Annotated in this window: 56 protein-coding genes (1 of these 56 running past the window's edge); 23 read left to right on the forward strand and 33 right to left on the reverse strand. The window is 35.1% G+C overall.

Translation table 11 applies throughout. The features are described from left to right. Positions 1–604: 604 nt before the first annotated feature. The 15 genes from Q0543_RS13750 to Q0543_RS13820 all read left to right on the forward strand — a co-directional run bounded on the left by Q0543_RS13750 (position 605) and on the right by Q0543_RS13820 (position 11248). Positions 605–928, forward strand: coding sequence for a phosphoribosylpyrophosphate synthetase (locus tag Q0543_RS13750; RefSeq protein ID WP_299254208.1), 324 nt, complete (start codon positions 605–607; stop codon positions 926–928). Between the two features lie 86 nt (positions 929–1014). After that, on the forward strand, positions 1015–1314 hold the full coding sequence (locus Q0543_RS13755) for a hypothetical protein (protein WP_299254211.1): 300 nt from the start codon (positions 1015–1017) through the stop codon (positions 1312–1314). A 407-nt stretch (positions 1315–1721) separates the two neighbouring features. Beyond that, on the forward strand, positions 1722–2051 hold the full coding sequence (locus Q0543_RS13760; protein WP_299254402.1) for a metalloregulator ArsR/SmtB family transcription factor: 330 nt from the start codon (positions 1722–1724) through the stop codon (positions 2049–2051). Positions 2052–2068: 17 nt separating this feature from the next. Then, positions 2069–2902 carry an arsenite methyltransferase gene (locus Q0543_RS13765; RefSeq protein WP_299254214.1) on the forward strand — a complete coding sequence of 278 codons (834 nt, stop codon included), beginning with the start codon at positions 2069–2071 and terminating at the stop codon, positions 2900–2902. Positions 2903–3077: 175 nt separating this feature from the next. Beyond that, positions 3078–3548 carry a hypothetical protein gene (locus tag Q0543_RS13770; RefSeq protein WP_299254217.1) on the forward strand — a complete coding sequence of 157 codons (471 nt, stop codon included), beginning with the start codon at positions 3078–3080 and terminating at the stop codon, positions 3546–3548. Between the two features lie 17 nt (positions 3549–3565). Next, positions 3566–4132 (forward strand): cytochrome b/b6 domain-containing protein, encoded by a 567-nt coding sequence (locus tag Q0543_RS13775; protein WP_299254220.1) that lies wholly within the window; start codon positions 3566–3568, stop codon positions 4130–4132. Between the two features lie 235 nt (positions 4133–4367). Beyond that, positions 4368–5111: a YoaK family protein gene (locus Q0543_RS13780; protein WP_299254223.1), complete on the forward strand. Its 744-nt coding sequence runs from the start codon at positions 4368–4370 to the stop codon at positions 5109–5111. Positions 5112–5159: 48 nt separating this feature from the next. Next, positions 5160–5867, forward strand: coding sequence for a VIT family protein (locus tag Q0543_RS13785; protein ID WP_299254225.1), 708 nt, complete (start codon positions 5160–5162; stop codon positions 5865–5867). Between the two features lie 27 nt (positions 5868–5894). Continuing rightward, complete coding sequence (locus Q0543_RS13790; protein ID WP_299254230.1) at positions 5895–6464, forward strand: hypothetical protein; 570 nt, start codon at positions 5895–5897, stop codon at positions 6462–6464. 271 nt (positions 6465–6735) lie between these two features. Then, positions 6736–8208: an NAD(P)/FAD-dependent oxidoreductase gene (gene crtI / locus Q0543_RS13795; protein ID WP_299254233.1), complete on the forward strand. Its 1473-nt coding sequence runs from the start codon at positions 6736–6738 to the stop codon at positions 8206–8208. Then, entirely contained in the window at positions 8205–9041 is an 837-nt protein-coding gene (locus Q0543_RS13800) for a phytoene/squalene synthase family protein (protein WP_299254236.1), read from the forward strand. The genes crtI and Q0543_RS13800 overlap by 4 nt, the downstream gene beginning before the upstream one ends. Positions 9042–9073: 32 nt before the next feature. Then, on the forward strand, positions 9074–9556 hold the full coding sequence (locus Q0543_RS13805) for a hypothetical protein (RefSeq protein ID WP_299254238.1): 483 nt from the start codon (positions 9074–9076) through the stop codon (positions 9554–9556). Then, positions 9549–10082, forward strand: a complete 534-nt coding sequence (idi, locus tag Q0543_RS13810) for an isopentenyl-diphosphate Delta-isomerase (RefSeq protein ID WP_299254241.1) — start codon at positions 9549–9551, stop codon at positions 10080–10082. The genes Q0543_RS13805 and idi overlap by 8 nt, the downstream gene beginning before the upstream one ends. Further along, entirely contained in the window at positions 10066–10536 is a 471-nt protein-coding gene (locus Q0543_RS13815) for a sterol desaturase family protein (protein ID WP_299254244.1), read from the forward strand. Before idi ends, Q0543_RS13815 begins: the two co-directional genes overlap by 17 nt. Positions 10537–10543: 7 nt before the next feature. Beyond that, positions 10544–11248 carry a lycopene cyclase domain-containing protein gene (locus Q0543_RS13820; protein WP_299254247.1) on the forward strand — a complete coding sequence of 235 codons (705 nt, stop codon included), beginning with the start codon at positions 10544–10546 and terminating at the stop codon, positions 11246–11248. 840 nt (positions 11249–12088) lie between these two features. Here Q0543_RS13820 and Q0543_RS13825 read toward each other — a convergent pair. The 20 genes from Q0543_RS13825 to Q0543_RS13920 all read right to left on the reverse strand — a co-directional run bounded on the left by Q0543_RS13825 (position 12089) and on the right by Q0543_RS13920 (position 36854). After that, positions 12089–13219, reverse strand: a complete 1131-nt coding sequence (locus Q0543_RS13825; RefSeq protein WP_299254249.1) for an imelysin family protein — start codon at positions 13217–13219, stop codon at positions 12089–12091. Between the two features lie 29 nt (positions 13220–13248). Then, the gene (locus Q0543_RS13830) at positions 13249–14697 is read right to left on the reverse strand and encodes a di-heme oxidoredictase family protein (RefSeq protein ID WP_299254252.1); all 1449 of its coding nucleotides are present in this window, start codon (positions 14695–14697) and stop codon (positions 13249–13251) included. 142 nt (positions 14698–14839) lie between these two features. Beyond that, positions 14840–16021, reverse strand: a complete 1182-nt coding sequence (locus Q0543_RS13835; protein WP_299254255.1) for an imelysin family protein — start codon at positions 16019–16021, stop codon at positions 14840–14842. A gap of 120 nt (positions 16022–16141) precedes the next feature. Further along, positions 16142–17128, reverse strand: coding sequence for a bile acid:sodium symporter family protein (locus Q0543_RS13840; RefSeq protein WP_299254257.1), 987 nt, complete (start codon positions 17126–17128; stop codon positions 16142–16144). A 373-nt stretch (positions 17129–17501) separates the two neighbouring features. Beyond that, complete coding sequence (gene rlmF / locus Q0543_RS13845) at positions 17502–18506, reverse strand: 23S rRNA (adenine(1618)-N(6))-methyltransferase RlmF (protein ID WP_299254260.1); 1005 nt, start codon at positions 18504–18506, stop codon at positions 17502–17504. A gap of 291 nt (positions 18507–18797) precedes the next feature. Beyond that, entirely contained in the window at positions 18798–19835 is a 1038-nt protein-coding gene (locus Q0543_RS13850; RefSeq protein WP_299254263.1) for a ChuX/HutX family heme-like substrate-binding protein, read from the reverse strand. Beyond that, positions 19783–20664, reverse strand: coding sequence for a heme ABC transporter ATP-binding protein (locus Q0543_RS13855; RefSeq protein WP_299254266.1), 882 nt, complete (start codon positions 20662–20664; stop codon positions 19783–19785). The genes Q0543_RS13850 and Q0543_RS13855 overlap by 53 nt, the downstream gene beginning before the upstream one ends. Then, positions 20664–21734: an iron ABC transporter permease gene (locus Q0543_RS13860; RefSeq protein WP_299254269.1), complete on the reverse strand. Its 1071-nt coding sequence runs from the start codon at positions 21732–21734 to the stop codon at positions 20664–20666. Before Q0543_RS13860 ends, Q0543_RS13855 begins: the two co-directional genes overlap by 1 nt. A gap of 7 nt (positions 21735–21741) precedes the next feature. Next, the gene (locus Q0543_RS13865) at positions 21742–22614 is read right to left on the reverse strand and encodes an ABC transporter substrate-binding protein (RefSeq protein ID WP_299254271.1); all 873 of its coding nucleotides are present in this window, start codon (positions 22612–22614) and stop codon (positions 21742–21744) included. Then, positions 22595–22933: a DUF6686 family protein gene (locus Q0543_RS13870; RefSeq protein WP_299254273.1), complete on the reverse strand. Its 339-nt coding sequence runs from the start codon at positions 22931–22933 to the stop codon at positions 22595–22597. The genes Q0543_RS13865 and Q0543_RS13870 overlap by 20 nt, the downstream gene beginning before the upstream one ends. Positions 22934–22938: 5 nt before the next feature. Next, positions 22939–23298, reverse strand: a complete 360-nt coding sequence (locus Q0543_RS13875; protein ID WP_299254276.1) for a glyoxalase superfamily protein — start codon at positions 23296–23298, stop codon at positions 22939–22941. A gap of 16 nt (positions 23299–23314) precedes the next feature. Beyond that, complete coding sequence (locus Q0543_RS13880) at positions 23315–24655, reverse strand: HmuY family protein (RefSeq protein ID WP_299254279.1); 1341 nt, start codon at positions 24653–24655, stop codon at positions 23315–23317. A 43-nt stretch (positions 24656–24698) separates the two neighbouring features. After that, positions 24699–25304: an HmuY family protein gene (locus Q0543_RS13885; protein WP_299254282.1), complete on the reverse strand. Its 606-nt coding sequence runs from the start codon at positions 25302–25304 to the stop codon at positions 24699–24701. Positions 25305–25306: 2 nt separating this feature from the next. Next, positions 25307–27652, reverse strand: coding sequence for a TonB-dependent receptor (locus tag Q0543_RS13890; RefSeq protein ID WP_299254284.1), 2346 nt, complete (start codon positions 27650–27652; stop codon positions 25307–25309). A 99-nt stretch (positions 27653–27751) separates the two neighbouring features. Beyond that, positions 27752–28390 (reverse strand): response regulator transcription factor, encoded by a 639-nt coding sequence (locus Q0543_RS13895; protein WP_299254287.1) that lies wholly within the window; start codon positions 28388–28390, stop codon positions 27752–27754. 128 nt (positions 28391–28518) lie between these two features. Beyond that, a complete protein-coding gene (locus tag Q0543_RS13900; RefSeq protein WP_299254290.1) occupies positions 28519–30342 on the reverse strand; it encodes an IucA/IucC family siderophore biosynthesis protein in 1824 nt (607 codons plus the stop codon). After that, the gene (locus Q0543_RS13905; protein WP_299254293.1) at positions 30326–31492 is read right to left on the reverse strand and encodes an MFS transporter; all 1167 of its coding nucleotides are present in this window, start codon (positions 31490–31492) and stop codon (positions 30326–30328) included. Before Q0543_RS13905 ends, Q0543_RS13900 begins: the two co-directional genes overlap by 17 nt. 161 nt (positions 31493–31653) lie before the next feature. Next, a complete protein-coding gene (locus tag Q0543_RS13910) occupies positions 31654–32988 on the reverse strand; it encodes a SidA/IucD/PvdA family monooxygenase (protein WP_299254296.1) in 1335 nt (444 codons plus the stop codon). Position 32989: 1 nt separating this feature from the next. Continuing rightward, positions 32990–35422 (reverse strand): GNAT family N-acetyltransferase, encoded by a 2433-nt coding sequence (locus Q0543_RS13915; protein ID WP_299254299.1) that lies wholly within the window; start codon positions 35420–35422, stop codon positions 32990–32992. Next, complete coding sequence (locus Q0543_RS13920; protein WP_299254302.1) at positions 35400–36854, reverse strand: aspartate aminotransferase family protein; 1455 nt, start codon at positions 36852–36854, stop codon at positions 35400–35402. The genes Q0543_RS13915 and Q0543_RS13920 overlap by 23 nt, the downstream gene beginning before the upstream one ends. Before the next feature lie 325 nt (positions 36855–37179). Between Q0543_RS13920 and Q0543_RS13925 the strand changes: the two genes are divergently transcribed. Then, positions 37180–38187, forward strand: coding sequence for an AraC family transcriptional regulator (locus Q0543_RS13925; protein WP_299254305.1), 1008 nt, complete (start codon positions 37180–37182; stop codon positions 38185–38187). Between the two features lie 104 nt (positions 38188–38291). Here the strand turns inward: Q0543_RS13925 and Q0543_RS13930 are convergent, their stop codons facing one another. After that, complete coding sequence (locus tag Q0543_RS13930; RefSeq protein ID WP_299254308.1) at positions 38292–39050, reverse strand: DUF4397 domain-containing protein; 759 nt, start codon at positions 39048–39050, stop codon at positions 38292–38294. 190 nt (positions 39051–39240) lie between these two features. Here Q0543_RS13930 and Q0543_RS13935 point away from each other — a divergent pair, with 190 nt between their 5' ends. Next, positions 39241–41574, forward strand: coding sequence for a TonB-dependent receptor (locus Q0543_RS13935; RefSeq protein ID WP_299254311.1), 2334 nt, complete (start codon positions 39241–39243; stop codon positions 41572–41574). A 2-nt stretch (positions 41575–41576) separates the two neighbouring features. Next, complete coding sequence (locus Q0543_RS13940; protein WP_299254314.1) at positions 41577–42971, forward strand: PepSY-associated TM helix domain-containing protein; 1395 nt, start codon at positions 41577–41579, stop codon at positions 42969–42971. Positions 42972–43041: 70 nt separating this feature from the next. Here Q0543_RS13940 and Q0543_RS13945 read toward each other — a convergent pair whose 3' ends face one another. From Q0543_RS13945 to rpmB, 7 genes are all read right to left on the reverse strand, one after another. After that, complete coding sequence (locus Q0543_RS13945) at positions 43042–44415, reverse strand: DEAD/DEAH box helicase (RefSeq protein WP_299254317.1); 1374 nt, start codon at positions 44413–44415, stop codon at positions 43042–43044. 236 nt (positions 44416–44651) lie between these two features. Beyond that, positions 44652–45965, reverse strand: coding sequence for a 30S ribosomal protein S12 methylthiotransferase RimO (gene rimO / locus Q0543_RS13950; RefSeq protein WP_299254319.1), 1314 nt, complete (start codon positions 45963–45965; stop codon positions 44652–44654). A 12-nt stretch (positions 45966–45977) separates the two neighbouring features. Further along, a complete protein-coding gene (locus Q0543_RS13955; RefSeq protein WP_299254322.1) occupies positions 45978–46466 on the reverse strand; it encodes a hypothetical protein in 489 nt (162 codons plus the stop codon). After that, complete coding sequence (ftsY, locus tag Q0543_RS13960; protein ID WP_299254327.1) at positions 46456–47418, reverse strand: signal recognition particle-docking protein FtsY; 963 nt, start codon at positions 47416–47418, stop codon at positions 46456–46458. Before ftsY ends, Q0543_RS13955 begins: the two co-directional genes overlap by 11 nt. A gap of 109 nt (positions 47419–47527) precedes the next feature. Beyond that, a complete protein-coding gene (locus Q0543_RS13965; protein ID WP_299254330.1) occupies positions 47528–47683 on the reverse strand; it encodes a DUF4295 family protein in 156 nt (51 codons plus the stop codon). A gap of 12 nt (positions 47684–47695) precedes the next feature. Beyond that, positions 47696–47878 (reverse strand): 50S ribosomal protein L33, encoded by a 183-nt coding sequence (rpmG, locus tag Q0543_RS13970; RefSeq protein WP_299254333.1) that lies wholly within the window; start codon positions 47876–47878, stop codon positions 47696–47698. A gap of 5 nt (positions 47879–47883) precedes the next feature. After that, positions 47884–48126 carry a 50S ribosomal protein L28 gene (gene rpmB / locus Q0543_RS13975; protein ID WP_299254336.1) on the reverse strand — a complete coding sequence of 81 codons (243 nt, stop codon included), beginning with the start codon at positions 48124–48126 and terminating at the stop codon, positions 47884–47886. Positions 48127–49050: 924 nt separating this feature from the next. Here rpmB and rocD point away from each other — a divergent pair. From rocD to Q0543_RS14000, 5 genes are all read left to right on the forward strand, one after another. Beyond that, a complete protein-coding gene (gene rocD / locus Q0543_RS13980; RefSeq protein ID WP_299254339.1) occupies positions 49051–50283 on the forward strand; it encodes an ornithine--oxo-acid transaminase in 1233 nt (410 codons plus the stop codon). A 151-nt stretch (positions 50284–50434) separates the two neighbouring features. Next, on the forward strand, positions 50435–51403 hold the full coding sequence (gene hemB, locus Q0543_RS13985) for a porphobilinogen synthase (protein WP_299254342.1): 969 nt from the start codon (positions 50435–50437) through the stop codon (positions 51401–51403). Between the two features lie 126 nt (positions 51404–51529). Continuing rightward, positions 51530–52324, forward strand: a complete 795-nt coding sequence (locus Q0543_RS13990; protein ID WP_299254345.1) for a hypothetical protein — start codon at positions 51530–51532, stop codon at positions 52322–52324. A gap of 80 nt (positions 52325–52404) precedes the next feature. Further along, positions 52405–52701, forward strand: coding sequence for a HigA family addiction module antitoxin (locus tag Q0543_RS13995; protein WP_299254348.1), 297 nt, complete (start codon positions 52405–52407; stop codon positions 52699–52701). A 158-nt stretch (positions 52702–52859) separates the two neighbouring features. Next, entirely contained in the window at positions 52860–53306 is a 447-nt protein-coding gene (locus Q0543_RS14000) for a GNAT family N-acetyltransferase (protein ID WP_299254351.1), read from the forward strand. Positions 53307–53466: 160 nt separating this feature from the next. On the opposite strand, the gene Q0543_RS14005 is transcribed toward Q0543_RS14000, so the two are convergent. The 5 genes from Q0543_RS14005 to Q0543_RS14025 form a co-directional block, all read right to left on the reverse strand. Beyond that, positions 53467–54972: a T9SS type A sorting domain-containing protein gene (locus Q0543_RS14005; RefSeq protein ID WP_299254354.1), complete on the reverse strand. Its 1506-nt coding sequence runs from the start codon at positions 54970–54972 to the stop codon at positions 53467–53469. Positions 54973–55355: 383 nt separating this feature from the next. Next, complete coding sequence (gene mnmD / locus Q0543_RS14010; protein WP_299254357.1) at positions 55356–56030, reverse strand: tRNA (5-methylaminomethyl-2-thiouridine)(34)-methyltransferase MnmD; 675 nt, start codon at positions 56028–56030, stop codon at positions 55356–55358. Positions 56031–56245: 215 nt separating this feature from the next. Next, complete coding sequence (locus Q0543_RS14015) at positions 56246–56872, reverse strand: hypothetical protein (RefSeq protein WP_299254360.1); 627 nt, start codon at positions 56870–56872, stop codon at positions 56246–56248. Between the two features lie 99 nt (positions 56873–56971). Continuing rightward, positions 56972–57223: a hypothetical protein gene (locus tag Q0543_RS14020; RefSeq protein WP_299254363.1), complete on the reverse strand. Its 252-nt coding sequence runs from the start codon at positions 57221–57223 to the stop codon at positions 56972–56974. A gap of 95 nt (positions 57224–57318) precedes the next feature. Then, positions 57319–57671, reverse strand: the 3' end of a protein-coding gene (locus Q0543_RS14025) for a restriction endonuclease (protein WP_299254366.1). Its footprint extends 553 nt past the window's final position; only the last 353 of its 906 coding nucleotides appear in the window; its start codon lies beyond the right edge, outside the window; it ends in the stop codon at positions 57319–57321.

Below are 57671 nucleotides of genomic sequence, written 5' to 3' on the forward strand. Positions count from 1 at the left end.
ATTAAATTAAACAATGTTTTTTCTTTTACATATTTTAAGTATGTAAAAACTGGATGAATCCTATGAACAATACAATCTTATCAATACAAGTAAAATGAGGCCATACAAAGAATCATATAACATGTTACAACATGTAAAAAAAGACAGATCATATAATCAAAAATGTATCAAAATAATCAATCACAGCGCTTACAGTGATGGATTCATCCTTATATATATTAAATAATTTATAAACAAGGGTTATAAAGCACATAGCCTATTGAATTTGACAGGATAGCTATATTAGAGTATCAACTTCGTCAATTAATAGTAAAATAAAATGTAGTCAATGCAAAGAAGGGATGCTAAACTATAATTTTAAAAACAACTCAAAATAACTTATTTACTCTAAGAGCTAATCGACTAGATGAATATGTTTTTAATCGTAAAATTATTCCGTATCTATTTTTTTATAAAAAAACATATTGAAATTCGAACAAATTGATTAGATTGAAAATATTCAATGAACGAATAAATATCGTTCCGTTTAGGACTGAAAATAATAGATACAATCCAAATCATTAAAGACATTCCAGACTACTCTAATTTATTTAAATCTACACGTATGATACAAAATAATTACGATACAGTAAGCGAGGCTGTAAACGACCTGCAAAAACAAGGCTACACCATTGACTTTGAAATGTTAGCTGAAAAAGAATGTTTGATTTGCCATACGACATCAACTGAATTATCTCCAGAAGATTTTGAAATAGATCATTTCTACCGATTCGAAGGAGATAGTGATCCAGGTGATGAAATGATTGTGTATGCGATTTCCTCGGAAAAGAATAATGTGAAAGGTATTGTTATAAATGCCTTTGGCCCTTATGCCGATGCTGCAACATCTTCCATTGTTAAAAAACTTCATACACATCACAGCAAATAAATGTATACGTGGTTCTAAAATAGTTAATCCAATTTTAGAACCACGTTTACAATATCATTTATTATGTACGATCAAAATAAAATTTCATGACGATTACACAAATAAAGGACAAACTGGAAACATCTACCCACCCTATTGCAAAATCGTTGCATCAAGGACCGGGATATAAGGTTTTAATTATTGGTTTCAAAAAGGGAATGATTTTAAAAGATCACAAAGCACACATACGATCAAAACTAACAGTCTTAGAAGGTTCTGTACGTTATTTTGAAGATACCAGAATAGTAACCCTAGGGAGATATGATGAAATAGATATCCCAGTTGAAAAAACCCATAATGTAGAAGCTCTAGAAGACAGCTTGTGCTTACTAAGTCAAGGAGATTAATATTACTGTGTTGATCTTATACATATAATATGTGGCTTAGGAAATATACATCATCTATTTTCTAAGCCACATATTAGGTTTAAATAATAGGTTGTCCGTTTCTATTTTTTATTTTTTTTACAGATTTATAAATTCGCAATTTTCTCTCGTTTTTATAAACTTTGCATATTTATCCTTGATGAACGGCGTAAATAAATAGTAAAAGCCCTTGAAATGTATCAATATGCGATATTATAAACTTCAGAAAATATATTTTTTAATATAATTAGAATTATAAAAAACACAATCAACTAATAATCATTTATTTATACTAAATTATAAAATTTCAAGAAATAAAATACATAGTAATGGAACGTTTCCAAACTGTTTTAATGTTTATCGTAATATTGCAATATAAAGATAGGTATATGGGCGCATCTAAAACAGATCACTTTACAGATTATCAAAATGAATTAGCGACGCTTGCAAAAGCATTGGGCCATCCTGCACGAATAGCTATTATAGAATATTTGCTTGAAGTTGATACGTGCATTTGTGGAGACATTGTAAACGAATTACCACTTGCGCAACCTACGGTTTCGCAGCATCTCAAAGAGTTGAAAAATGCGGGACTCATTAAAGGGAATATCGAAGGAAATGCTATTTGCTATTGTGTCAATGAGGATGCGATAGAAAAACTGAACACGTACATCACCCACATTTCTACCAAACTCTTAAAAAGAAATACCTGTTGTTAATTTAAGCACCTACTACTATGAATAAAAACGAAGAAATTAAAGAAATGGTTAAGCAAAAATACAGTGAGATTGCTTTACAAGATCAAGATATCAATGCAAGCTCTTGCTGTGGTAGTGGTGGCTGTAGCACTGAAGTATATAACATTATGAGTGACGAATATGGCCACTTAGATGGCTACAATCCCGATGCTGATTTAAAATTGGGTTGTGGTTTACCAACCGAGTTTGCAAAAATAAATAAAGGAAACACGGTTGTTGATTTAGGAAGTGGCGCTGGCAACGATTGCTTTGTAGCCCGTCATGAAACAGGTGAATCAGGTAAAGTAATAGGCATTGATTTTACCGAAGCTATGATCGACAAAGCACGGAACAATGCAGAAAAGTTGGGTTTCAACAACGTTGAATTTAGACTGGGTGATATTGAAAAGATACCTATTACTTCAAATATTGCAGACGTAGTGGTGAGTAACTGTGTAATGAATTTGGTACCAGACAAAATAAAAGCATTTAGTGAGGTGTATCGCATTTTAAAGCCAGGCGGACATTTCAGCATTTCGGATATCGTACTAACAGGGGAACTTCCTGACAAAATAAAGAATGCAGCTGAAATGTATGCAGGTTGCGTTGCCAGTGCCATTCAAAAAGAAGACTATCTTCAGATTATAAAAGATGCAGGTTTTAAAAATAGTGTTTTACAAAAAGAAAAACCCATTATCGTACCAACTGACATCTTAAAAAATTATTTAACAAAAGAAGAAATAGAAACATACACCGCAGCTAAAACAAATATTTATAGCATAACCATATATGCAGAAAAAGAAGTGAGTTGCTGCGAACCTAATTGTTGTTAACGAATAAATGGATTAAAAATAAGACGTACTAGATTATTTTGTAAAACAAAGATTCAATGCGTTCGATTTTAAGTCTCTACAGGTAGGATTGTTAAATAGAAAACACGACAAAAAACCTTAACTTACATATAGAAATTACGAATCACAATACATATTAAACCAATAAATAAATAGCATGAAAAAAACATTATTTATAGCAATGAGTACGATAGTTTTGTGGAGTTGTACAAATACTGCTGAACATTCAGAGCACAATCATGAAGGACACAATCACGAAGGACACAATCATGAAGGACATAGCCACGAGGAACAAGCTACCACCCTTGAATTAAATAAAGGAGAGAAATGGGTTGTAAATGCTGAAATGAAACCCTATGTTTTAAAAGGTGAAGAATTGGTAAATACCTACATTGAAAACAATCAAAAAACATATAAAATTCTTGCAACAGAACTTAAAGAACAGAATTATCAACTTATTAAAAGTTGCACAATGGATGGCGATAGTCACGATGCATTACACAAATGGTTGGAACCACATTTAGAATTAGTGAAAACATTGGATACAGAAACAGATGCTTCAAAAGCACAAGAAATTATTCTTCAATTACAAAATTCCTATACAGAATACCATACAACTTTTAATTAATTTGCACACTATTTATTATGGTAACACAAAAAAAAATCACTGTATTTCATCGATTTCTCCATTGGATTATGGCGCTCGCGATGTCCATCCTATTTATAACAGGATTTCTTCGCATGTATTGGATGAATAAAAAACATGTCATAGCAATTATTGAAAGCAAAACACTTACATCTCCAATAACAGATGAACAAATGTCTGATATTGCAAAAGCAATTCGTGCACCGATGTGGGAATGGCACGTCATATTTTCTTATGTTATGATTATCGCTTTCATAATACGAATTGTTTACATGGTTGCAAAAGGTATTCGATTTCCAAATCCATTTAATTCTGCGCTTACTTTAAAAGATCGTTTACAAGGTTTCACGTACATTTACTTTTATGTATTCGTTTTCATATCTGCAGCTACAGGTGTATGTATAGAAAAGGGATTTTTCACACAGTGGAAAGAAGGCATTGAAACGATACATAAATTAGGTATCTACTGGTTTCCAATATTCATCTTACTACATATAATAGGGATTGTAGCAGCGGAGTATTCGAATAAAAAAGGCATCGTATCCAAAATGATTGGAGGAGATTAATAAACAGAAACATGTTAAATTGTATATGTTTATTTCTAATTGTTAATTCAGTACCGTTTAAATTGTATTTTACAGTACGCAAATACATCAATTTGATTTAAATAGCATCCATCAATATCATTTGTAAGTAATCATGCTAGATATGTTATCACATGTATAACATACCTAGCATGAAATCTAGTGATAGAATGCAAATAGTTTATTATGTACGTACTTTTTAATTACAACATCTAACATGTTTACCCATCAAGGAAAAACAAGGACTATAAATCACAATAAGAAGATTGCAGCCTTGCTTTCTTTCGTTGCAGGTGTGGTTAATATTGCAGGATTTTTATCGGTACAGCAATTAACGACAAATGTAACTGGTCACTTTGCTTATTTTATTGACGAAGTATTTAAATTGAATTTTGCAGAAAGTATAAATTTCTTTTTATACATTTTATTTTTCTTTCTAGGTTCGTTTGTATCAAGCATACTTATTGAAATCATAAACCGAAAAAATAAACGACTGGTTTATATCATACCTGTAATTTTTGAAAGCATTATCCTATTTACAGTTGCATTTGTTGGTCACAAATTCATTTATGAATATGGAAATATTATTGCATTGAGCTTGCTATTTGCGATGGGCTTGCAAAACTCGCTCGTAACACGCATTTCAGATGCTGTGGTACGAACAACACATTTAACAGGACTATTCACCGATTTAGGAATCGAGCTCTCTCAGCTTTTCTTTAATAAGACAGTGGAACAAAAAAACAAATTAACTACTACTATCCGTCTCCGCCTTCTCATAATTTTCTTTTTCTTTTTCGGAGGAATAGTTGGTGGTGTGCTTTATACATCATTAGAAATGTATGTATTCACCATACCCGCTACCCTACTTTTAATAGGCTTAGTATACGATGGCATTCGATACCGAATTTTATACTGGAGTAGAAACTGGAAGTCGAACGTATCCTCAAATGATGAATGATTGTTTAAAATGCAAAAGGAATATTATGTAATTTTTAATTCGAACACCATGAAACCAACTACAATTGACAATTATCTAGACAACCATTACATACACCGAAGCAATTGGCTACGCGCAGCTGTATTGGGTGCAAACGATGGTATTATTTCATTATCAAGTTTGGCTATTGGTGTCGCTGCGGCAAGTTCTGCCAGAGAACCCATCGTATTAGCTGCCGTAGCGGGATTGGTTGCAGGCGCACTATCCATGGCTGCCGGAGAATATGTATCCGTCAGCTCCCAAACCGATACCGAAAAAGCGGATATTGAAAGAGAAAAACAAGAACTGGAAGAGATGCCCGAACTTGAGTTAAATATGCTGGCTCAAATATATGAGAACAGAGGTCTAAAAAAAGAAACGGCGATGCAAGTAGCCATAGAGTTTACAGCAGTAGATGCATTGGGCGCACACATGCGCGACGAGTTGGGTATAAACGAAATAAGTCAAGCAAATCCCATACAAGCTGCCTTAGCGTCGGGCGCCTCTTTTACCGTAGGCGGGGCCTTACCACTATTTGTGATTCTTTTCGCACCTGTTATAGGAATGGAATATTGGCTGTATGGATTCACGATACTTTTTCTAATAATCTTAGGTCTCTTTTCTGCAAAGACTGGTGGTTCAAGTATAGGTAAATCGATCCTACGCATAACGATTTGGGGAACACTTGCAATGGGCTTGTCTGCTTTGGTAGGTTATCTATTTGGAGTTAATGTGTAGCGTTAAGAAAAAAATCCCCTTACAATTATGAAATTATCTGTTTTAACGATCTGTTTTATACACCTATTTCAATTTACATCTTTTGCACAGAAAGAAAATACTGCAGCAATTTTTATGCATCACATGAATGAAATTTTGGACACTACTGATGTTTCATTAATTAGAACATATTCATTAAAAAAGGTATTAGGCAATTCATCAGAAAAAACTTTTCTAGAAGATCATATTCAGTTCATCTTAAAGACAGCAATAGATTCGGCTTACATTTCAAAAAAGGAAGAAAAAGAGTTGCGTAAACAATACACGATTTTATTAAAACCATTTGATTGGAGCTCTGTTAATGAATGGAATAAAAATGTGTCCATTATTGACAGTATTTCATTTACAAAAGAATCAAAACCTATTTGTCAATACATTTCCCATCCAATAACAAGCAAAGACAGTCGTGTATGGCTAACTCTAACTAGTAGAAATTGGTCTAACATAAGCACTTTTACGAGCATAAATATATATGAATTAAAAGATAAAAAAATGAAGTGCATCTATCATGAAACCATTTCAATAAAGGATAGTTGGATTGATAGTATCGGGTGGTAATAAATGAGTTGCTTTGTATTTTTTATTAAAGAAATATTTCACCGAATTTCAAACTTAGGTGCGAATATTCTACCATTAAGATTTAAATTTATTCTTAAATTTAAATCTTAATGGTAGAATATTATTTTTTTAATCGATTTTAATTGTAAACGAATAAAGACCCCACTTTTTATCCACTAAACCCTTTTTTTACCATCTATTAATGAACACTTTAACTACTTAACTGTTATATTACTAGTTGCTCATCAAAACAATTGAGCAAGAAGTGTTTATGATAAAAGTAGGTATAATTGGTTCCGGGTTTTCGAGTTTGTCTTCCGCTTGTTATTTGGCGCAATCAGGCTATGAAGTGCATATATTTGAACAACATACAAACGTAGGTGGTAGAGCTCGGAAATTTACCGAACATGGATTTACCTTTGATATGGGCCCAAGCTGGTATTGGATGCCGGGTGTGTTTGAAAATTTCTTTGCAGACTTTGGAAAAAAGGTTTCAGATTACTACACGCTTCAACGCTTAGATCCCTCCTATCAAGTTTTTTTCAAAGACAGCATTGTAGATATACCTGCAGATTTAAATGCATTAAAAGAATTATTCGAATCTTGGGAACCAGGAAGTGCAAAGGCCTTAGATACATTCTTAGTAGAAGCCGCATTCAAATATAAACTGGGCATGGAAAAAATTGTGCTCAAACCAGGCAAAAGCATTACGGAGTTTTTCGATTCAGAAATTATATTGGGTGCTTTAAAGATGCATATTTTCAGTTCCTTTGATTCCTATACCAAAAAGTTTTTTAAAGACGATCGTATTCTAAAATTACTTGAATTCCCCATACTATTTCTGGGTGCTACTGCACAAACAACCCCTGCATTATATAGCTTAATGAATTATGCAGATATCAAATTAGGTACTTGGTATCCGCAAGGTGGCATGCATAAAATTGTGGAAAGCATGGAAAAATTAGCACGTGAACTGGGTGTGCACATACATCTAAATTCGAAGGTTGAAAAAATACATGTGGTAGATGGAAAAGTGGAAGGAATATCCCTGGAAGGAAATAAAAAAATCTCCTTAGATAAAGTTGTAGCAGGTGCAGATTATCATTTTGTTGAAACGAAATTATTAGAAAAAAAATACCGCAAATATTCCGATTCGTATTGGGAGTCTCGACAAATGGCTCCTTCCAGCTTGATATTCTATTTAGGCATTAACAAAAAGCTTGAACGCGTGCAACATCATTCTTTATTTTTTGATGAAGAATTTGATTTACATGCACAGGAAATCTATACGGATCCGAAGTGGCCGAGCAAACCTCTATTCTATGTATGTACACCAAGTGTTACTGACAATACAGTTGCACCAGAAGGTTGCGAAAACATGTTTATTTTAATGCCACTTGCAACTGGCATTGAAGATAATGAAGTATTGAGAGAAAAATATTATTCCATCATAATGGATCGCTTGGAAAATAGAATTGGACAAAATATTCGTGATCATGTGGTATTTAAAAAGAGTTATGCCATCAAGGATTTTAAAAGTGATTACAATGCTTTTAAAGGAAATGCCTACGGTTTAGCAAATACATTGAAACAAACAGCAGTTTTAAAACCGTCGATTCTAAACAAAAAAGTTTCTGGTTTGTTCTACACAGGACAGCTAACTGTTCCAGGACCAGGAGTTCCGCCAGCTATTATTTCAGGAAAGATTGTCGCACAAGAGTTAATTAACAAAGATTTGGTATGAAAGCACTTTTTGACAACGCATCGCACTTTTGCAGCAAATTGATAACCAAGCATTACAGCACATCGTTTTCAATGGGAATCAATCTATTGTCTGCTGAAATACGTCCCGCTATCTATTCCATATATGGCTTCGTACGTGTAGCCGATGAAATTGTAGATTCCTTTTTTGAATACAACAGTGCAGAATTATTAGCTGAATTTAGAAAAGAAACAGAACTGGCTTTAAAAAGAAGAATCAGTACGAACCCGATTTTACATGCCTTTCAAGAAACGGTTCATACATACAATATTGATAGAGCACATATAAAAACATTTCTAGATAGCATGGAAATGGATTTAAACAAAAAGATATACGAACAGGATGGCTACGAACAATACATCGTTGGTTCTGCAGAAGTTGTAGGACTAATGTGTTTAAATGTATTTTGTTTGGGAGATAAAAAGTTATACAATTCCTTAGAATTTTCAGCAACGCGTTTGGGATCTGCATTTCAAAAAATAAATTTCCTGAGAGATTTAAAAGCAGATTATGAAGTGTTGGGTCGCAGCTATTTCCCAGGAATAAATATTTCAGAATTTGACGAAACGGTAAAAAAACAAATTGAATTAGATATTCTTAAAGACTTTAAAGATGGTTTGGAAGGAATAAAAAAACTGCCTCGCAGAGCACGATTTGGGGTGTATGTTGCATACTATTATTATATCTGCTTATTCAACAAAATAAAGGGAGTAAAAGCGCAGCAAATTATGTCTCAACGCATACGTATTTCTAACCCTAAAAAGGTAGGGCTACTTTGCTTTTCGTATGTGCGCTATCAGGCAAATGTGTTATGATAAAATCTGTTTTATGCACATTTATGGTATTCATGTGTTTCGTAATTTCGGCACAAGTACATTTGATAGAATTAAGAACAAATTTAGATAAAGTCCAATCGAATAAGGAATATGCTATAAAGTTATATAATGAACTTCAGTCAAGTGCATTGACTACTGTTGAAATGGGCTATTTGGGCGTAATTGAATCCATGCTAGCCACGCATACGAATGATCCAATGAAGAAAATTTCGTATTTTAATGCTGGGAAAAACAATTTAGAAAATTCCATTCTTAAATTGCCAAACAATACCGAACTCAGATATTTGAGATTGATGTTACAACTAAATATTCCTTCGGTATTGGGATATTCAAAAAATATAGAAACAGATAGAAGTTTTATAATAAAGACAATTGCTCATCAAAAAAATGAATTAGGTAAAGAACAATATCTACGTATGGTAACAACACTTATCGAAAATGGAGATTGCTCTAACGCTGAACAAATACAATTACAAAAGTTAACACGTGAATAAAAAAGAATACGTCATTTTGGTAGACCAATCCGATACTGAAATTGGTTCTATGGAAAAATTGGAAGCACATGAAAAAGGAATTTTGCATCGTGCTTTTTCAATATTTCTATCAAATTCAAAAGGCGAATTGTTATTGCAACAACGCTCTGAAAAAAAATACCACTCGCCTTTAAAATGGACCAATACATGTTGCAGCCATCAACGGCATAGTGAAACAACATTAGATGCGGCACAACGTAGACTTCAAGAAGAAATGGGTATACAATGCCATGTAAAAGATGCGTATACGTTTTTATACAAAGCAGATGTGGGTGATGGATTAACAGAACACGAATTAGACCATGTTCTCATTGGTACTTTTGATAATGAAACCATTCCGTTTAATACAGATGAAGTACAAGCAACAAAGTTTGTCTCTATCGATTGGATAGACAATGAAATCAAATCGAATCCAGATCAATTTACTAAATGGTTCTTAATAACCTTTAACGATTTTAAAAAGCACCTTCATGGAAATTCTAATTAATATTGGCATCGTCATTGGCACATTTTTATTTATGGAATTTACAGCCTGGTTTGTACATAAATACGTGATGCACGGGATATTCTGGTTTTTGCACGAAGACCATCATGTTATAGGGGAAGACAAAATATTTTTTGAAAAGAACGATTGGTTCTTTGTGATCTTTGCAATACCAAGCATCATCTTATTTTATGTAGGTACGATGAATGGCTTTGATTATCGCTTTTGGTTGGGCACAGGAATTTTCATTTACGGAGCAGCCTATTTCTTTGTTCACGACTTATTCATACATCAACGTATAAAAGCATTGACACGCTCAAAAAATGTCTATTTGATGTCGATCCGAAAAGCGCATAAAATGCACCATAAACATCTTACAAAAGAGCAAGGAGAATGTTTTGGCATGTTGTTGGTTCCTTATAAATATTGGGCTGAAGCAAAAAAATCTAAAAACTAATAGTGTAATGAATAGCATGTATACGTATTTATTGGTCAATCTATTTTCACTTTCAGTACCCCTGTGGTGGAGTTTTGATTCTAGAATTCAATTACATAAAAATTGGCCTGCATTGTTTTTAAGCATTGCCATAGCTGCAGGTGTATTTATTACATGGGATGCCGTTTTTACTTCATGGGGTGTTTGGGGCTTCAACGGAAAATATTTATTGGGGTATTATATCTTTGGTTTACCGATTGAAGAATGGATGTTTTTTTTCTGTATCCCCTATGCATGTATCTTTTCGTATGAAGCATTGAGGTATTTCTTTCCTAAAGATTATTTTGCTAAATCGAGCACCTACATTACACTTGTATTGTCTGTTGTTCTATTAGTAATTGGATGCTTACATTTGGATAAAGCATATACGGCATCAACCTTTATAGCATTCCCTCTATTCTTGTTAAGCTTACAATTTATTTTCAAAGTAGATTACTTAGGCCGTTTTTATCAAACCTACCTATTCATACTTATTCCGTTTTTAATCGTTAACGGAATCCTAACAGGTACGGGTTTGGATGAAGAAGTTGTTTGGTACAATCCTGCAGAAAATTTGGGCATACGTATTTTAACCATACCAATTGAAGATACGTTTTACGGAATGTTTTTAATCTTATTGATCCTTTCGATTTTTGAAAAATTCAAGAAGAAAATAATTATTGAAGCAAAATAAATACATTGGAATAAGATCCGGTTGCAGGTAGAAAAGACACACCCAGAGTGAGATTTAGAAGAAGTCAAATAGATTAATACCAATTCCTACTACAAAATAGTCCATTTTTATATTTGGGTATATCATAACCTAAGCACCAAGCTACTCGTTGTTGTGCCTTTTCTGGCCAACAACCTGGCAAAGTCAAAATATATTTTGAACTATTTTGAATTTAGATTTGGTATAAGTACTTTCTGTGACGCCAGTCAAATAAGAGTTAAACCTAATGAATTCATTATGCATAATGAATTATGTTTTTTTAAGAACGCCCCAGTCGGGGTCTAATATTTGAAGTAAAATAATATCCACTAAAGACATACGCGAAATCGCAAAGGGGTTAAGCGCTATATAAACCGTAAATATAAATGCTCCCTTCGGGAGCGCGTGTATGATTGTTGTTTTGTTTGTGCTATAAAGATATGACCCCGCTGGGGTCAGTGCTGAAATAGAAAGCGTATATGTTCGGTATAAAACCAAAAATGTTTGCGTATATATAGTGCATCTCGCAGGGAACAACAGTCGTTCACTAAACGAAATTAATTCTTAACTCATAATTCAATGTCGTTTCCTTAAGACTTAGCTTGCTAATTTTAATTGCAATCTCAATGATTCATAATACCCGTCACATAAATGTGACGGCAATGAAAGCCGAGTAGCTGTCAAATAATCCTCTGAACAGCTTTCATTGCCGTTGGCTTTAGCCAACGGATAAAGAATAAATCCCTACTAAAAATATTAAGGAAACGAAATTAATTCTTAATTCTTAATTCATAACTCATAACTCATAACTCATAATTAAATTCAATCCCCATCCGTATCGCCATAAGAAATAATCACTCCGACAGCAGAAGGCAAATCAACTTTCATCAATGTGATTAAATTCAACATTTCTTGAAATGCGTTTTGTACAGCTTGTTTTCCAGCAGGGTTTTGAATTGCTATTGATATTGGGCCTGGAATAAGATTTAATTTAGTTTGAACCAATTCAATTTCGTCTCCAATTTGTTTGCTCAAATCCGTCCTTCCTATTGCTATTAAATAATCATCAAATCCTTGTCCATCTATGCCTGCAGGTGAAATACCTTTATACAATTTACGCAACGCTTCCATGCTTGCTTTAGCCAGAACAAGTGAAGAATCTGAATGATACCCTTCACTTCTAAATGGATACACATTTGCATTATCAATCACAACGTTTTGACTAATATTAAGTGGCAAACCGAGTTTGTAATTTTTAATATTTTCTAAATCGGCAACCATCATATTGATGGTTTGAGAAGTTGAGCTACCTAAATCCAGGCCTGTATTATTTGTATACAACGTATTAAAAGGCGAAGGGCCAGAAGTCCAATCGCTATATGTACTATTAACTCTCGTTTTTAAGTTCGCACTCAGTGCTTTTAAAAAATTACACCTTTTGATCGCTAACGAAGATATTTGAAAGGAATCAACAATTTGTTCTGCGCTCAAACTTTTCCAAAACAATAGATAATCAATTGCAGGAAATCCAGAATAGGAAGCACTATTTGTTGCAGGTATTGTTGTGCTGCCTTGAATGATTTTATTTTTCACAAGTGCTGTATCTGTTGGAAATACATTCACCATTTTCGTCCCTAAATTAATATTACTAGCTGTAGCCGGACCAAATTCAAAACTAGCAACATACTCCCATGCAACATAGCTCACATAAAATTTCGTTCTAAGTTCCATCAAATTTTCTGTAGAAGGAGAACCTGTAAAAACGTTTACCTGTGCATCAAATGCATTTATAGCATCGTTTAATGCTTGATATCTTGGCACAATAATGTTGTTACCAAGGTTCGAAACCAATGGCTTACGATCTGCCGTTACCAAAGTAGATTTTTCATCTTTCGATGGCTTGCATGAAATAAGAATTATAGCACTTATAAGCATGCATAAAAATAAACGCATAAAATTTCTCATTTTGTTGAATATTTAATTTATAATGATTGTAAGAATTTAAGGATTGCTGCACGGTCTAGTGCATTCATATTAAGAAATGCATTTTTAGAAAATTCACCTTCCCCGCCATGCCAAATGATTGCTTCAGATATGCTGCGTGCTCTACCATCATGCAATAGGAAACTGCCCCCATTATTTACAGTATTAATCAAACCTAAACCCCACAAAGGAGGTGTTCGCCACTCGTTACCTGTTGCAAGAAAATCAGGCCTTCCATCTGCTAAACCACTGCCCATATCATGTAATAACAAATCCGTATAAGGTCGAATCTTTTGATTGCTTAAAGCAGGCACATCATGTGCACCTGTTTCAAAATAAGGTGTGTGGCAACTTGCACATTTTGCTTGACGAAATAATTCTTTCCCTCGTAATACATCTTGGTCGTTCCAGTTTCTTCTTGCAGGTACTGCGAGTGTTTGACAATAAAATACCAATTGATCAAAATCATTTACTTGTACTTCTGGATCTCCACCTGTTGGCCAAGTTCCATAATCGGTAATTTGTTGCCCTGTTAAATTTTGATTGGGAAACAAGGTTGTTGTAAGGCCCATATCCCCGATAGATGCCCCAGCTACTTGTTGCAAAATGGTTGGTTGATTTGACTTCCAACCAAAACGTCCTAAATCAACTGTATTTGTTTTATAATTCCACACATAATTTGGTTTACCAGAAATGCCATCCCCATTTATATCCGAAGGATCTGCGTTCGCAAGGATGTCTGCAACAGAAATTGCTTCAAGCAAACCTAGACCTGGTAATTGTTGTGCCAAGCGTGGGCTCGTCATTATACCTGCACTCAATTCTCCATAACCTAAGTCTACAAATGTATATATGGGATCTCTTAATTCGTAGCTTATTCCATCTGCATATTTACCAGAAATAATGCTATAGGTTACATTCACCGTACCTTCAGGAATAGCAGTCATATCTGCACCTGCATAAATTGCATGATTGCTTAATTGATCGCCATATTGTGGATCGCCTAGTGGGCCGCCGTGTTCATTTTCACCAGGAATACTTAAGCGAAACAACAAACCATTTAAATCATCTCCTGGGTTCATTGGTGGCAAACCTCTTCCATCTAATTTATGACAGCCCGAACACGATCTAGAATTAAAAAAAGGGCCGATGCCATCTATTGCTGTAGTAGTAGCAGGTGCTACAACCCAATTGGTTTTAAAAACAGAATTACCTAATGAGAATTTATTTTTTTGGTATTGCGTCAAATTCTGGGCAGGGAAACCAAATGCATTCATCGTTGCATCAAAAATGGTTGTCGTTCCACCTGCATATTCTTCATCTACTTCCGCTTTATTACTAACAACGGTATTGGGCACTGGTGCATCTGGATTGTGTCTACAAAATTGCATCGTTGTTATCGTCACAAATAAAATAATGGAGAGTATGAATCCAGACTTTTTTAACATAATTGTATTCAATGAGAAGATTTATAATTTCATTGTTTAATAAGTTTGCCGTTATCTCACAAAACTGCGAAATAACGGCAAACTTACTATTAAATATTGTAGTAATATTGAATCTATCATCAACACGTATTACAATACTAAATTAATTTATAATCATACCTAATTTTGCCCCAGCAGCCTTATATTCAGCAGCTTCATCATGTAAAGCATTTATCGCATTCTGAACACGAATTCTACCTGCTGCATTCGTACTTACAATTTCATTGTCAAATGGTGGATGAATTGCGTTCACAGCTATATCCGCATCATAAATTTTAGATAATACAAGATCATTTAAATTTTTATCCGTAGCCTTCACCAAATCAGATAAACTTGCTCCTTCTACAACAGAGCCATCAATACGAACATACGTTCCAATGTACACATTACGAATACCTTTTTGACCAAGAATAATATCGTTGTGTGTTTGATCACTAAAGCAAGATTGTTCATTTTCTTGTCTACCTGCATCGTCCTCTGCGTCTAAGGCAACTTGCATACGTTCAACAGAAAGTTCACCATCCGTATAACGATACACACCTGTTAAAAAATTAGAAATTGCTTGATTCGGATTTGCAACAAACGATGCTCTGTAATTTTGCGCATTGGGTTTCCAATCGTTTTTTAAAGTATTTAAATTGTCGATTAATAAATCAATACACGCTAATAAGTAAGCAGCTCTTCTATCTTGATTGGATGCCGTACCACTGCCTCCAACGATGTAATCCGTATACGGTCTATCGCCAGGACCATCAACCGAAAGATCTTGTCCCCACAATAAAAATTCAATTGCATGATAGCCACAACTTACACTTTCTTCACCTGCAGTTTGATTGTTGGCTTCGATGATATCTTTATTAATCGTTGGAAATGCCGTTGCATCATTTATAATTCCTGTATTTGCATTGGTTACGATGTAATCGATATACGATTCGTCTAAGGGCCAAGAATTTAATAATCCTTCCAAACCTCTTGCATCATCAATAGGACCGTTGTAAAAACGAAATGCTTCACTTTGAATGTATGGAGTTCGTGCTGCTAAATAGGCAGCGCGTGTATTTTCTAAACCACCTTGAGAGGGATTTGCAACAAAACTCTCTGCTGCTGTTTTTAGTTTATTAGCCGCTATCCATGAATCTTCGTAGGTAGCAAAAACCACATTTGAATAATTTTCAGCAACAAATGCTTGTGGGTTTGGTACAATGGCTGTATCGTTATTTCTGTCCTTACAAGAAATTTGAGTTAGTAAGGCTGCTGTAACAGCTAAAAGGTATATTTTTTTCATTGGGAAGAATTGAATTTTCATTTCCCAAAACTAAGTATATTTATTTAGACTTATTATAAATAGATACAATTATTTTAAAAATAAATCACAAACAACTAATTATCAATTATTTAATACTAATTATTTTTTATGCGATATTCCTTCGGCAATCATTCCACTTACAATCAATTGCAAGGCATGATACAACATCAACGGTAAAAGTACTAGTCCCAACATCAATGGATCGGGAAATAAAGCCTTCCCCATTACAGCTCCTTGAACGAGGGATTTTTTGGAACCACAAAACAATACAGCAATCCGATCTTCTCGATTTAATTTCAACGCAATGGAAAGTACATACATAATTCCGAACATGCTTAAAAACAATACCAGCATCGCAACAGAAATTAAAAGGATCTCTGCTATTGAAAATCCGACAAACATATCCCCAGCTACGGATTCACAAAAAGAAGTAAACACAATTAACAATATGATCGTTTGATCAAATAAGCGTAGTGCATTTTTATAGCGTTCGGTGAAGCGACCCAACCAGTGATGCAACAACAATCCTGCGATGACAGGCATCAATACTTGAAAGCACAACTTGATAATGACTGCTGTAGTATCCATATCGGCATGCATGTCGTCCATAAATAATGCCATCCAAAGCGGTGTTATAAACACGCCCAATATACTTGATATGCTAGCATTGAAAATGGCAGCTGTCATGTTCCCTCCTGCAATGGAAACCATTACGACAGAAGATGAAACGGTAGACGGCAAGGCAGCTACATAAAAAACGCCCAGCCAGATTAAATCATCTCCCATGTTCCCAAAAAAAGTATGAACCAGAATAATTACCAGCGGAAATAAAAGGAAGGTGCTGGATTGTATCAAGAGATGTAAGCGCCAATTGAATAATCCCGCCTTTAATTTCTCTGGACTTAATTTCAATCCATAAAAAAAGAAAATCACAGACACTCCATATTGAGCAATCTCAGAAAGCGGAAGCACACTATCGGCACTTCCCCAAGAAGGAAAATAAAAAGCCAACACAACAACAGCCACCAAACCAAAAAAGAAACCGTTAAGGCCAAACTTTGCAAGTATGTTCGTTGGTTTTGTCATGAATGGAATTGGTTGTTGATTTATTTAGAGTTTTTCTTTCATCTGATATCATGGTCTGTATTCACCATAGTCGTCAAACCAAGAAAATTGTAGATACCAATAACAGGTGGTTGGTAGTTTACGCAAAAGAACAATTTCGCATTATCTATAATACTGCTGCGTAAACGTACCGAACGGCATGTTTTGGTTCTACTGAAAATAAGCCGTAAGGTTCGGTACGTTTAAGTGTTTGTTCTTTATGTTTAACCTCTACTAATTATTACACTTAAATTACCAACCACTAGAGTATGAAATGCAAATCACTCAAGTTGACGGTTATTCTGTTACTCAAAGACAAGAGTGTAGTGACACACAGAAAACGGATTAGGAAATACTAAATACCAACTTCTTCAACATTCTTCCACCTTTCATTCCGCCATATTGCTTGGGCTTCTTTGGAATGAAAAGTCCACGCTACCAATCGACTTGATTTATTACCTTGCCCCATCGGGATTGTGCGCACATCAAAGGGTGCTAACAATTCTAGCTGGGCATAAAACTTCTCCAGATTTGCTTGTTTTGAAACCAAGGTTGAAAACCATAAAACTGAAGTAGAAAACTTTTTGCTTTCTCGAATCATATTGCGAATGAAATTCAATTCGCCACCATCGCACCACAACTCATTTTTTTGTCCTCCGAAATTCAATTCTGTTTTTGTAACTTTTTCACTTTTGAGATTGCTTAATTTACGCAAGGTTCCTTCGGCTGCAGCTTCAGCAGATACATGAAACGGCGGATTACAAATCGTAAGGTCAAACTTCTCTCCTTCAGCTATCACACCAAAGAATATATCTTCGGGATGCTTCTGTAAACGTAATGTTACATGATCTTTGAGAACGTCATTTGCTTCTACAATATGTTTTGCTGAAGCAATTGAAATTGGGTCGATATCCGAACCCACAAAACTCCAACCATATTCTTTAACGCCTATAATAGGATACACACAATTGGCACCTACTCCAATATCCAAGCATCGAACATGAGCACCTTTGGGTATGGTCTGTTTAAAACTCGTGCCCAATAATTCTGCTATATGGTGTATGTAATCTGCCCTACCTGGTATTGGCGGACATAAATATCCTTCGGGGATACTCCACTCTGTGATGTCGTAGTAGTGTTTCAACAAAGCATTATTCAAACAGGTAACAGCAGCGGGATTAAAAAAATCAATCGATTCATCCCCATAAATATTCGTTGTTACATATTGCGCCAATTCGGGTAAGGAAGAAATCAATACAGGAAAATCATAGCGCTCCCGATGTTTATTATTGGGGTGCATTTGATGTTTCACTGTGGGATGCTCTTTTTTCTTATTTTTATTATTCTTCTTATCGGACATGGCACTATACTTAATGTTCGCGTTTCAATCATAATTTATCAAACAACGCTTTGGAACAATAAAGATACTAAAAATAAGCTACTCTGAACAAGGGCTCTATACTACAAAGTATTTCGTTCGTTAAAAGACCTATTTAATTTCAGTTTTCCAATAAAGAACACAGAAAATGTGGTTACAATAACATGCACAGATGTTTTTAATCGTTTTTTTACGAATCAAATCCCATAAAAAAGAACCGCTCTTCTTATTTCTAAAAAGAGCGGTCCAGACAATTAAACAATTAAAAAATAACTAAATAGTTTTCACTAATTCGCGCCACGCGTTTAATTCTGGTTTACCTGGCTTACGGAAACCAAAAAACTGAACAACCATTTCGCGGTCTTTGTTAAAGCATTCGATCGAAGTAACATCCCCATCGTTGGTTGGTTTTCGTACTACCCACGTATCAGTAATTTCATCCATATTTAAATGCATGTTAAAATCAGGATCTAAGACATTCAACCAGTTGTCCATTACTTTAACAGAATTTATTACGTCTTGGTGTATTTGAATATTGCCTTTACTTCCAGCAAATATCATAATCTGCATTTTATCATTCAGTGCAGATTCTAACAAACCAACCAGTTTTGATTTATCCGATTTGCGTGTAAATGTTTTATCCGCAATTTCGAGTGCACGTAAGCGGTTCAATTTGAATTTGCGTAACATAATAAAAAAATCATGTGTATCTTCAAGGCCCGCCCAAGCTGCAATGAAAGCAGCTTCATCAATATGTTCTTCAAACGTTGGAGCAATATCGGGCGTAATTTCAAGTTCAGTAGATTGATCTGCTGCACGGTAATTATCAACAAGTGTTTGATACGCTTCGAGGTTACCACCATCTTCCAAAACATATATCTTTGTAACAGCAACACCTGCTGCATCAAAGAATTGAATATTTTTCATCGTACCACGAGGTGATTTAACTTCAGCAGCAAATGCGAATTTCCAGAAGTTAAAGAATGCACGTGCTTCAATCGTACCAATCAATGTGCCTACTTTATGTGCTTTGCCTTGAACATCAATCTTGTCAAAAGTTCCTTTGTGTTCTAATACACAACCATCATTTCGAGTAAGTGACATTACACGACCTAAGCTTGGTAATTCTTTATACAATTCAGAGAAATCACCTTCTAATTTAATTACTCCTGAGCCAACTTCTGTAGCTAACAATTCTGCTTCACTAACACCAAGTACTTTTGCGGCATCACGAATACGTTTCTTTGGAAATTCAACTTTAAATTGATTCCAGCGTTCTGCTAACGCGATTTGATTTGTTGTTGTTATCATTATATTTAGGATTAATTGTTTGATTCATTTTAAATGAACTTGAATCTGGTATAATTAATAATTGACCAGAAACAGGATCGTTTATAAGATGTATATCTAAGCCATATACACGCTTTATACGTTCCTTTGTGAAAACTTCTTCTGCTTTACCATAAGCCTCCACAAAGCCCTTATTTAATAACAATACCTTATCGGCATATTGGGATATTAAATTCAAATCGTGCAATACCGCAATTACACAGTAACCAGCTTTAGCCATACGAGTTGCGGTTTGCAAAACAACTTGTTGATGATATAAATCTAAACTTGAAACGGGTTCGTCAAGGAAAAGATATTTAACAATGCCATCTTCATTTTTATCAATTTTCCAGATCTGTGCTAATACACGTGCCAATTGAACACGTTGTTGCTCCCCTCCAGACAATGTTGAATACACCCGTTTTGCTAAGCCTACAATATCCATTGCATTCAACACTTCGTTCACAATCATCGTGTCTTCTGGATTGGGATGTTCTTTAAAATATGGATACCGTCCCATCATTACAATTTCTTCTACTTGAAAAGGTAAACCTGTTGCAAAGGATTGAGAAAGCACCGCGCGAATTTTAGAAAGTTCTTTAACATCTTGATAGTATAAATCAGACCCATTCAAGCAAACACAACCCGTATCAAGATTTGTTTTTTCAGAGAGTGCTCTCAACAAAGTCGATTTACCCGCTCCATTCGGACCAGCAATAACGAGTAACTCACCTGCATGAGCATGCAGAGATATACCATTCAACAATGTTTTAGTACCTACAGATAGTGTTATATGAATTGCATCTACCATTATATAAACTGACTTTCTTTTTTATGTTTTAACAAAATCCAAGCAAATACAGGAGTACCAATCAATGCAGTAATCACTCCGATCGGCAACTCGGCAGGTGCTACAAGTATACGAGCTAATAAATCTGAGCCTGTTAAAAGTAAGGCACCCGCTAAAGAAGAACCTATCAGAATATACCGTTGATTAAATCCGCCCAACATGCGCAATACATGTGGCACAACCAAACCTACAAACCCAATCATACCAGCAACAGCAACAGCAGAACCTACAGCCATAGTAGATAAAATGATAATTTGTATTTTCAATCGATCTACCGATACGCCTAAATAAATAGCTTCTTTTTCGCCCAGAGAAATGGTATTTAACGCTTTTGACAATCGTGGCAACAACACAATCGGTATTAAAATAAAAGGAAGTATGGTGATTACAGTATTCCAACTGGCACCACCCAAACTGCCTAAAGACCAAAATGTAATATTTCGCAACTCTGCATCTGTAGCATAATACGTAACCAAACCTATAAAAGAACCGCACAAGGCGTTAATCGCAATTCCTCCCAACAACATTGTTGTAACATTTGTCTTTCCATTTGTTCTAGAGACTTTAAATACAAGAAAAGATGTTAAACAGGAACCTAAAAATGTTACGACATTTAAGGTATAATAACCTACCATACCTTCAATCAAATAATAATACGGAGTAGCTGAAAGGGTAGATAAAAAAACAATGGTAAGGACTGCACTTAAAGATGCGCCTGCAGAAATGCCGATTAAACCTGGATCTGCTAATGGATTTCTGAATAAGCCCTGCAAGGCAGCACCAGACAAAGCCAATCCTGCACCGATTAACAAACCAAGCAATACACGTGGTAAACGAATGATCCAAAAAACATTATATTGGCCTTCATCAAATGCTACAAGGTTATAAATACCAATCTTATGTAACACAATAGATATAACTTGCGAAGGAGAAATATACAATGCACCATTCCCTGCTGATAGCAACATGAAAGCTACTAACAGGAACGCAAGTGCAATAAGAATAATACGCTGTTTAGATGTAATTACCATAATGAGATTATTGCAATTTTGAAGAAAGTTCGATCATTGCTTTTCCTAAGCGCGGACCAAATCCAGTTAATAATTGTCCATCCATGCTAATTACTTTTTTATTTTTACCAGCAGTTGTTTGTGCAATTCCTTGAACTTTTAACAATCCATCGACGCCACCAATACTTTCCAAACCGCTATCGAATAATAAAATCACATCTGGATTTGCAGCAATCAAAGCTTCGGATGTTAAAGGCTTAAAATCTGCAAATGAAGTAACTGCATTTTGTCCGCCAGAAAGTTCAATCACCTTTTCAACAGAAGTACCTGTTCCAGAAACCATCATACTACCTGCGCCACGTGCATATATAAATAATACTTTCTTTTTAACTTTAGGTTTTTTTACCAGCGCAATATCTTTATCAAGTTGTGCAATCAATTCGGATGCTTTTGCAGATTGTTTAAAATACACGCCTGCTTCACTAATTAATTTCTTCGTTCCTTCAACAGAAAGTTCTTGTTTAAATAAATAGGTTTTAATGTTTGATGCCGTTAATTGTTCTATTAAAGTTGATTTCAAATCATTTTGCATACCTACAACTAAGTTTGGAGATAGCGCTATAATACCTTCTGAAGAAACAGAACGATTGTGGCCAATTTTAACTACTTTTTCTAAGGATGCTGGGTATGAACTCGTAACATCAACACCAACCAAAGAGCTTTCCAAACCTAAGGCACAGATAATTTCACTCATAGTACCATTGACAGAAACAATTTTCATTTCTGATGATGAATCCGATTTCATCCATGTAGCACTTAGGGTAAGCAAACTGAATGTGATGGGAATAATCAATACATACGCAATGGATGCAATAATTTTTTTAATTGAGGTATAAGGCATATCGATCAAATAGGTTAAGTTTAAAATCAGCTTGTTTAAGTAGTATTTGAATTTCTAATATTTCTTTCTTAGTAAAAGAATAAAACAAGGCATTCCATTCCGTTCGAATATGTATTCTTTTCTCAAATGGAAAGTCCTTGAAAAATGCTTTAGGATTAAGATTGAAAACATTTTTACTAAATTTATTGAAATATTTTTTACACATAGATTGTGTTATATTTTTATAACAGAATACAACTTTTTCTGCACACGAATCACAGGTATATATTTTACCATTTGGAGATTCACACAATATATTAATGGAACAAAATTCACTCATCTAATTTAAAGACTTTCGTTAAATACTAATTTATTCCCAAATGGATCTGTTACCTCCATCGTTAAAGCATTCCAGAGAGTATGTTCTATTGTTGGTTTATAAAACAAATAATTTTTATCTACTAATTCTGCATGAAATTCTTTTAAAAAAGAAAATTCAATAAATACCTTAGCACCAGGACTGCAATCTCCATGATGTTCTGTTAAATGTATTTTAACAGAATCACTCGATATCTGAATATATCTAGGCATTCCGGGAGCATCTACATGCTCCCAGTCTATATTAAATTCCAACCAATTTATATAGAAGTCGAATGCCTTCTGATAATCAAAGATGCGTATTACTGGAATCGCAAAATGTTTCACGTTTTAAAGAAATAGTCTATTTAACAATTAATTTTTGTTGATAGAGCTTACCCTCCGACTCTAGAATTACTACATAAATTCCTTGAACAAGATTTAAATTAGTCAGTTGCATCGTTGAGTTATTAATTGCAGCAGCATAAACTTCATTGCCTATCAAATCCATAATTTTAAGACTACCTGTATCTACATCTGAATCGATCGTTAATTCAGCAGATGAAGAAGAAATTGGATTTGGATACATTGAAATAACTTTTGATGAAGTTGTTAAAACAGATGTAGGTATTTCAGGCAAGGCGACATTTTCAGTGAATGCATATCTGAAGGTCAAATATTTGCCTACACCCGTATAGGCTGGACCTGTTGTGGGTACATCCGAAGGAGCCCCTTGATAATAATTTAATATTTGCAGTTTTACATATTTACTATCCTGTACTTTCAAAAGAATTATTTTATCAGCAATTGGTAAAACAGTATGCGGACCGCTAAAATCTGAACCAGGGTAATAAGTATACCAGCTACCAGAACCACTAATACTATTCAATGTATAACCAGTGGTAGGTGCTTCAATTATAGATTCAAATGTAGATGGTGTAAGGTATTGAGCTGCAACAGTGCCTGGACCTTTCGTACCTCCATTAAACAATACTGTTGTTCCACTGAAAGCAATATCCCATTTTAAAGAATTTGAATCTGCTGCCGCAACCTCTTCCCCAGTAGCAAAACTAAAGAAGGTATACTTACCTGTGCCTTTATCTGATCCTAAATCTGAAACAGTATATGTATCATTGAATGCATCTGTAACATCAGACAATATATATTTAAATGTATAATATTTAGCAACACCATCATATGCGGGACCAGTAGTAGGTACTTCTGATGGAGCACCTTGATAGTAATTCAATATTTGAAGTTTTACATAGCTTCCATTCTCCAATTTTACAAGAATGATCTTATCCGAAATAGGGATAATTGTATGCGGTCCACTATTTCCTACTCCTGGATTGTAATCATACCAACTGCCATTACCACTAAGACTATTCAATGTATAATCCGAAGTAGGTGCCTCTGAAATAGCCTCAAATGTAGAAGGTGTAATGTATTGAGCCGCAACGGTGCTTGGCCCCTTCGTACCACCATTAAACAAAATTGTTGTACCGCTGAAGGCAATATCCCATTTGTTAGAATTTGAATCTGCTGCAGCAACTTCTTCGCCTGTAGAAAAACTAAAGAAGGTAAATAATTTTGTTCCTTTATTTGCAGCTAAGTCTGATATGGTTGTGGTCGTGCTGAATGTTTGTCCGTAAGATGCATATATAGACAATACGAACACGAATAATGTATGTAGTTGTTTTTTCATGATTTGAATTATAGAAAATTTGATAGATTGATTGATAGATAAATTAAAATTGTCTTGTACCGTTACTTTGATACACATATCTAAATGTATAATATCTAGAAACATCTGTATTAACAGGTGCTGCAGGAGCATTTTGATAATAATTCAATATTTCCATTTTAGCATAGGTATTATCATTTGTACGTATTACAATAGCCCTACCAGGAATAGCCGAAATAACGTGTGTTGTTGAATTGTAATTATACCAACCGTTTGCAGAACCTGTTGAAATGGCATAAGCAGATGTAGCATCTTGGATATAACCAGTTGAAGGAGCTGTTGTTAAATTTTCAAAAAGTCCCGTATACAACTGAACTCCTACGGTACCAGGACCGCTTGAACCGCTATTGGTAATAATGGTTGTTGCATTGAATGCGATATCCCATTTTGTAGTTGCAGAATCTGTAAAGGGTACAACAACATTGTTTTTCAAACTGAAGAAGGTAAAATGTCCATTACCACCCGTTTCAGGATTCGCTGCTAAGTTACGCACAACAAGTGCTGTACTTGTGCTTGCTGGGACTGGAGCATCTTCCTTTTTATCTTTACAGGAATAAGAAAGAATTGCAACACATGCAATTAAAATGTTCGTATATATTTTTGTAGACATAATTATTTTTTATTTATTTTTAATTGAAGGGACGTATAATACAATCGCCCTGGAATAGAAGAAATGTATTGAGGGTTTTTATAATTAAAGACATTATCCATACCTACTTGTAAGGTAAACCAGGATGTAATTGTTTTTCCAACAGACATATTTGCCAACCAATATCCCTTTACGTATTCATTATCTACATCTAAAATCAAGTTGCCATTCATATCACCAAATCCATATCGACCTCTATAAATGGCACGTATAGAAGCACTCCAACCCGTATTTTTATTTAAATAAAATAATTTAAAATTCGCCATGTGCTTGGATCTATTAAATAACCCGCCATATTCTTTTTCTGAAATAATAGAAGTAACATAGGTAATAGGATCACGCGCATAATATTGCCCTTCTGCAATATCTTTAACAACTTCTTTATTTTTTGCTATCAAATATTGATAGCCTGCACTTATAGAAAAATGCTTATGAAACTGATATGCTAAATTTGTTTCAACACCTTGCGTAAATACTTTGGAAACATTATAATAAGTATACACCGATTGCCCGTTGGTTTTCATTGCAATGGCAGATGTTTCAATCATATCATTTATATCATTTCTGAAAACATTCAATTGCCAATTCATTTTTTTAGAGAAGTCAACATTCCAACCCACGTTTATAGCTACAGAACGCTCTGCAGTGATAGGTTTTAAAGTAGTTGGATCAATGAATGTTTGAGCAATCAAACCTTGTTGTTCCAACTGGGTGTATTGTGCCAAGACCTCCTCCGACCCAAATACACTATAACCTGCAACAGGATTTGTGAAATTGAGATATAGCTGGCGAAAGTCTGGGGCTTTAAAACCTTTTCCGACTGAAGCGCGGAATGTAATTTTTTTCGTAGCATTGTATTTAATAGATAACTTCGGACTCAATTGTTTTCCATACACACTGTGCACATCGTACCTAAATCCTGCAATAATATTAATCTTCGATAGTGGTTTCCAATCGTGTTGTACATAATAAAATGTACTATTGAATCTTTTTTTATCGGTATAACGCGTTGCACTTACAGATTCGAAGGTTACACCCGCGCCAAGTATGGTTTCATTTTTTTTATTCCAAGTTTTAGATCCAATCAACTCCGGTCGATTAAACGTTTGATTGAAATAACTATCATCGTACAAACTACCATCCGCAATATTTGTCATAACAGCACTCGTATGATAAAAGGTGGAATACATTTTTAATAAAAGGCGTGTATTTGAATTAAGTGAATAAGAAATTTGAGGTAATAGATTCCAATCATATTGATTCCCTACTTGATTGATCTTATAATCAATCCCATTTTCTGAAAAAGAAATATTTGAATTCTGATCTTCGAAAAAACCACGTGCAAATAGCGATGCCTTCAGCCTTGGGTTAAAACGATACGCTACTTTTTGTTGCAGTGTATAATTGTGATATGCAGGGACTGTTTTATCTTCCGTATCTGGAACTAAATCATAACCTGAAGTTGAATATCTATTGGCAAATGCAGAGTAACTAAACTTCTTTGTGCGAAAAAAACCATCCAATGAAACATCACTCGTATTATTTGTACCGTAGCGTGTACGAAGTCCAACACCGGCTTTTTCTGTTGGCTCTTGTGTAATTATGTTGATGACACCTGCTAAAGCTTCGCTTCCATATAAACTAGAAGAAGGGCCTTTAACAATTTCAATTTGTTTGATATTACCAACAGTCATTCTAGATAAATCAAAAGTTCCAGCTGTTCTGCCTATTAATGGAGCACCATCAATCATAATCATGGTATACTCTGGATTGAAACCTTGCAATTGAATTCCCGTTCCGTGATCGTTAATAATAGCCAAACCCGTTTGCTCTTGTAATACTTCACTTAGGCGCATAGAACCCATTTGCTTTATTTGGCTTTCTGTAATAATCGTAACCGGTATGGGAGAATCTTGAATACTTTTTTCTGTTTGCGTTCCTGTAACAACAATTTCAGGTTGATCTGATTTGGCTTGCGTATGTAAAACTATTTCATGAACTTGATCTGAATGCACATCCACCAATTGCTCTACTGTTTCAAACCCTAGTTGAGCAAAGACCACCGTATATTTTCCAGGCTTAACAGCATGTATGCAGAATATGCCTTTTGAATCGCAATTAGTTCCCATTGATGTTCCCTTCAAATAAACCAAAGCAAACTCGACAGGTTGTGAACTATCCGAAACAATTTTACCTTTAATGATTCCGTTTTGAGCAAATGCTGAAATGGAACTAAATAAGGCAATGATTAAAATGATATGTATAAATAGCTTTTTGATAATCTTATTATTTAGATTGATTCTAAACAATACAAAAGTAGATTCTTAAATTGAAGGCTGCAATACTTAAAAAAGTGGGTTTTTGTATACCAAAAAAACAGTAGTACACTACCCTAATTAACTGAATAATTAAGAACGAGAAACAATTTTATTATCTAAAGCCCAAATTATCAAATCTGTAGACTTTTTAACACCTGCTTTTTTCATAATATTTCTACGGTGCGTAGCGATCGTCTTTTCACTAATAAATAAAATATCTGCTATTTGTTCGTTTGACCTTCCTTTACAGATGTAGCGTAAAACTTCTAATTCCCTGTCGGAAAAGCTAAAATCTGAAGTGGCATTATTTAAAAGTCCTTTTAATAAAAGTTGCGTAATATCCCCCACAAAATATTCTTTGTTATTATGTACTTGCTGTATAGCATATAACAACTCTTCTTTTAAAACATTTTTTCTTAAAAACCCTGTTACTCCAGCCCGAACAGCCATAACTAAGGGTAATTCACAGTCACAGTCTGAAATAATTAGAAATTTTAACCTTGGATGTTTGAGCTTTAAATCTTGAATAAGATCACGAACGGGTTCTTTACATAAATTCAATTCAAAAATAAGCACATTTGGATTAGAAGAATCAATATTATTATGCAAATGAACCAAATCGCTCGATTCTCCAACAATTTGAATGTGCTCCGCCCCCGCTAATGTTCCTTTAACACCCTCTCTAATAAGATAATGCTCGTCTGCTATAAATACTTTTATATTATCCATACTACATTCATACTATTTAGAATTAGTCTAAATGGCAAATGTAGCATATATTAAGCAAAAATCCTTGCACTATTTAGAACTAGACTAAATAATACAAGGATTAATATTACATGGAAAAACCATGTTTATTAACAAGAAGAGACTCTGTTTTCGGCTGCAGGATTTGTAAGCACGCCACAAATTTCTGGAACTGGAATTGATGCTTCTTCCGAGTATCCATAGGTTAATAATCGAACCCGATTAATACAAACCCGAATAAATTCAGGAACAAATAAATCGAATTGTTCGTAGCGATCTTTTAATTCGGGATGTTGTTTTTGATACCCATCTATAACTTCGGCAACATTTTTCCAAAATACTTTTTCGTCTAAGCCCACATAACTATGGAACACATTTGATAAATACCTAAATACTCCATCAAACACACCCGATAAAATAAATAGTGTAGCATATTCATCATCAATATCTCGTAAAATATGTTGGGCTTCTTTTGGAGCTTCTTTTTTCCCATCTTGTGTCAGAACAATTTCTTCTACAAAATCTTTAATGATAATGCGAACGGGAACATAATCCTGAATTACCAAAATTGTATTCTCACCATGGGGACTGAAGAAAAATTTATGCTGATAGAAAATATGAAGTATCGGCGTTAAGTATGCGTTCAAATAGCTCTTCAACCAATGTTCAGCAGTTAAGCCCGACTTACGTATCATTTCGGCTGTAAACGATTTTCCGTTTTCATCCACATACAGCAACGATGCCATGGTCATGATGCGTTCGCCTTCATTCAAATAGTTTGAAGCACTCTCTCTCCAAATTGCACCCAATAATTCTTTGTAATGATACGGACCATTTTCAACTTGTTCGTAATGTTTATGCTTATAGCCAATTGTTGCTACTTCACCTAGCAATGTAAATCCAAGTCGTTTCAGAAAAGGATCTGTCATTAACTTACTTTTTACCCAGGTTGTTATAAAAGGTGCAATTGAAAGTTTCGCCGGGGATAATCCGCGGTATACAGATGTATTTAAAATTGAGATTGCCGTTTTAACATACATTTTTTCTGGTTTGTCAATATTGAAAAATGTTCGAATTGACTGTTGCGGCGCATAGCTATCATTCCCTTTTCCAAGCGGTATGATGTATTGATTGGCAATATCGCCTGCAAATAAAAATGTCAATTTATGTTTCCATTGCCATTCGTGCACAGGTAAAAATAAATAATCATTCGGATCCACTTCATGCGAAAAAAGTACGGCATTAAACGCATCCTGCAGATCAATGCCCAATTCCTCTTGCATCAAACGTGGGTAATCGTACTCACAAGTATGTGCATATAATGCCTTGTTTTTGTGAACACCCAACCAAAATAAGCTTGTCATCTTACTCGCTTCGGGTACAAAATCTAAATAATCTTCATAGCTAAAACCAATACGTCCCTTATTAACTGTAGCCCAGGGATGTCCATCCATTTGGTGTTCAATAACCGTGTACGTAGCATCAATTAAAAGATGTGCATCAATCCTGCCTTGTGCTAAAATAAATGCATCGGCGTATAAGGTATTATATGTTTCTTCAATAAATTTTGATAGTGTTAATGGTTTTACACCAAGTGTTTCCTTCATATCTAAAAAGAATTGAATAACATCTACCTTAGATTCCGGCTTATCATTTACATATTTAACAACCGAACTGGGATCAAGATGCCAATAATCCATCGCGCGGTACTCTCCAGAAAATGTATAATAAACAGTAGGGCTATCTGTCGCCAATTGAAAATTTACACGTGCTGTTTCTGTTTTAGTTCGTACAGGTTGGATCAAACATTCATGTAAAAATTCGGAAAATACTTTTGTAATATGTTTGCGGTTGACCCGATTCCAGACATCTTTTTTAAGGTGTTTAATACCTGTCTGAATATCATGACCAATTAAATTATCGGAATGATTCATATCTATGATGTTTGCGTTTAAATGAGATACTTGTGATTATAATTATTGAAAGAAAGAATAAAGATATAAGGAATGCAATATCAAACTGAACAGCTAAGCCAAGTACTGCAATTTGACTACCTGTATACAATGGCGCTATGAGATAAGCAGTATTCTGAATTGCGTGAATTAAGCCATACCATACAGCAACATGTCCGCTACTTACTGATTCAAAAAATAACAAATCGAGATACACACATAAATAGAACAACAAAAATCCATACACAATCCGAATAAGGCATGTAAGTATAAATAGCATTTCAAATTGTTGCGCATATACACTGGCTGCGAAACAAAAGGCAATAATCATCATGGTTGCATTTGAGGGCAAACGGCTTTCTTTTTTAAAAATAAAATAGAAAAGAATAACAGAGAAACTAGGCAGTATAAATAAACAGCCTGCTTCTAAAATAGTATATCGGTAGTTTATTTGATTCAAAATAAAATCAGTATAAAAAGGTCGAAGTGTTGTTGATACGAAATAGATAAAAAACGTAAGGATGGCAATCCGAATAAATGTATAAGCAGATATAGAATATTCTTTGCGATCAATATTTTCAGTAGCTGCAAGCACAGTATTCGGAACTAAAAAATAATAGCTGATAACCATCTGTAAAAAATCAAATGCAGCTATTATAAAAAATATATGTTGAATATTAAATTGTTGGATCCAGAGACTACTTATTAAGGCAGAACAGATCATGCCTACATTTAAAATAATCCCCAGTATACTAATCTCTTTATATCTTGAACAGCTGTGCTGAATAAGATGCGGATAAATAAGTAGGTAGCTTGCTTTAAAAAAAACCATCAGTAACGATAACACTAAAAATAATGTATAGCTGTTACAATATGCAGAGGCAATGCATATAATACCTGCCATACCTTGCGTACATACAAGTATGTTTCTTAAAGAATATCGTTTACTGACAATTGCCCAAATAGGATATGCACCCATAAATACAATTCTACAGGCTGCAATATACCAACCCACAGTATTGGAATCCTGTATATCAAACACCTGTTTGAAATACATAGGATAGTATGGTGCAAGTAATGATTCTGCAAAAATTGCGAGAAACGAAATGATAAATAAGATAGAACGATTCATTCATAATTCGTTACATTCTTACACGTAATTGGTCGAAAAGACACAAACACGGAGCAAAAACGGTTCATTACTTCTTTTTTAATAACATGCATGTGGTTTGCAAAAAAGGCACAACGATGGTCACTTGAAATAATAATTAATAATAGGAGACGGTTCATCAATTAGTTTTTATTAACAAAGAGTTCTGCAATTTCATTGACCAATGGAGTTGCTGTGAAATTCTGAAATGCAATACGTTTTTCAACTTTATAGTATTCGTACCCTAAGATTGTATTAATAATACTGGCGTTTCGATAAGCGCCCATACCCAAATCTGGCGTCACAAAACCATGTGTATACAATTCTCCATTCTGAATAAAAATGGTATTATTACCCTTATCAATCGAGTAATTACGGGCTGTAAGATATTTACCGCTTTCGGTAACATTGATCAGCGACCGAATTGCATCCAAACATTTCGGTATGCTGTAACTATATCCTGTTGCTAATATTACGGCATCGGTTACGTTGGTAAAACCACGCTCCTGCTGAGTGTGATAAAAGTGCAAACGAATACGCTTATCAGGAGTTTCTTCCATGGAAAGCAATTCAGAGCAAGGAGATAAGGTTACAGGTAAGTTTTCTTCGTCTACACTTTGCTGATAGAGCGTATCATAAATACTATTTATCAGATCGTAATTAATTCCTTTGTACAAGGAATTTTGCCCTTTAAGAATCGATTCACGTTTAGATGCTGGCAATGCATGGTAATGATCTACATATTCCGGCGACGTTAACTCAAGCGTCAACTTCGAATATTCCATTGGAAAGAAACGATCCGGTCTGCTAAACCAATTCAATTCTGCTTCTTCATTTCGGTTTTGAAGCAGGTCGTTAAATACCTCAGCAGCACTTTGTCCAGAGCCAATCACCGTTACAGATTTGCGCGCTGAAAATTCTTTTTTATTCAATAAATAATCGGATGCATGACACACATACTGTGCATACTCCGGTTTTACATAAGAAGGAAGTTTTGGCGTATTACCAACACCGAGCACAATATTTTTTGTTGTATACCAATTCGCTTCGTCTGTAATAGAATTCTGTATCAGTACACTATATAGTTTACTGGTTTCATCATAGCTTATCGTAACAACTTCGTGCCCAAACCAGCAGTTTTCTAATTGACTCAATACCCATTGGCAGTATTTATTGTATTCTTTTCTCAGCATGAAGAAATCTTCTCGTATATAAAATTTATACAAGCGATCAACTTCTTTTAAATAATTCAAAAAACTAAACGGACTGCTTGGGTTGGCCATTGTTACAAGATCCGCCAAAAACGGAACTTGTAAGGTAGCATCATCAAACATCAAACCGGCATGCCAGTTAAATTCTTTTTTCCGATCAATAAATAAACAAGTAAGATCTTTGATTGGATGTGTCAATGCGGCAAGACCCAAATTAAAGGGGCCAATACCAACACCAATGATATCATATATAACTTCTCTACTCATGCTATACCAAATCAGAGAATACGTTTTCTAAAATAGTTGCATTCGGAAATTTTTCCTTGTACCATTCGCGCTCGCAGAATGTAAGGTTGGCCGTCTTATGAGGCATTGTTAGTACCTTTTGAAATTTGAATCCAAGTCTTGTAACCAACATATGCATGGGTTTTGCATTTACATCTGCTTCGCCAATACATTTACCCACTTCTTGTTGATTGAATATATACTCCATCACGGCCTGAGAAAGCTGCATCGTATATTTTTTATTTTTATCTGTAGGTGCAATCAGTAAATGTGCACCATAATCTGTTGGAAGTGCATCGTAATATTTCCCTACACTATCACGCATTGGCCAATAAGGTTCCATCGTGAAAGTAGCTTCTCCATTGATCTCACCAACTAATGAATGTGAATACTCTGCATCCATCAACATAATATAAAATTCTTCCAGTTCGCGAATAGGCCCATCCATTTTCCAGAATGCTTTGGTATGTTCCATATTAAACCACTCATGCAGCATGCTCAAATCTCTAGATAGATCAAAACCACGAAGCGTAATCGTTATGTCCTGTTCCGGAAAATATTTTACATGTAGTATATCTTTTGTTTTAGGTTTGATCAAACTCGGACAGAAGTACCGATACATAAATGGATTTGGATACTCATTATACACTGCAGGGTTTTCAATTGGCTGGCGTGCTTCATCCATATTCTGAATGGTTGTAAGTAAATTTCCTTTAACATACCAATCGCGTGTATTGAGCATGTAGTATACAAAACCTGTCGTATCCTTCAGCTTAATTGCTTCTAACTCTTCTGCAACAATATCTAGTAATATGTATTCGGAAATTAATTTGTTTACACCAAATGCATTTATCAATCCTAAAATATTATTATACATAATATAGTATGTATACTTCGGATGAATCATTTCTTCTGGAACAATAGACATACTGCGTTCGGCCAGATCGGGCACTTGAGATACTAATTCTTCTGCTTTTCCTTCTCTAAAAAAATATCCCTGATTATCGCGAAATAACAATTTAGATGGATAGCCAAGAGCATCCATCTCCAATAACACATTCTGTTGATGTGCTTCGCACGCCAGTCCGTATTGGTTATAAATTCCAACTAATGGAAGCACACTTACTTGAATATATTTGCGCATCCAGTTTACAGATGCTTCTTCTATTGTAACATCCGTATTTGCAGCAATACGTTCTATGATGTTTTTGATACGTGCTGGCTGATCATAAATTCCATCTTGTGAAAGACTGGCAATCAACGAAACATTTCGGCCTGCATCTTCTTTGTAAAATGAATTTATTCGAACAACGGTATTGAAGCCTTCGATCCAAGCATTGTCCCCTCCTTTGATCATAAAGAATCCAGGGTCTGAAACAAATTCAAGCTGAGGATAATCAGCCGCAAGATTCTCACCCCATGCGGTCTTCATCAAGCGACTGATATCATATCCTCTCCATAGCTCGCGTTCAAGATTTATGCGTTCAGAATTTGTAATTTTAACATGCAATGAAAATTTAAACATGTATGGAAAATCTTTGCTATATACCGTACGTACAGAAGACGTAGGTGTAAAGAGCGGACCAGCTTCTCCCAGATATTTCAAATCACCTTTTAATAATAATTTCTGTACCTGCACATCATTCATAAGATGCAATGCTTCCCACGGGTGACATGGAATTACGATATCGGAATTATGATTAATCAGATCTTTTATCGTCTGCGATGTTCCTGAATCATTCAACAAGGTTTCTTTTAATACGTCAGAAACAGGATTTTCTAATGTACTTTGCTCATTCACAATGTCCGGATCTGCTAAAAAATAATGCAATTGAAACGATTCACTGCACTCCGGCGAATACTGAATCAATGCTGCTTCGTTGAAACCCATACGACTTTTCGCAACGGGATGCATCTGATGACCTAACAACAACGATTGCTCTGCCTCAATAAAAGATTGAATGGGTTTATTGATATTTTTTAATTTTCCTTTTCCTTCAGCATAATTTAAATATGCTATTGTATTCAACAAACTTTCTGCAACACGACTTCTTAAAACAGCATTGTCTGCATCATGAAGTTCTTCGATATAAGCAACAAAGGTTTGAAGTGGAATCGTTACGAATGCATCTTCTCTCGAATTTCTGGTGATAACAGGAAAACGAAATACATGACGCCCTGTTGGTGAGAAATAATCTACGGCGCAGTAAATTTCTTTTTCAGAAGATGTGTTTTTAATTTTAATCCATTCAAAATTACCCGATTCATTCATATATGCAGCCAAAGCAGGATCATGCTGTGGCACGTGGTTGAATTGATGCCAACATGTATGCTCCTTTAAGAAACAGTTGATAATGGTAGAGAATACATAATTTGTACTCCATTGTTTTTTATTAATTATTTCGTGCGTATTCATTGCCTATGTTTTTTATTAGTTCTAAAATGATTGAAATGTCTTTTGTATTTGTAACCGGATTGAGAATGGTAAACTTCAGGTATACGTCGTTATTTACTTTTGTACTTGCCACAAGTGCCTTGCCAGAATCCATCAGTTTTTTACGAATGAATTGATTCAATGTATTAAGCGCTGCAACCTTTTTAGAATATGGGTTGTATCTAAATAGAATGGTGCTGATCTCCGGCTGATTTAACAATTCAAAGTCAGGATCCTTATCAATTATAATAGCAGTTTGTTTGGCGGTGTAAATAATCTGATCAATGTACTCGCCCAACACATCTTTACCCATCAAGCGCAACGTGAACCAAAGTTTTAATGCATCAAAGCGACGTGTCGTTTGTATCGTTTTATTTACCTGATTCGGATAGCCGTCTTTCTCCTGTTCAATTGGATTAAGATAGTCGGCATGATAGCACATCAGTCTCAAGGTATCTTTATCGCTTACCAATAAAGCGCTAGAGCTTACAGGTTGGAAAAATGATTTATGATAATCAACCGTTACAGAATTCGCGAATTCAATTCCGTTCAATTTATATTTATGATTATCACTCAACATCAGTCCGCAACCATAAGCAGCATCTACATGGAACCAAGCGCCATACACCTGTGCCAATTCTCCCAACTCAATTAATGGATCGATACTTCCAAAATCCGTTGTACCAGCGGTTGCAACAATTGCAATCGGAATATTTCCTTGTGCAATTTCTTTTTCCATCAATATTTTTAATTCCTTGGTATTCATTTTAAACCGATTACCAACAGGAACACAAACAACCGCGTTCTCTCCTAAACCAAGTATGCTACATGCCTTTTTAATACTGAAATGACTTTTCTCTGAACAGAATACACGAAAACGTTTTGCATCTGCTGGCAAGCCTTCTATTTTTACATTATAAGCTAAGGTGCGGTTGATATAATAATCACGCGCCATAAGCAAAGCCATTAAATTGGATTGTGTACCACCGCTTGTAAATACGCCATCTGCAGAAGGCCCTAAATGTAATTGGTCACAGGTCCAATCAATCAATTTCATTTCCATCAAGGTAGCTCCAGCACTTTGATCCCATGTATCCATTGACGAATTCAATGCACTTATAATAACTTCAGCTGCAAGTGTTGGGGTAACAACGGGACAATTTAAATGCGCAATGTATTTGGGTAAATGAAAAGACACTGCATGCTGGCAATAAAGTGCTTTTACTTCTACCAACAACTCATCAATGCTTGTACTTGTTGTATTGAAATCTATTGCATGAACTGCAGGTTTTAAATCGGCCGGATTAATTCCTGAAAACGGTTGATTCGCATTTCTAAAATGTGTCGTTACAAAATCAATGGTTTTCTGCAATATCTTCGCATAATGATTAATATTTGCCTCTTGATGATTCATGATATGAATCTGGTTGCTCTTATTTCGTACAAACAAACTGCCTATCGAATTTCTTACTTTTGTATACATACAATTTTCCTCTAGTGTGAGTATGTGACAAAAGTATGCTGAAAACAGCCGTTGCAATGTGCATTTCGGGAAAAATTATGTTCCATTCCGAATTTTGAATTATTAAAATAATACAATTTTAAAATATAGAAAAATAAACTAATTTAACTATTTCAAGAACATATTACTGTTATTTATAATTAAATAGGCATAATTTTGATTATTTCAATAATTAAATTAATTTAGACTAATTAAAATTAACTACAATAAATTCAAAATGAAAAACTTTACCATTCACGATTTTCTAAAAAAAGTAAGTTCAAGCCTTTCTGCTGAATATACACTTGAAAATAAAGTAAGCAAGGTGGTAATTAATCATCTGCAAGTTGAAGGAAGTATCATAGGAATTGAAATTGATAAAGGAATTACATTCACCATACATGATTTAATTATTAAAGAACCTTTAATATTTAAATCATTAATAGATATTGAATATTTCAAACTCAGCTTTTATCTAGAAGGTGATTATACTGTGGGAACAAACTACACGGAAGAAGAAGAGTCAATACAGAAAGGAATCTGTAGAGGATTGTTTTTTAAAAAGGGTGCGATCAATACAATTCTACCAAAACAAAAACGCATCTACTCAATTGATATCAGCTTTCATAAACCTGTTATCAGAAAATTGCTTGCTACGATGCCGGGTACAGAAGAAACACGAAGAAAAATTAAATCTTTTTTAGAGAGTTCAGAAAACGTTATTTTCAAAAGTCAGATTCCTGTTCAGATATATCAAATTTTGAATTCAATTACAGAAACACTTGCTAAAACGGACGATCATCCTATTACACAAAAATTACAATTACTATCACAAGCATTAAACTTAGTTAAAGAGATCACTGTTTCTACGGAAGAACTGTTGGACAATTCAATCAAACAAGCCTACCTAACCTCTCTGGATATCCCAAAACTATTGCATGCAAAAGAATACATTGATCAAAATATAAGCACACCCACAACCTTAAAAGAGCTTTCGAAGATTGTCTGTTTGAATGAATTCAAATTAAAGAAAGGATTCAAAGAACAATTCAATACCACCGTACATAATTATATTGTAGAGCAGCGCTTATGTACATCGTGTGTGATGTTAAAAGAAAAAAGCTGTCCGATCAGTGAGATTGCTTACGCCATCGGCTATCAATGCCCTAGCAAATACATACACTCGTTCCGTAAGAAATTTGGAGTAACGCCAGGCAAATATAGGAAGTTAGTGGTAGCTGCTTAATCATCAAATGCACCTTACAGAAAACACATCTACCTACTTAGAAAAAAAATAGTGGCGCTTTTTTGCACCACTATTTACTCAAACAGATCAATTTCAAACAAAGATTATTTTACCACTTGATCTTCATGAACAATTAATTTATAACTCCCTACTGTTCCGTGACCGAAAATAACATACGTAAAATGCTCGCCTTCGGTACCAAGCGCTTTATCTGTTGGAGCATACACAATATGTGTAGAACCTGATTTATAACCCGCAAGAGGCTCATCCGTTTCAGTACCTGATTCAATTATTCTCCACTGCGCTTCAATACCAGCTGTGTAATTTCCAAATGCACTTGCAGTACCAAAAGCTATATTTTCATGCGTACCAGTAACCGTTGCCCACAATGCATATGTTGGATAATATGCTTGAGAAGAAATAGTTTTAACAATACTTGAATCGTATACATTCAAATAACGATAGGCAAACTGCCCCGTTGGCGCTGGCGTTCCAATAACATCTTCAATTACTGTTACGGAAGGCTGTGCTGATGTACCATAAACAACAAGGGTATAGTACTTGTCTTGTTCAATCGTTACAGGCAATGTTTTGGAAGTACCACCGATAGTAAATATTAAATTGTGCGTACCTTCGGTAGTTCGTATATACGCCGAATAAGAGTCTGAACCAACAGTAGCTATGGCATCATTGTCCAACTTGAATGAAATGGCCGAAGAATTATCACTTATCGCATTCACAATAAGTACGCTGGTATTTTTAGGAATTACTAGTGTAGGAGCTGGTGCATCCTCATTATCTTTTTTGCAAGAAACAAATAGTGAACTGGCAATTGCAAACGCAAGGATATAATATTTAAACATAGTTTTATTTTGTTTTATTTCCTGCAAAAATATTACTACTTATATAGTATTAGATGTGCCAATTTGTATAAAAAATATACTAAAACGGACTATTACATTATACGAATTCGCCTATTATAAATCCGTTTAGGATTAATTCAACTCCAAAACATTAGCGAAATTTGACTTCCCAATTCAATTAGATTCATCCATGCGTATATTCTTCTTAATTCTATTCATTCAAACGTATTGTTTCAGTGCGTCGTCCCAAAATCAAGTATCAGGCTTTATTTACTCCCGTACAGATTCAACGAGTATCCCTTTTGCATATCTACGATTAGAACATAAGGGCTTACAAATCCAACAGAATACGACTGATGAAAATGGGCATTTCATTTTCACGAATCTAACCGACAGCTCATATCAACTAACTGTAAGGGCTTTAGGTTTTAGATCTACTTCACAAATTATATTAAATGCAAATGTTTACAAGATATATCTAGAAGAAAATCCAGCAGAAGAAATAACTGTATATGCAGACCGATTTGGAAAGCGTGAAGAAGAAGTTATTTCAATAACCATACTCGACAATAAAAAAATCATAGAACAAACATCAATAAATTCCAACCTGAATGAAATGTTAAGTAAAACAGTACCTGGTATGGCTGTTAGCACAGAGTCTGCCAGCACATATGGGCAAGGCATACGAGGTAGAGACATGTTGGTATTGATTGATGGAGTTCCTCAATCCACGCCTGTACGAAGTTCATCTCGTGAGTTACGATCTATTGATGTATCTGCAATTGAACAAATTGAAGTAGTACGAGGAACAACTGCATTATATGGTTATGGTTCAACAGGTGGTATTGTAAATATGGTTACTAAACGACCGCTCTATAACAAAGACACGATTCAATTTATAAGTTCGATTTCTGGAAATACGTCATTGGTATTTAACAACGATGCGTATTTAAAAAGCAGTCCGCTGGGTGGTAGGCTTTCTCAACAAATCTCTGGACAAAAGAAAAATGTGTATTTCAATTTGGGAGGTACTATTGAACATATCGGAAAATACTATGATGCAAAAGGATCCACAATTCCGCTTGATCCTTTGGGGCAAGGCGGCATGGCAAATACGAACAATTATAATATTCAGGGAAAGCTCGGCTACAACATTGATTCTGCATCATCCATTGAGGGTTCCGTAAATTATTACAACAGTTTACAAACTGCCGGATATAATGCAGTTGCCGGAGTATACGGTGTTTCAAAAGCTACAGCCAGAACACGCGGGGCTTATCCTGATGAATTGGGAACAGCCAACAAAACATTGAACACAACACTTCGGTATAGAAACAATACATTTATCGGAAAAACATCATTGAACGTTTTGGCTTACTACCAACAATCGTACGCACGTTTTCCATACGATCCCAACTCTGCGTATTTTCCGGCATTTAATGGAAATACATCCGCACAAACCTATATTGAATCAGACAAAATCGGTACTCGCATCGATTTTAAAACAAAAACACCATTGAAAGGAAATTCGCTAGACTATGGTTTAGACATTATTTCAGACATCACAACGCAGCAATTAACAGATGGCAGAGTTTGGGTGCCGCCAATAACTCAATTGAATCTGGCTCCTTTTATACAAATGCAACAGAAATTTCGAAAAGTAATTATCCGGGGTGGCGCACGTTATGAAACAATACAGCTAAAAGTTTCTGACTTTACAACATTAAGCACTACTACACCTGGCCATTTTGTTGAAGGTGGAACACTTCAATACAATCAACTATTATTTAATGCAGGCATTCGTTACAATATTGTTCGTTATTTTTCTCCGTTTGCTTCTTTCGGACAAGGGTACGCAACTACAGAAGTAGGCCGTGAATTAAGACAAACAGCAGCAACAAAAGTTACCGATTTAAAACCTAAAGCTCAATTAGTAAATAATTATGAAATGGGATTTGATTCGCGAATCGGAAAACGATTACTGGTTTCTGCAGTTGGATTTTATAACACATCCAAGTTTGGTGTTACGCTAATCGGTACATCTCTTGATGTACAACGTGCTCCCGAACATGTATATGGAGTAGAATCAGAAGTTACGTACACACTAAAAAAATGGCAATTTAATGCGACGGCTTCGTATGTAGAAGGAAAAGTAGATTACGAAAACGATGGTACATATAATAACTATCTGCAGGGAACGCGCATTGCACCACCTAAGGTTACAGGAAAAATATCATACGACGTCACACAAAAAATCCGTATAATTGCTCAAGGCGTATACGCTGGGAACAGAAAGCGATTCGACAATCAAGTACAGAGTTTTGGTATGGGCAATGTCAATTCGTATACCTTGTTTGACTTGATTGTAAATTACAAAATCTGGAAAGGAGATTTAAGTTTGGGTGTAAACAATGTATTAAATACCTTCTACTTCCCTGCCATCTCTCAATTTGCAGCAGCTAGTTTATATTACGTAGCAGGTCGGGGACGTACTGCTTCAATCACTTATACCATCCGATACTAAATATGTCTATTCAAAAAAAACAGATTTATTTAATACATTCTTGGGCAGGCATACTTGCAGGTATTGGTTTATTGATCTTATCCGTAACCGGATCTGTTTTATGTTTTAAAGAAGAACTGGAGCCAATTGTTTATCCTGAATTATATGCTTTTGAAGGTGCGCAACCCATACAAACATATGATGTATTGTACAAAGAAGCTACAGCGAAATATACAGACTACTTTCTATTGCGTATCTACCCTCCTACTTACAGCAATGAAACATATAAAGCCTATATGTTTAAAAAAGATAATATCGAAGAAGAAATTCACATCTATTATACAAAAGCAGGTTGGCAGCAACTACCAGACCGCTGGCTACATGTAGTAGAAGACTTGCATATTTATTTATTAATGACGCGCTATACTGGCATGGTCTTTAATTTCATACTAAGCTTCTCATTGGTTTGTGTAAGTATAACTGGATTCTGGATCTACAGAAAATCAATCTACAAGATTCTATCTTTCAATTCTAAATTTGAACTAAAATCACTTGTCAATTGGCACAATAATATTGGATTGCTATCCCTTGCATTTTGCTCGTTGATGGGCACGACAGCTTTGATTATCACCTTCCCTTCTGCATTCAGCGGACCAATAAAGCCGTCCATTTTACAGATAGAAGCTATTAACTATAATATAGATATGATGCTCGCTAAATCCATTTCGTATAAATCAGACAGCACAGAGCGATTAAACAACATTACGTTACTGAAAGATAAAATTCAATTTCATTACAATACCCCTACCTATAAGAACGGCGCAATAGGAGAATTTACACGTGTATTATTAGATACAAAAACCGGTGAAAAAATAAAGCTCTCTGGCAAATCCGAAACTGAATTAATGAAAGCATTAAATAGTTGTGTATCGTTTCACTTCGGAAATTTTGGTGGATGGACTACAAAGATTATTTATTCTTTGAGTGGGATATTCGTATCAATCCTTGTTATTTCTGGTGGATTATTGTATTTCAAACGAACAAAAAAAATAAGTTGGAACAAAAAAATAGACATTGAAAAACCAATAGTTGGTTCTGCAAAAAAACGTTTTATTCAAGTACTTAAATACTGGATGGTTATTTATATTTCATTTTTCAGTATTGGTTTGCTATTCGGATTATTTATGGGACAACCTATTAAATCAGGATTATACTTAACTGTTTTATTATTATTCCCTTTTATATTGAATCTTATATTTTTAGTACTCTTCCTACTAATGTATCATATAATACGATTGATTCGAAGAAAAAAAACAACACAATTTATTTCTGCATATAGCAGCCTTTCTTTGTATTTTTTTACACCAACGTTCGTCTGGTATGTTATTATGTATTTCCTCCCTAATATTCATTTTTAATATACGGTTTCGCAAAAAAGCCTCAATAGATTTTTATGTCTATTGAGGCTTTATTTATATAATGTTGATTTTAATATCGGTTTGGCTTGATGATTGTCGCTCCTTTATCGCTTTCAAACTTTGGTGTAATGCGGGCAATTTCAATCTTTACTTTTCTACCTTTTATTTTTTCTTCTTTCACCAATTTAATAACCGACTCTACCTTTGAACGTTTTACCGCCGCATACGCAAACTCGTCTTTTACTTCAATCAAACCTAGTTCGTCTTTTTCTAACAAACCTTTTTTAGATAAGAATCCTACGATATCAATTTTATTAATTTTGTCTTTTTTGCCTGCACTGATAAACAAGGTTTCCCATTGAGGCAATAATGGACGAATTTTTTCATCCGACAATTTTAAAATATCAGGTTTAGACGTAATGTAATCGGGTAACAATACATCTTTGTGTAACAACATATACGCAGTGCCTGTTGAACCCATACGTGCTGTACGTCCGTTTCTGTGTGTAAATGCATCTATCTTATGCGGCATTTGATAATGAACCACATGCTTTACATCTGGTATATCAAGGCCTCTAGAAGCAAGATCGGTTGTTACCAACACATTGGTGCTGCCGTTTCTGAATTTCGTTAAAGTACTTTCACGATAGCGTTGATCCAAACCACCGTGGAAATTATTATTTATAATTCCATTATCGGTTAAGTAGGTACACACATTTTCCACTTCGTCGCGTTGGTTGCAAAACACAATCACCGATTCGTTTCCAATCTGACAAAGCAAACGCAATAAGGTATCAAATTTATCTTTTGAATCTGAAAGAACTGTTTTAACAGACAAACCGCTCGCTTGTCCGGTGATGTAATTCAAGGTAACAGGAGACTGCATCCCTGTGAATTCAGGTATCTTGATCGCTTGTGTCGCAGAAGTTAAGATGCGTTTTTTTACGTTCGTAAGTTTCCCTATAATGATTCCCATGTCTTCTTGGAAACCCATTTCAAGGGATTTGTCAAACTCATCTAATACCAATGTTTTCACATCGTCTAGATTTATATTTTTACGATTGATGTGATCCACAATTCTACCGGGTGTACCAATTAAAATTGCAGGCGACTGTGCAAGATTATTCTCTTCCACATCCATCGGGTGGCCGCCATAACAGCAGGTTACTTTAAAACCTGTTTTCAAACTTTTGAAAACACTTTCAATTTGTAAAGCCAATTCTCTCGAAGGCACTAAAACCAACGCTTGTATCGCATTTGAAGAAACAGATAGTTTTTCAAAAACGGGCAATAAGAAACCCAATGTTTTCCCAGAACCTGTTGGCGATAGTAAGATTACATCACTTGATTTGGCATTTGCCGCAAGCGAATCTTCTTGCATTTGATTTAAGGATTCGATGGATATGTTGGCGAGCAGTTGCTCAATGGTTGGTTTATCGGACATGTCTTATTGTTCTTTCTTAATAAATTACTTCTGTTAGAAAATTCCAAGTAACAAAAAACAAATTCCAAACAACTAGAATAAACGCTTTTTTTGATATTAGAATTTCAAAAAGAATATTTTTTGATTATTTATACTGAAAACTCTTTATTGTGGTTTTTAAAAGATAAACCAGAATAAAGAGTCTTTGTTATTTCTTCCGTTTGGAATTTGTTTTTTGTCTTTTGGAATTTAAGTTCCTACTTAACGATCTCACCAAACAAATCAAACTCCGCAGCATCGTTTATTTTTACATTCGCAAAATCACCTACGCGCACGTACTGATCTTTAGCAGACACCATTACTTCGTTATCTACCTCCGGACTGTCATGCTCGGTACGACCGATGAAGTAACCGCCTTCTTTGCGATCGAACAATACTTTGTAGGTATTGCCAATTTTTGCTTCATTCAATTCAGCAGAGATGCCTTCTTGAATCGCCATAATTTCAGCCTGACGTTCTTCTTTTACTTCTTGCGGAATTGTATCTTCCATTGAATACGAATGCGTATGCTCCTCGTGCGAATACGTAAATGCACCCAATCGATCAAAGCGTTGCTCTTCCACAAACGAACGTAATTCGTCAAATTCTTTTTCTGTCTCGCCCGGGTGACCAATAATCATCGTGGTTCTGAAAGCAATACCAGGAACTTTATCACGAATGGTTTTGATTAGGTCTTCTGTTTTCGGACGGTCAATTCCTCTGCGCATCAACTTCAGCATTTCAGTTGATCCGTGCTGTAGTGGCATATCAATATACTTACAAATATTACTACGCTCTGCCATTACATCCAATACATCCAATGGAAAGCCTGATGGGTAGGCATATTGCAAACGAATCCAATCGATGCCTTCTACATCGGATAGGTTTTTTAATAAGTCTGACAGGTTTCTTTTTTTATAAATATCAAGACCATAATACGTAAGATCTTGTGCAATCAATATCAATTCTTTTGTTCCTTTTGCAGCCATGTTTTTCGCTTGCTTCACCAAATCTTCCATCGGTGTAGAAACGTGCACGCCACGCATTACAGGAATGGCGCAGAATGAACAGGGACGATCGCACCCTTCTGCAATCTTCACATACGCATAATGGGACGGAGTAGTTAGCAAACGTTCCCCAATCAATTCATGCTTGTAATCTGCTTTGAATTTTTTAAGGATCGCAGGCAATTCATTCGAACCGAAAAATGCATCTACTTGAGGCATCTCTCTTTCTAGATCGTCTTTGTAGCGTTGGGATAAGCACCCTGAAACATATATTTTATCAATCAATCCATTTTCTTTCGCATCTACATAACGTAAGATGGTATCAATGGATTCTTGTTTTGCATTATCAATAAAGCCACAGGTATTGATGATAACCACATTCGAATTATCTTTCTTCGATTCGTGTTCAGCCTCAATTCCATTGCCGCGCAATTGCGTTAATAGATTTTCGGAATCAACTAAATTTTTAGAACAACCAAGCGTTACAATATTAACTTTCGTTGTTTTATTTCCTTTTACTTTCACGTTAGGTATTTTTTATTCTGTGTATGTTGCATTATAATCGATGTAAATCGTTACATCACTAACCGAGTCTTTATAAACTGTTACTGGTAAAAACAATCCATCATCGCTTATATGCGAATACAATCGATTGTTTTCATCAATGAAGATGGAATACATTCCTGGTGGTAAACTACCAGCAAAATTTCCATTTTTATCTGATTTAATGGAATCCAACACTTCTGTATGTATAGAATTCACAAAGGTTCCGTAAGAAAGATCTACTTCTTGTAAACCTGTTAACGGATAGAAATATATTTTACGCTGAACGCCCACTGCCGTTCCGTTACTTAATAAATGTCCTTTCAAATCGAAGGTCCCTTCTTTGAAAATAACTTTACCTTTAACGCCCTGTTTCGGTTCAGCGGGGTCGGTTTCTCTATTTGTATTAAACGACAATTGACTCTCTCTGCATGAAACAAAAAGAATCAACCCTAAAAAAAATAATTGTAATTTATTCAGCACCTTGAAACAACGAATCAACAAATTCATGTTTATTAAATACTTGCAGATCTTCCATTCTTTCTCCAACTCCAATATATCGAACAGGTATTTGAAACTGATCTGAAATTCCAATAACAACGCCACCTTTAGCGGTACCGTCTAATTTCGTAATTGCTAAGGAAGTAACAGCTGTTGCTTTTGTAAACTCTCTAGCTTGTATAACAGCATTCTGCCCTGTACTTCCATCCAACACCAACATAACATCATGCGGCGCTTCGGGAATAAACTTTTGAATCACACGTTTAATTTTAGAAAGTTCATTCATTAAGTTCACTTTCGTATGCAACCTGCCTGCTGTGTCTATAATCACTACATCAGCCTTCATATCTACGGCTTGTTTCACTGCATCAAACGCAACTGCTGCAGGATCAGTATTCATTCCGTGCGCAATAACAGGTACGCCAACACGCGCTCCCCATAATTGCAATTGTTCAACAGCTGCTGCTCTAAATGTATCCGCAGCACCCAAGACAACTTTTTTACCATGTTTGTGATAATGGGATGCGAGTTTGCCAATAGTGGTTGTTTTGCCAACACCATTTACACCAACAACCATAATTACATACGGAACACCATTTGTTTCAGGGATTTCAAATTCTTGATTATCAGGAATTGCATCTCCAACCAACAAGTTAACAATTTCTTCTTTTAGAATTTTATTGAGATCACTTGTGCTTACATACTTGTCTGTTTTAGCACGATCTTGTATGCGACCAATAATTTTCAATGTCGTTTCAATTCCCACATCAGAAGAAACCAATACTTCTTCCAAATTATCCAAAACCTCATCGTCCACTTCGGTTTTACCCAGAATAGCCTTACTCAGTTTTGAAAAAAAACTGGTTTTGGTTTTTTCTAATCCTTTATCTAATGTTTCTTTTTTCTCTTTTGAAAAAAAACTAAATAAACCCATAATTGCTTGTTTCTAAATCAATAAGCTACTTTCAAGCTACATAACAAATATAAAACAAAAAAAGTCCCAAAAGGGACTTTTTCCATAAGATTATGCAACCGTAAAAGAATTACTTTTTCAAAGCTTCTTGAACATCTGCAATTGGAACTATTTCTTCTTTGAAAGAATATGCACCGGTTGTTTTTAGTTTTACTGCTCTAATTATTTTCGAGAAACCTTTGTTAGGATCTGTACTCTTAAGAGACGCAACTACCTTCTTTGCCATAGTAGTAAGTGATTATTTAATTTCTTTGTGAAGTGTATATTTTTTAAGAACCGCGTTGTATTTTTTCAACTCGATACGCTCTGGCGTATTCTTACGGTTTTTAGTTGTTATGTGACGGCTTGTACCAGGTAAACCTGTAGCTTTGTGCTCTGTACATTCCATGATAACTTGGATTCTGTTTCCTTTTTTTGCCATGATTACTAATATTTTTTAAGGTAACCTAAAGCTGAAGCTTTTTCCAAAACTGCAGCCAAACCTTTTGAACTAATGGTCTTAATCGCTTTTGCAGATAACTTTAATGTTACCCATCTGTTTTCTTCGGAAAGGAAGAAACGCTTCTTCTGAATATTAGGTGCAAATGTTCTCTTCGTCTTATTGTTCGCGTGAGATACATTGAACCCTGATTTTGTTTTCTTTCCTGTTATTTGACAAACTCTGGCCATGACAATACAATTCTAAATGCTAATAGGGTTGCAAATATCTGAAAAAATCCCTTAAAGACCAAGCCGTACTCTAAAATTATTGTTAAAAATCACCTATTGTGGAAAAAAGAGCTAAATAAGTGCCCTATTCGTCAAATTTAGCATTTTAAAAGAATACGATTTCAATGTATGTAATGCCCCCTCCCTAATAAAACGTAAAATATACAGCTAGTTTACGTTTTCAAAATTGGTACAACATTACGATCCATACCCTTGCTCATTAAGGATCGCAATAAAAATAATCCAGTTTATATCTAAAAAGGATCGGTTATAGTAACTGTATAGTAACTGTATAGTAACTGTATAGTAACTGTATGGGAACTGTATGGAAACCATATAAGAAATACTAATTAGAGATTATTAGAAAAGTGCAAAACTGTTATATCTAAGCTCTTTTACCTCGGTCTGTGTCACACCACAGCCGTCAACTTAAGCTTTTATTCAGAATTGGATATACGACTACGCTGGAGTCGATTTGTTTCTGGCTATGTTTTACTATAAATATTTGATTCCTCTGGAGCCATTTCTAACAATCATTAGTTTAAATTTGACAGTTTCGTTTTAAAACATGGAAATTTATATCAAACTATAAACTTAATAAAACTTTAACCTGTTGGTAATGAATCCGGAGGAGTCAAATATTTATAAAATGGAATATATAAGAATTACCGACTCCAGCGGAATCACACATTTCCTTAGGTTAACGGCTATGGTGGCACACAGACCGAGGTAACGTAACAAAGAAATGCTATATTAACATCCGTACCATTATTTTACACATCTCTCCCATCCTTCTTCCATCTATTTTTTGTACCTTTGTAAGCCGTTTTGAGGCTTTAATGGATCAACGGCTATACTATAAAAATACTTTAAAACAATCACATTATGAACACTACTGTATCTCTTAGTCAGCAGGCTATCGAACTTGAAGATAAATATGGCGCACATAACTATCATCCGCTTCCGGTGGTTTTAGCCAAAGGAGAAGGTGTTCACGTTTGGGATGTTAACGGAAAGCATTATTACGATTTCCTTTCTGCATACAGTGCCGTAAACCAAGGCCACTGCCACCCACGTATTATCAATGCGATGATTGAGCAAGCGCAAAAATTAACGCTTACGTCTCGTGCATTCTACAACGATAAATTAGGTGAAGCAGAAAAGTTCATCTGTGATTTATTCGGTTACGATAAAGCATTATTAATGAACTCAGGCGCGGAAGCAAATGAGTCTGCTATAAAATTAGTGCGTAAATGGGGATACCAAGTAAAAGGCATCCCAACAGATAAAGCGGTGATTGTTGCCGTAGAAGGAAACTTCCACGGACGTACAACAGGAATCATATCTGCCTCTACGGATCCTGATTCAAGAAATAACTTCGGTCCGTTTATGCCGGGTTACCACATCATTCCTTACAATGATGTTACAGCTTTGGAAGAAGCACTTAAGAATCCAAACGTTTGTGGCTTCTGGGTTGAGCCGATTCAAGGCGAAGCAGGTGTGTTTGTACCAGGCGATGGCTATTTGAAAAAAGCACAAGAATTATGTACACAATACAATGTAATCTTAATGATGGACGAAGTACAAACAGGTTGCGGCAGAACAGGTAAATTAACAGCTTGCAATCACGAAGGCGTACAACCTGACATGTTGATCTTAGGAAAAGCAATCTCTGGCGGAACATATCCTGTATCGTGTGTACTTACTTCAGATGAAATCATGTTGACTATTAAGCCGGGCGAACATGGTTCTACCTACGGTGGAAACCCATTGGCCTGTGCGGTTATGGTTGAGTCCTTAGCCGTTTTGATGGACGAAGGAATGATTGACAATGCAGCTGCCATGGGAGAAATTTTCCGCGACAGAATGAATGCATTGAAAGAAAAATGCGATCACATTACATTGGTTCGCGGTAAAGGATTGTTAAACGCAATCATCATCAAGCCAACAGCAGATGGACGTACTGCATGGGATGTATGTATTAAACTTATGGAAAATGGTTTGCTTGCAAAACCAACCCACGGCGACATCATTCGTTTTGCACCTCCATTGGTTATCAATGAAGACCAAATAAATGAGTGCTGCGATATTATTGAGAAAACATTGATGAGTTTCTAAGAAGTACTAAGTACAGAGTACCAAGTACGGAGTACTCTAATGCTAGGAAATTCAAATACATATTTAAGATTTAAAATTTAAAAAGGAGTTTTAAGTACTTTGTACTCCGTACTCAGTACTTAAAACTCCTTTAACACTTTACACTAACAAAATGCGCCGTCCAAGAAGAAACCGTAAATCAGAAGCTGTTCGTCAGTTGGTAAAAGAACACCGTGTATATACCGAAGATCTTATGTTCCCACTTTTCTTAACAGGTGGAACAAATATTAAAACAGAGATTGCTTCGATGCCGGGTATCTTGCGTTTTTCAGAAGATAATCTATTACGCGAAATCGACAGCTGTATGAATTTAGGCTTGCGCTCGTTTGTATTGTTTCCGCACTTTCCGGACGATGTAAAAGATTCACACGGATCCATTAGTTATCAAGAAAACATGTACTTGAAAGCCATTCGTGAAATCAAAAAACGTTTCCCGGAATGCTGTTTGATGACGGATGTTGCGCTTGACCCCTACTCTTCTGACGGGCACGATGGAATCGTAGTGAATGGTGAAATTGTAAATGACCCCACATTAATTGTGTTGGGCAAAATGGCGGTTGCACAAGCGCAAGCGGGTGCAGACATCGTCGGACCATCAGATATGATGGACGGTCGCGTTGGTTTTATTCGTGACATGTTAGATGACAACGATCTTACCAACACATCCATCATGGCCTACACGGCAAAATATGCAAGTGCTTTTTACGGTCCGTTTAGAGATGCCTTAGACTCTGCTCCCAAAGCAGGCGATAAAAAAACCTATCAAATGGATCCCGCAAATGTTACCGAAGCCTTGCTTGAAGCAGAGTTAGACGTGCAAGAAGGTGCAGACATGATTATGGTTAAACCTGCCCTAGCCTATTTAGATGTTATCAAAACCTTATACGATCAATTTGATTTACCAATAGCAGCCTACAACGTAAGTGGAGAATATGCGATGGTAAAAGCCGCTGCAGCCAACGGTTGGTTAGATAACGACAAGGTGATGCTTGAAACTTTATTGAGCATGAAACGCGCCGGGGCGAAGATTTTACTGACTTACTTTGCGAAGGAGTTTGCTGAGAAGGTAAGGTATTTTTAAGAGTATTCAAAGCACTACGGAATAATATACACCAGTCACCGCTTCGCTAAAGACTTGCGCAAGTGGGATTAATTTCATAAAAAGTACAAGCAGTGTACGGCTGTAAACAAACATTAATTTTTAATTATGAAGCATCAAAATAGATATGATATTTTCATTGACAAACTAACCCAAGAGTTTGCTCAAATAACAAATTTCAACCTAATTCAAGAAGATAAAAAAGGAAAGGAAATTTTTAATTTTATTGTAAAGAGATTTGGAGAGATACACTCATTCAAAACTCTTTTCACCAACTATTATATTCTTGCTGCTTCAAAATCAGTAATTGACGATGCTAATGAAATACAAAAATCGAAATACAAGCACTTATTAGTAATTTCTAAAGAAGACTTAAAGGAAAATTATTATGAAACTATTCGATTGGGATACATCGGCATGTTTCACAAATATGAAAATTACGTTAATGATGTGATTGTTAATGCTGAATTATTAATTTCGGAACTTAACGAAACAAGCACATCATTAACAAAATACATAGAGCTAACTTTTAATTATAAAATTAAAGACTGGAAAAATTCATCTTCGATTAATCGTTTAAATTGGATAACAATTTGCAATAAGCATTATGATGGATTTCCAAAAAAAGAACCAAAACATGTCTCTTATATCCATCTCCCTGAAAACGAAAAGATAAAACTTACCAAAGAAGACTTTATTCAAGATATCGACATATTAATAAAACATTATAATTTAATTCTTCAAATAGTGTTCACCCTTGCACTCTATAAAACAACATTTGATGGAAAGGACTTTACTATTAATGAATTCACAGATTTAGAATTACATCAAAAAATCATTGATGGAAAAAATCAAATGCATGAACAAGCATTGAAGTTAATCGAATTAAGCAAAGAATTTTAGCAAGAACAACCTCGGCGACATTCTTGATTAGGAAATATTTTTTATTTTTTCAATATTAGATTATCATAAATAATAGACTTATGAAAAAGCTACCCAACATTCACCCCGGAGAAGTGTTAATGGAAGAATTTTTAATTCCAATGGAAATTTCTTCGTACAGACTGGCAAAAGAAATCGGCATTCCGCAAACACGTGTAAGCGAAATTACCAAAGGACGTAGACGCATTACCGCGGACACTGCTTTACGCCTTAGTAAATACTTTGGCAACAGTGCTAAATTCTGGCTGGGCTTGCAAGATGATTACGATATTGAAGAAGAAGGTCAATTGATTGCTGAAGAATTGAAAGCGATTAAAAAAGTGGTGGTGGTTAAATAGTAGTCAAAGACTACAGAATGATACACACCAGTCACCGCTTCGCTAAAGACTGGCGCGAGTGGTGGTTTAGTTTATCATTAACGTCGTCGAGGTTTAAAACCTCGACGACGTTAACGGTTTGGAATTTGTTTTTTGTCATTTGTTGTTTAATTTCCACCATGCGTATCGAAATCCAAAAACTTAGCCCCTACCACATAGACGAATTCATTGAATTGCTAGATCTATTTGAAGAGGTATTTGAAATAAAAAACGTCCAAGCTCCGAGTAGAATGTATTTGGAAGGATTGTTAGAAAAAGAAGATTTCTATGTTTTTGTTGCCGTATCTGAAGGAAAGATTGTAGGCGGACTTACTGCTTACAGTTTAATGCAATATTATTCAGAAACGCCCTTGGTATATATTTATGATATAGCGGTGAGCAAACGGTTTCAAAACAAAGGCATTGGTAAAAAACTCATTTTAGGTATTAAAGATTATTGTCAAGAAACGGATGTGGAAGAAATATTTGTACATGCTATTGAAACAGATGAGCACCTGCTTGATTTTTATCGTTCAACTGGTGCGCAATCTCAAAAAGTCGTACATTTTTATTATCCGATGGGTTGAAGACTCTCATACGAAACCTCATAGGTGTGTTATCCATCACCTGATGTTTAATTATTAAAGCTGTATATCTAACAGAGAAAACCTCTAAAGTTTTTGACAACAAAAATGCTCTACCTAACATTCGTCAAGTAGAGCATTTTTGTTATTTAATAAGAATGGATTATTTACTTAAAACAACACGTCTGTTTTCGGTTACACCATCTACAGTGAGTTTAAGGATATAAACACCTGCAGAATAGTTTCCTAAATCCAACTGAGTTTCGCTCGAAATCATTTCAGTTAAAAGTGTCTTTCCATTCAATTCAATCAATTCAACACGAGTACTAGTCGTAATGTTTGAAACATTCAATACATTCTGCGTAGGATTTGGGAATAATTGAATCGTACTTAAAGCAGAAGTATTCGTAGTTGCCGTAGTAGTATTATTTTGAACACAAATAGTAAAGGTATTTGAAGTAGTACTTGTATAATAATTAGACACTTTTATAAAATAGGTAGTACCGATAGATAAATTATTAAGTGTCGCAACTTCAGCGCCACCCATTAATGGATTTTCATCTACACATTGAATAGGTGCCCCTCCACAAGTAGAGAAAACACCTACTATAGCATCTATATTATCTGAAGGAGCTGCAGTTACTGTTGCCGAACTAGCAGTTGCTGTAAATTTATAAAAAACATCTAAAAAGCCTGGGCATTGCGTTGTTATGGTTGATGTTGTAGCGTTTGCAAGCGTACCTAAAACTGGATTTGCGCAAGTTGTAGTGGGCGTTATTGAAATAGCACCTGAGCATTCATCATTCATTGGAGTGGTAACCACATTGGGTGTACTTGAAATACATATCGTAAAATCAAAACTTGTCGGCAAAAACGATATACCATAATCTGCTACTTTAATATAATACGTCTCCCCAACAATCAAGTCTGACAAGTACAACAGTTCATTTTCGCCATCACTTGTATTGTCTGCACAATTAATATATGTACCGCCACATTCACTGTATGCATTCAACATAAGGTCAATACCAACACCAGCTGTTGCTACGACTGTTGTCGTAGGTGCATTTGCCACAAACTTATAAAAAACATCTGAATTGCCATTTGCGCAAGAAGAAGTTGTAAGAACTGTTGTAGTTGCATTTAATAAACTACCAGACACTACTGGTGAGCAGGTAATTGAAGGAGTCAATAATGTTGCCGTTGCACACTCATCATTAATTGGACGCAACACATTTACAACACAAATTGTAAAATCAGAGTTTGCAGGTAGCATTGCCAAATAATTTGAAACTTTAATATAATAGGTTGTACCTAGGGTTAATTCTTTTAACTTTAAACGTTCGATACCTCCCGATTTTGTTTGGTCTATACAATCAATATAAAATGATCCACAGGCATCAAATACACTTAATTTCAAATCTAAACTAGAATTTTCAGCAGGTGCTAAAGTAACGTCAACCGCAACGGCTGTAGCCACGAATTTATAGAATACATCAAAATAACCACTACAATCCGTTGTTATAGTTGTGGTGGTAGCACCCGTTAATGTTCCACTGGTTGTTTGACACGTATTCGCGGGCGTTAAGGTAAGTGCTGACGAGCATTCATCTTGCGCAAAAGAACTAACGGTTGTTAAAAAACTGATTAGTAAAAGTACTTTTTTCATAGAATATGATTTTTTCTCGAAGGTAATAAATAAAATTTTAGATTATTGAAATTTGAATGATAAGATTTCCAGTTCAATTTTAAATTTAATTGAACATTGAAATAATCACATTAAAATATTAGAACAACTTGAATACAACATGTTAAAAGCAACATTTAAAACAAAACTATATTATGTTAGCTTTTCCACAAAAAATATTCATGAATATGTGAACTAAAAAATCATCTCCGCAAGAGTGGCATTTCCTACCAAATAGGGAGTAATAAATACCTATTAAATCACGTATATCAGTAATGGTCTATCTTAAGTAAATTTTCTGCGTTTAAAATCTGGCTAATGACGTGATAGATTTTATTTTTTGGGGAATTTATGTTTTGATTTTTTCACTTCAGCCCCCAGGTCATCTCCTTCTTCCACTTCGGTCCGGGTCTTTTTTCAACCGTAAAACCTGCGGCTCGTAAGGTTCTTTTAAAGACAGACTGCGCACAGTAGGTTGTGAGTATACCGCCGTGAATCAAACTATCATATATCTTTTTAAAATTCGTTTCTGACCAAATATCATCTTGATGGTTTGGGGCAAAGGCATCAAAGTAACAAACGTTGAATGTATTTATAGGCAAGGATTTTTCTTCTAGTGTAGTCTTATATTTATAGATTGTAAAGTATTCAGACAGTTCCACTTTTTCTTCCCAAGCAGCTGCATGCAAGCGTTTGAAGCGCTCGGAAGATTCGGGTTCGCCTAAAAGAGATGGATAATTTAACTGAGAAGTTACTTCTTCGACTATCGGATAGGGTTCCAACGTATGGTATTCAACCTTCAATTTTAATGCCTCAGCTTTATTCCACGTAAGTAAGGCGTTAAGACCTGTACCGAAGCCCACTTCAAGTAAGACAACTTTTTCAAGTTCTTTAAAAATTAATAAACCGTGTTCAATGTATACATGTATGGATTCTTGAAAGGCTCCGTGTTTGGAATGGTAGGATTCATTCAATACAGAATCAAACAAGGTGTGTGAGCCGTCGCGGGAGAATACAAGCGAGATGTTGTTGGTGGACATGGGTGGTATTGAGCGTTAAAGTTATTTGCAATTTCACTTAATTCGTTGGCTAAAGCCAACGGCAATGAAAGCTGTGTCGCGGATTATAAGAGCAACTTTTCAGCTTTTTAAATCATCCAATTTATTAAATCAACCTTTAAGGCAAGATTCGGCACGTTTAATTGCAACAAAAGTTGATTCATAGGCATTCGTATATTCAATTAAACTACCAACCATCATACATAAAAGTTTTCGACATTTAACTCTTTCTTTAGTTCCTGCATTTTTCCAGAAGGCATTATATCACTTTTAAAAAGAATTGTTCGAAATTCATATTTCCCCATATATTCTTTCACGATAATACCTCGTTTGTAATATTCTTTCCAGATCGGAATTAAATTATTTAATTCATCCGTTGTTACTATCAAAAATTTAATGTGAATTGGTAGACAAGAATCAATATGAATTTCAATCTGCGCAAGCCCATTATGTGTGATATCTTTATAGCCAAATGAATCACCTTGAATATAATTATATCTCAATTTTAACTTTTGAATATTCGATACTGGAAGTGTTTCTTCTGTACCATTATTCATCCATTGTATAAAATCTAAATCAAAAATAAGTTGCCCTACAATATCAGTTTGCTTTGCCCAGTCACCGTAATATTTCCTAGTTGCAGACTTTCCAAACAATAAGATGGGCAATACGATGAAAAAAATCAATAATGGATGAAGGTCAACTACTTTAATCAGGAACACAATAAGCCCAACCGATATAAAAGCAAAAATCATAATAGCTACAGAACCATCTCTATCTACGATATCCTTATCGGGTCTTATTTGCTTAAAGGAAGTTTGCATCGAAAGTATACAATTGAAATATCACTGTTGTAATAAACAAATGCAGTCATTGACTGCAAAATAATAGACACGAGTCTGATTCGTTCGCCAGAGAGAGGTTCACCCAGCAATTTTCTTCAATACTTTTTCATCCGTAATTGTAATGGCGCTCTCTTGCATATTGATGATTTTCTCACCAATAAATTCAATCAATACATTCTCCGTAAACTCTTGAGGTAACCCTGCCATTCTAGATAAATCTGGTAAAGATATTGTCATCGGTTCTTTTTCTTCTCCCGTACTAATATAAACAGCGTATATTTCTAATATTGCTTTCGCTAGTTGCTGGCGCTCTTTTTTTAATGGATTCATAAATTTGAAATCGACTTAAATAAATGTAATGAGGTTTATACAAAACGCAGTCGAAGACTGCAAAATAATAGATACGAGTCTAAAGTGAGCTCTAGCTATTCTTCACCAAAATAATCATTATCTATACGTTTAATCTCAAACGTATTTACTTTAGATACAGCTAAATTGAAATCAATCATTAAATCAGTTAATTGTTCCCCATCAATTAATACAATTTTTGTATCATTTTTAGGATGATATTCCTTAGCCTCATTCGTAAATCGTGAAGTTGTAATAAAAACACCTTTCTTCGCTCCTTGTCCTGCTAAAGCCCCAATAAACTTTTGAATTTCTGGCCGACCAACAACGCCTTCCCATCTTTTCGCTTGAATATATATTACATCTAAACCCAATCTGTCTTCTTTAATAATCCCATCAATCCCTTCATCGCCTGAGCGACCAATTGAAC

The sequence above is a fragment of the uncultured Cytophaga sp. genome (assembly GCF_937863595.1).
In the GTDB taxonomy this organism is placed as follows: Bacteria; Bacteroidota; Bacteroidia; order Cytophagales; family Cytophagaceae; genus Cytophaga.

Excerpts from the sequence above, each read along its gene's own strand:
- Q0543_RS13750 (WP_299254208.1), top strand. The coding sequence starts at position 605 with ATGATACAAAATAATTACGATACAGTAAGCGAGGCTGTAAACGACCTG.
- Q0543_RS13755 (WP_299254211.1), top strand. The coding sequence starts at position 1,015 with ATGACGATTACACAAATAAAGGACAAACTGGAAACATCTACCCACCCT.
- Q0543_RS13760 (WP_299254402.1), top strand. The coding sequence starts at position 1,722 with ATGGGCGCATCTAAAACAGATCACTTTACAGATTATCAAAATGAATTA.
- Q0543_RS13765 (WP_299254214.1), top strand. The coding sequence starts at position 2,069 with ATGAATAAAAACGAAGAAATTAAAGAAATGGTTAAGCAAAAATACAGT.
- Q0543_RS13770 (WP_299254217.1), top strand. The coding sequence starts at position 3,078 with ATGAAAAAAACATTATTTATAGCAATGAGTACGATAGTTTTGTGGAGT.
- Q0543_RS13775 (WP_299254220.1), top strand. The coding sequence starts at position 3,566 with ATGGTAACACAAAAAAAAATCACTGTATTTCATCGATTTCTCCATTGG.
- Q0543_RS13780 (WP_299254223.1), top strand. The coding sequence starts at position 4,368 with ATGTTTACCCATCAAGGAAAAACAAGGACTATAAATCACAATAAGAAG.
- Q0543_RS13785 (WP_299254225.1), top strand. The coding sequence starts at position 5,160 with ATGAAACCAACTACAATTGACAATTATCTAGACAACCATTACATACAC.
- Q0543_RS13790 (WP_299254230.1), top strand. The coding sequence starts at position 5,895 with ATGAAATTATCTGTTTTAACGATCTGTTTTATACACCTATTTCAATTT.
- crtI (WP_299254233.1), top strand. The coding sequence starts at position 6,736 with ATGATAAAAGTAGGTATAATTGGTTCCGGGTTTTCGAGTTTGTCTTCC.
- Q0543_RS13800 (WP_299254236.1), top strand. The coding sequence starts at position 8,205 with ATGAAAGCACTTTTTGACAACGCATCGCACTTTTGCAGCAAATTGATA.
- Q0543_RS13805 (WP_299254238.1), top strand. The coding sequence starts at position 9,074 with ATGTGTTTCGTAATTTCGGCACAAGTACATTTGATAGAATTAAGAACA.
- Q0543_RS13815 (WP_299254244.1), top strand. The coding sequence starts at position 10,066 with ATGGAAATTCTAATTAATATTGGCATCGTCATTGGCACATTTTTATTT.
- Q0543_RS13820 (WP_299254247.1), top strand. The coding sequence starts at position 10,544 with ATGAATAGCATGTATACGTATTTATTGGTCAATCTATTTTCACTTTCA.
- Q0543_RS13825 (WP_299254249.1), bottom strand. The coding sequence starts at position 13,219 with ATGCGTTTATTTTTATGCATGCTTATAAGTGCTATAATTCTTATTTCA.
- Q0543_RS13830 (WP_299254252.1), bottom strand. The coding sequence starts at position 14,697 with ATGTTAAAAAAGTCTGGATTCATACTCTCCATTATTTTATTTGTGACG.
- Q0543_RS13835 (WP_299254255.1), bottom strand. The coding sequence starts at position 16,021 with ATGAAAAAAATATACCTTTTAGCTGTTACAGCAGCCTTACTAACTCAA.
- Q0543_RS13840 (WP_299254257.1), bottom strand. The coding sequence starts at position 17,128 with ATGACAAAACCAACGAACATACTTGCAAAGTTTGGCCTTAACGGTTTC.
- rlmF (WP_299254260.1), bottom strand. The coding sequence starts at position 18,506 with ATGTCCGATAAGAAGAATAATAAAAATAAGAAAAAAGAGCATCCCACA.
- Q0543_RS13850 (WP_299254263.1), bottom strand. The coding sequence starts at position 19,835 with ATGATAACAACAACAAATCAAATCGCGTTAGCAGAACGCTGGAATCAA.
- Q0543_RS13855 (WP_299254266.1), bottom strand. The coding sequence starts at position 20,664 with ATGGTAGATGCAATTCATATAACACTATCTGTAGGTACTAAAACATTG.
- Q0543_RS13860 (WP_299254269.1), bottom strand. The coding sequence starts at position 21,734 with ATGGTAATTACATCTAAACAGCGTATTATTCTTATTGCACTTGCGTTC.
- Q0543_RS13865 (WP_299254271.1), bottom strand. The coding sequence starts at position 22,614 with ATGCCTTATACCTCAATTAAAAAAATTATTGCATCCATTGCGTATGTA.
- Q0543_RS13870 (WP_299254273.1), bottom strand. The coding sequence starts at position 22,933 with ATGAGTGAATTTTGTTCCATTAATATATTGTGTGAATCTCCAAATGGT.
- Q0543_RS13880 (WP_299254279.1), bottom strand. The coding sequence starts at position 24,655 with ATGAAAAAACAACTACATACATTATTCGTGTTCGTATTGTCTATATAT.
- Q0543_RS13885 (WP_299254282.1), bottom strand. The coding sequence starts at position 25,304 with ATGTCTACAAAAATATATACGAACATTTTAATTGCATGTGTTGCAATT.
- Q0543_RS13895 (WP_299254287.1), bottom strand. The coding sequence starts at position 28,390 with ATGGATAATATAAAAGTATTTATAGCAGACGAGCATTATCTTATTAGA.
- Q0543_RS13900 (WP_299254290.1), bottom strand. The coding sequence starts at position 30,342 with ATGAATCATTCCGATAATTTAATTGGTCATGATATTCAGACAGGTATT.
- Q0543_RS13905 (WP_299254293.1), bottom strand. The coding sequence starts at position 31,492 with ATGAATCGTTCTATCTTATTTATCATTTCGTTTCTCGCAATTTTTGCA.
- Q0543_RS13910 (WP_299254296.1), bottom strand. The coding sequence starts at position 32,988 with ATGAGTAGAGAAGTTATATATGATATCATTGGTGTTGGTATTGGCCCC.
- Q0543_RS13915 (WP_299254299.1), bottom strand. The coding sequence starts at position 35,422 with ATGAATACGCACGAAATAATTAATAAAAAACAATGGAGTACAAATTAT.
- Q0543_RS13920 (WP_299254302.1), bottom strand. The coding sequence starts at position 36,854 with ATGAATCATCAAGAGGCAAATATTAATCATTATGCGAAGATATTGCAG.
- Q0543_RS13925 (WP_299254305.1), top strand. The coding sequence starts at position 37,180 with ATGAAAAACTTTACCATTCACGATTTTCTAAAAAAAGTAAGTTCAAGC.
- Q0543_RS13930 (WP_299254308.1), bottom strand. The coding sequence starts at position 39,050 with ATGTTTAAATATTATATCCTTGCGTTTGCAATTGCCAGTTCACTATTT.
- Q0543_RS13935 (WP_299254311.1), top strand. The coding sequence starts at position 39,241 with ATGCGTATATTCTTCTTAATTCTATTCATTCAAACGTATTGTTTCAGT.
- Q0543_RS13940 (WP_299254314.1), top strand. The coding sequence starts at position 41,577 with ATGTCTATTCAAAAAAAACAGATTTATTTAATACATTCTTGGGCAGGC.
- Q0543_RS13945 (WP_299254317.1), bottom strand. The coding sequence starts at position 44,415 with ATGTCCGATAAACCAACCATTGAGCAACTGCTCGCCAACATATCCATC.
- ftsY (WP_299254327.1), bottom strand. The coding sequence starts at position 47,418 with ATGGGTTTATTTAGTTTTTTTTCAAAAGAGAAAAAAGAAACATTAGAT.
- Q0543_RS13965 (WP_299254330.1), bottom strand. The coding sequence starts at position 47,683 with ATGGCAAAGAAGGTAGTTGCGTCTCTTAAGAGTACAGATCCTAACAAA.
- rpmG (WP_299254333.1), bottom strand. The coding sequence starts at position 47,878 with ATGGCAAAAAAAGGAAACAGAATCCAAGTTATCATGGAATGTACAGAG.
- rpmB (WP_299254336.1), bottom strand. The coding sequence starts at position 48,126 with ATGGCCAGAGTTTGTCAAATAACAGGAAAGAAAACAAAATCAGGGTTC.
- rocD (WP_299254339.1), top strand. The coding sequence starts at position 49,051 with ATGAACACTACTGTATCTCTTAGTCAGCAGGCTATCGAACTTGAAGAT.
- hemB (WP_299254342.1), top strand. The coding sequence starts at position 50,435 with ATGCGCCGTCCAAGAAGAAACCGTAAATCAGAAGCTGTTCGTCAGTTG.
- Q0543_RS13990 (WP_299254345.1), top strand. The coding sequence starts at position 51,530 with ATGAAGCATCAAAATAGATATGATATTTTCATTGACAAACTAACCCAA.
- Q0543_RS13995 (WP_299254348.1), top strand. The coding sequence starts at position 52,405 with ATGAAAAAGCTACCCAACATTCACCCCGGAGAAGTGTTAATGGAAGAA.
- Q0543_RS14000 (WP_299254351.1), top strand. The coding sequence starts at position 52,860 with ATGCGTATCGAAATCCAAAAACTTAGCCCCTACCACATAGACGAATTC.
- Q0543_RS14005 (WP_299254354.1), bottom strand. The coding sequence starts at position 54,972 with ATGAAAAAAGTACTTTTACTAATCAGTTTTTTAACAACCGTTAGTTCT.
- mnmD (WP_299254357.1), bottom strand. The coding sequence starts at position 56,030 with ATGTCCACCAACAACATCTCGCTTGTATTCTCCCGCGACGGCTCACAC.
- Q0543_RS14015 (WP_299254360.1), bottom strand. The coding sequence starts at position 56,872 with ATGCAAACTTCCTTTAAGCAAATAAGACCCGATAAGGATATCGTAGAT.
- Q0543_RS14020 (WP_299254363.1), bottom strand. The coding sequence starts at position 57,223 with ATGAATCCATTAAAAAAAGAGCGCCAGCAACTAGCGAAAGCAATATTA.